49 protein-coding genes and 1 tRNA gene (2 of these 50 running past the window's edge) are annotated in these 57,671 nt (G+C 62.5%); 39 read left to right on the top strand and 11 right to left on the bottom strand.

Annotated elements, in window-relative coordinates; translation table 11 throughout:
• The 3 genes in view from lpxA to lpxB are tightly spaced (at most 5 nt apart) and all read left to right on the top strand, a layout consistent with a single transcriptional unit that may run on beyond the window.
• Nucleotides 1-578: the 3' portion of an acyl-ACP--UDP-N-acetylglucosamine O-acyltransferase gene (gene lpxA, locus XB14_RS09685; RefSeq protein WP_077961373.1), read on the top strand. Its footprint begins 238 nt before the window's first position; only the last 578 of its 816 coding nucleotides appear in the window; its start codon lies beyond the left edge, outside the window; it ends in the stop codon at nt 576-578.
• 5 nt (nt 579-583) lie between these two features.
• Complete coding sequence (locus tag XB14_RS09680; RefSeq protein WP_077961372.1) at nt 584-1,471, top strand: LpxI family protein; 888 nt, start codon at nt 584-586, stop codon at nt 1,469-1,471.
• Nucleotides 1,468-2,643 (top strand): lipid-A-disaccharide synthase, encoded by a 1,176-nt coding sequence (lpxB, locus tag XB14_RS09675; RefSeq protein ID WP_077961371.1) that lies wholly within the window; start codon nt 1,468-1,470, stop codon nt 2,641-2,643. The genes XB14_RS09680 and lpxB overlap by 4 nt, the downstream gene beginning before the upstream one ends.
• Nucleotides 2,644-2,864: 221 nt before the next feature.
• Here the strand turns inward: lpxB and gltA are convergent, their stop codons facing one another.
• A complete protein-coding gene (gltA, locus tag XB14_RS09670; protein ID WP_057255779.1) occupies nt 2,865-4,154 on the bottom strand; it encodes a citrate synthase in 1,290 nt (429 codons plus the stop codon).
• 315 nt (nt 4,155-4,469) lie between these two features.
• Between gltA and XB14_RS09665 the strand changes: the two genes are divergently transcribed.
• The 9 genes from XB14_RS09665 (at nt 4,470) to exoR (ending at nt 18,170) form a co-directional block, all read left to right on the top strand.
• A complete protein-coding gene (locus tag XB14_RS09665; RefSeq protein WP_077961370.1) occupies nt 4,470-6,944 on the top strand; it encodes a ComEC/Rec2 family competence protein in 2,475 nt (824 codons plus the stop codon).
• 183 nt (nt 6,945-7,127) lie between these two features.
• On the top strand, nt 7,128-8,225 hold the full coding sequence (exbB, locus tag XB14_RS09660; protein WP_077961369.1) for a tonB-system energizer ExbB: 1,098 nt from the start codon (nt 7,128-7,130) through the stop codon (nt 8,223-8,225).
• A 3-nt stretch (nt 8,226-8,228) separates the two neighbouring features.
• Nucleotides 8,229-8,654, top strand: a complete 426-nt coding sequence (gene exbD / locus XB14_RS09655) for a TonB system transport protein ExbD (protein ID WP_077961368.1) — start codon at nt 8,229-8,231, stop codon at nt 8,652-8,654.
• Nucleotides 8,655-8,866: 212 nt separating this feature from the next.
• Nucleotides 8,867-9,532 (top strand): protein-L-isoaspartate O-methyltransferase family protein, encoded by a 666-nt coding sequence (locus XB14_RS09650; protein ID WP_077961367.1) that lies wholly within the window; start codon nt 8,867-8,869, stop codon nt 9,530-9,532.
• Between the two features lie 288 nt (nt 9,533-9,820).
• Nucleotides 9,821-11,194, top strand: a complete 1,374-nt coding sequence (locus tag XB14_RS09645; RefSeq protein WP_077961366.1) for a TolC family outer membrane protein — start codon at nt 9,821-9,823, stop codon at nt 11,192-11,194.
• Nucleotides 11,195-11,400: 206 nt separating this feature from the next.
• Entirely contained in the window at nt 11,401-12,213 is an 813-nt protein-coding gene (locus XB14_RS09640) for a PopZ family protein (RefSeq protein WP_077961365.1), read from the top strand.
• Nucleotides 12,214-12,334: 121 nt separating this feature from the next.
• On the top strand, nt 12,335-15,175 hold the full coding sequence (locus XB14_RS09635; RefSeq protein WP_077961364.1) for a valine--tRNA ligase: 2,841 nt from the start codon (nt 12,335-12,337) through the stop codon (nt 15,173-15,175).
• A gap of 495 nt (nt 15,176-15,670) precedes the next feature.
• A complete protein-coding gene (locus XB14_RS09630) occupies nt 15,671-16,894 on the top strand; it encodes an OmpP1/FadL family transporter (protein WP_077961363.1) in 1,224 nt (407 codons plus the stop codon).
• 469 nt (nt 16,895-17,363) lie between these two features.
• On the top strand, nt 17,364-18,170 hold the full coding sequence (gene exoR, locus XB14_RS09625; protein ID WP_077961362.1) for an exopolysaccharide production regulator ExoR: 807 nt from the start codon (nt 17,364-17,366) through the stop codon (nt 18,168-18,170).
• A gap of 77 nt (nt 18,171-18,247) precedes the next feature.
• Here the strand turns inward: exoR and xth are convergent, their stop codons facing one another.
• Nucleotides 18,248-19,045 carry an exodeoxyribonuclease III gene (xth, locus tag XB14_RS09620; RefSeq protein ID WP_077961361.1) on the bottom strand — a complete coding sequence of 266 codons (798 nt, stop codon included), beginning with the start codon at nt 19,043-19,045 and terminating at the stop codon, nt 18,248-18,250.
• A 207-nt stretch (nt 19,046-19,252) separates the two neighbouring features.
• Between xth and XB14_RS09615 the strand changes: the two genes are divergently transcribed.
• Nucleotides 19,253-20,716: a phospholipase D-like domain-containing protein gene (locus XB14_RS09615; RefSeq protein WP_077961360.1), complete on the top strand. Its 1,464-nt coding sequence runs from the start codon at nt 19,253-19,255 to the stop codon at nt 20,714-20,716.
• A 59-nt stretch (nt 20,717-20,775) separates the two neighbouring features.
• On the opposite strand, the gene erpA is transcribed toward XB14_RS09615, so the two are convergent.
• Nucleotides 20,776-21,108 (bottom strand): iron-sulfur cluster insertion protein ErpA, encoded by a 333-nt coding sequence (gene erpA / locus XB14_RS09610; RefSeq protein WP_077961359.1) that lies wholly within the window; start codon nt 21,106-21,108, stop codon nt 20,776-20,778.
• A gap of 212 nt (nt 21,109-21,320) precedes the next feature.
• Here erpA and XB14_RS09605 point away from each other — a divergent pair, with 212 nt between their 5' ends.
• From XB14_RS09605 to XB14_RS09535, 15 genes are all read left to right on the top strand, one after another.
• Complete coding sequence (locus XB14_RS09605) at nt 21,321-22,538, top strand: deoxyguanosinetriphosphate triphosphohydrolase (RefSeq protein WP_077961358.1); 1,218 nt, start codon at nt 21,321-21,323, stop codon at nt 22,536-22,538.
• Nucleotides 22,539-22,634: 96 nt separating this feature from the next.
• On the top strand, nt 22,635-24,395 hold the full coding sequence (gene argS, locus XB14_RS09600; protein ID WP_077961357.1) for an arginine--tRNA ligase: 1,761 nt from the start codon (nt 22,635-22,637) through the stop codon (nt 24,393-24,395).
• 63 nt (nt 24,396-24,458) lie between these two features.
• Complete coding sequence (locus XB14_RS09595) at nt 24,459-27,290, top strand: SPOR domain-containing protein (RefSeq protein ID WP_077961356.1); 2,832 nt, start codon at nt 24,459-24,461, stop codon at nt 27,288-27,290.
• 182 nt (nt 27,291-27,472) lie between these two features.
• Complete coding sequence (gene nagZ, locus XB14_RS09590) at nt 27,473-28,489, top strand: beta-N-acetylhexosaminidase (protein ID WP_143348310.1); 1,017 nt, start codon at nt 27,473-27,475, stop codon at nt 28,487-28,489.
• 84 nt (nt 28,490-28,573) lie between these two features.
• Nucleotides 28,574-29,392 (top strand): segregation and condensation protein A, encoded by an 819-nt coding sequence (locus tag XB14_RS09585; protein WP_077961950.1) that lies wholly within the window; start codon nt 28,574-28,576, stop codon nt 29,390-29,392.
• A complete protein-coding gene (scpB, locus tag XB14_RS09580) occupies nt 29,385-30,113 on the top strand; it encodes an SMC-Scp complex subunit ScpB (RefSeq protein WP_143348309.1) in 729 nt (242 codons plus the stop codon). The genes XB14_RS09585 and scpB overlap by 8 nt, the downstream gene beginning before the upstream one ends.
• Before the next feature lie 83 nt (nt 30,114-30,196).
• The gene (locus tag XB14_RS09575; RefSeq protein ID WP_077961353.1) at nt 30,197-31,309 is read left to right on the top strand and encodes an ABC transporter ATP-binding protein; all 1,113 of its coding nucleotides are present in this window, start codon (nt 30,197-30,199) and stop codon (nt 31,307-31,309) included.
• 91 nt (nt 31,310-31,400) lie between these two features.
• Nucleotides 31,401-31,607, top strand: coding sequence for a twin-arginine translocase TatA/TatE family subunit (locus XB14_RS09570; protein ID WP_077961352.1), 207 nt, complete (start codon nt 31,401-31,403; stop codon nt 31,605-31,607).
• Between the two features lie 74 nt (nt 31,608-31,681).
• Nucleotides 31,682-32,383 carry a Sec-independent protein translocase protein TatB gene (tatB, locus tag XB14_RS09565; RefSeq protein ID WP_077961351.1) on the top strand — a complete coding sequence of 234 codons (702 nt, stop codon included), beginning with the start codon at nt 31,682-31,684 and terminating at the stop codon, nt 32,381-32,383.
• Nucleotides 32,380-33,222 carry a twin-arginine translocase subunit TatC gene (gene tatC, locus XB14_RS09560; protein WP_077961350.1) on the top strand — a complete coding sequence of 281 codons (843 nt, stop codon included), beginning with the start codon at nt 32,380-32,382 and terminating at the stop codon, nt 33,220-33,222. The genes tatB and tatC overlap by 4 nt, the downstream gene beginning before the upstream one ends.
• A 46-nt stretch (nt 33,223-33,268) precedes the next feature.
• Complete coding sequence (gene serS, locus XB14_RS09555) at nt 33,269-34,552, top strand: serine--tRNA ligase (RefSeq protein WP_077961349.1); 1,284 nt, start codon at nt 33,269-33,271, stop codon at nt 34,550-34,552.
• Between the two features lie 26 nt (nt 34,553-34,578).
• The gene (surE, locus tag XB14_RS09550; protein WP_077961348.1) at nt 34,579-35,349 is read left to right on the top strand and encodes a 5'/3'-nucleotidase SurE; all 771 of its coding nucleotides are present in this window, start codon (nt 34,579-34,581) and stop codon (nt 35,347-35,349) included.
• Nucleotides 35,346-35,999, top strand: coding sequence for a protein-L-isoaspartate(D-aspartate) O-methyltransferase (locus XB14_RS09545; protein WP_077961347.1), 654 nt, complete (start codon nt 35,346-35,348; stop codon nt 35,997-35,999). The genes surE and XB14_RS09545 overlap by 4 nt, the downstream gene beginning before the upstream one ends.
• A 194-nt stretch (nt 36,000-36,193) precedes the next feature.
• The gene (locus XB14_RS09540; protein WP_077961346.1) at nt 36,194-36,838 is read left to right on the top strand and encodes a biotin biosynthesis protein BioC; all 645 of its coding nucleotides are present in this window, start codon (nt 36,194-36,196) and stop codon (nt 36,836-36,838) included.
• 188 nt (nt 36,839-37,026) lie between these two features.
• The gene (locus XB14_RS09535; RefSeq protein ID WP_077961345.1) at nt 37,027-38,580 is read left to right on the top strand and encodes a peptidoglycan DD-metalloendopeptidase family protein; all 1,554 of its coding nucleotides are present in this window, start codon (nt 37,027-37,029) and stop codon (nt 38,578-38,580) included.
• Between the two features lie 132 nt (nt 38,581-38,712).
• Here XB14_RS09535 and XB14_RS09530 read toward each other — a convergent pair whose 3' ends face one another.
• Nucleotides 38,713-39,582: an ATP-binding protein gene (locus XB14_RS09530; protein WP_077961344.1), complete on the bottom strand. Its 870-nt coding sequence runs from the start codon at nt 39,580-39,582 to the stop codon at nt 38,713-38,715.
• 302 nt (nt 39,583-39,884) lie between these two features.
• On the opposite strand from XB14_RS09530, the gene yajC reads away from it, so the two are divergent.
• From yajC to XB14_RS09505, 5 genes are all read left to right on the top strand, one after another.
• Complete coding sequence (gene yajC, locus XB14_RS09525) at nt 39,885-40,220, top strand: preprotein translocase subunit YajC (RefSeq protein ID WP_065376915.1); 336 nt, start codon at nt 39,885-39,887, stop codon at nt 40,218-40,220.
• Nucleotides 40,221-40,264: 44 nt separating this feature from the next.
• Entirely contained in the window at nt 40,265-42,835 is a 2,571-nt protein-coding gene (gene secDF, locus XB14_RS09520; protein ID WP_077961343.1) for a protein translocase subunit SecDF, read from the top strand.
• Nucleotide 42,836: 1 nt separating this feature from the next.
• Nucleotides 42,837-43,223, top strand: a complete 387-nt coding sequence (locus XB14_RS09515) for an Mth938-like domain-containing protein (RefSeq protein ID WP_077961342.1) — start codon at nt 42,837-42,839, stop codon at nt 43,221-43,223.
• A gap of 20 nt (nt 43,224-43,243) precedes the next feature.
• Complete coding sequence (locus XB14_RS09510; RefSeq protein ID WP_077961341.1) at nt 43,244-44,086, top strand: phytoene/squalene synthase family protein; 843 nt, start codon at nt 43,244-43,246, stop codon at nt 44,084-44,086.
• Nucleotides 44,087-44,229: 143 nt separating this feature from the next.
• Nucleotides 44,230-44,697, top strand: coding sequence for a hypothetical protein (locus XB14_RS09505; protein ID WP_077961340.1), 468 nt, complete (start codon nt 44,230-44,232; stop codon nt 44,695-44,697).
• Between the two features lie 84 nt (nt 44,698-44,781).
• On the opposite strand, the gene trmFO is transcribed toward XB14_RS09505, so the two are convergent.
• The 3 genes from trmFO to XB14_RS09490 all read right to left on the bottom strand — a co-directional run bounded on the left by trmFO (nt 44,782) and on the right by XB14_RS09490 (nt 47,017).
• Nucleotides 44,782-46,200 carry a methylenetetrahydrofolate--tRNA-(uracil(54)-C(5))-methyltransferase (FADH(2)-oxidizing) TrmFO gene (trmFO, locus tag XB14_RS09500; RefSeq protein ID WP_077961339.1) on the bottom strand — a complete coding sequence of 473 codons (1,419 nt, stop codon included), beginning with the start codon at nt 46,198-46,200 and terminating at the stop codon, nt 44,782-44,784.
• A gap of 100 nt (nt 46,201-46,300) precedes the next feature.
• Nucleotides 46,301-46,444, bottom strand: coding sequence for a DUF1127 domain-containing protein (locus XB14_RS09495; RefSeq protein ID WP_064816989.1), 144 nt, complete (start codon nt 46,442-46,444; stop codon nt 46,301-46,303).
• 429 nt (nt 46,445-46,873) lie between these two features.
• Complete coding sequence (locus XB14_RS09490; protein ID WP_064816990.1) at nt 46,874-47,017, bottom strand: DUF1127 domain-containing protein; 144 nt, start codon at nt 47,015-47,017, stop codon at nt 46,874-46,876.
• Between the two features lie 936 nt (nt 47,018-47,953).
• Here XB14_RS09490 and XB14_RS09485 point away from each other — a divergent pair.
• From XB14_RS09485 to tig, 4 genes are all read left to right on the top strand, one after another.
• Nucleotides 47,954-49,063 carry a DUF2157 domain-containing protein gene (locus XB14_RS09485; protein WP_077961338.1) on the top strand — a complete coding sequence of 370 codons (1,110 nt, stop codon included), beginning with the start codon at nt 47,954-47,956 and terminating at the stop codon, nt 49,061-49,063.
• The gene (locus XB14_RS09480) at nt 49,060-49,647 is read left to right on the top strand and encodes a GDYXXLXY domain-containing protein (RefSeq protein WP_077961337.1); all 588 of its coding nucleotides are present in this window, start codon (nt 49,060-49,062) and stop codon (nt 49,645-49,647) included. Before XB14_RS09485 ends, XB14_RS09480 begins: the two co-directional genes overlap by 4 nt.
• A 183-nt stretch (nt 49,648-49,830) precedes the next feature.
• A tRNA-Leu gene (locus XB14_RS09475) sits at nt 49,831-49,915 on the top strand.
• Between the two features lie 179 nt (nt 49,916-50,094).
• Complete coding sequence (tig, locus tag XB14_RS09470; protein ID WP_077961336.1) at nt 50,095-51,573, top strand: trigger factor; 1,479 nt, start codon at nt 50,095-50,097, stop codon at nt 51,571-51,573.
• 155 nt (nt 51,574-51,728) lie between these two features.
• Here tig and XB14_RS09465 read toward each other — a convergent pair whose 3' ends face one another.
• Nucleotides 51,729-52,532 (bottom strand): endonuclease/exonuclease/phosphatase family protein, encoded by an 804-nt coding sequence (locus XB14_RS09465; RefSeq protein WP_077961335.1) that lies wholly within the window; start codon nt 52,530-52,532, stop codon nt 51,729-51,731.
• Nucleotides 52,533-52,729: 197 nt separating this feature from the next.
• Nucleotides 52,730-54,145 (bottom strand): Si-specific NAD(P)(+) transhydrogenase, encoded by a 1,416-nt coding sequence (gene sthA, locus XB14_RS09460; RefSeq protein WP_077961334.1) that lies wholly within the window; start codon nt 54,143-54,145, stop codon nt 52,730-52,732.
• A gap of 202 nt (nt 54,146-54,347) precedes the next feature.
• Here sthA and XB14_RS09455 point away from each other — a divergent pair, with 202 nt between their 5' ends.
• A complete protein-coding gene (locus XB14_RS09455; protein WP_077961333.1) occupies nt 54,348-55,385 on the top strand; it encodes a magnesium and cobalt transport protein CorA in 1,038 nt (345 codons plus the stop codon).
• Nucleotides 55,386-55,437: 52 nt separating this feature from the next.
• The gene (locus tag XB14_RS09450) at nt 55,438-56,616 is read left to right on the top strand and encodes a zinc-binding metallopeptidase family protein (RefSeq protein WP_077961332.1); all 1,179 of its coding nucleotides are present in this window, start codon (nt 55,438-55,440) and stop codon (nt 56,614-56,616) included.
• An 84-nt stretch (nt 56,617-56,700) separates the two neighbouring features.
• Here XB14_RS09450 and radC read toward each other — a convergent pair whose 3' ends face one another.
• Nucleotides 56,701-57,489 carry a RadC family protein gene (gene radC, locus XB14_RS09445; protein ID WP_077961331.1) on the bottom strand — a complete coding sequence of 263 codons (789 nt, stop codon included), beginning with the start codon at nt 57,487-57,489 and terminating at the stop codon, nt 56,701-56,703.
• Nucleotides 57,486-57,671, bottom strand: the 3' end of a protein-coding gene (map, locus tag XB14_RS09440) for a type I methionyl aminopeptidase (RefSeq protein WP_077961330.1). 654 nt of this gene lie beyond the right edge of the window; the window shows 186 of its 840 coding nt (coding positions 655-840); the start codon falls outside the window, past its right edge — the gene reads right to left on this strand; it ends in the stop codon at nt 57,486-57,488. Before map ends, radC begins: the two co-directional genes overlap by 4 nt.

The raw sequence follows: 57,671 nt of genomic DNA, 5'->3' as shown, positions 1-57,671 counted from the left end.
GCGCCGTCGATACCGAGCTGCTGATCGGCGCCAATTGCACGATCCGCGAAGGCGTGACGATGAACACGGGGACCGTCGAACATGGCGGCAAGACGGTCGTCGGCGACAACAACCTCTTTCTCGCCAATTCGCACGTGGCGCATGATTGCCAGCTCGGCAACAACATCATCCTGTCCAACAATGTGATGCTGGCCGGCCATGTCACGGTCGAGGACCGCGTCATTCTCGGCGGTGGCTGCGCGGTGCACCAGTTCACGCGCGTGGGCCGCCAGGCCTTTGTCGGCGGTCTGTCGGCTGTCAGCTACGATGTTATTCCCTATGGCATGCTCAACGGCAATCCCGGTCTGCTGAGCGGACTGAATGTTGTCGGCATGACCCGGGCCGGCATCGATCGTGCCACGATCCATGTGGTTCGCCGCGCCTACAAGCAGATTTTCGAAGGGCCGGAATCGATCCGCGCCAACGCCGCAGCGATTCGCGAAGACTATATTGATTGTGCGCCGGTCATCGAAATCCTCGATTTCATCGCCGCCGAAAGCGACCGGGCGCTGTCGTCGCCGCAGCGCGGCAAGGCCTGACCGTGATGTCTTCTGCTGCGAGCCGCGCAGCGACCGGCGGCCGGCTCGCAATCATCGCTGGTGGCGGCACTTTGCCCCACCACGTCGCCGAAGCGGTTCGTGCGCGCGGCGAAGATCCCTTTATCATTGCGCTCTCGCGGGAAGCGGAAGAAGCCGATTGGGTCGGCTTCGACCATTCGGTGCTGGGGATCGGCGATTTCGCCAATATCAGCCGCACGTTTCGTGACGAGGGGATTGATCGCGTCGTCTTGTCCGGCTGGGTTCGGCGCCGGCCGGAATGGCGTGATATCCGCCCGACGCTGCGCACCCTCGCAAAGATACCCTCTGTACTAAAGACATTGGTTTCGGGCGGCGACGATGCGGTCCTGCGCATGGCGATGCAACTGATCGAGGCAAGCGGTGCGCACGTCATCGGCGTGCACGAGGTGGTTCCCAATCTCCTGGCCGAACCGGGCCCCATCGGGACCGTAACCCCCGACGGCGACGACCGCCGCGATATAGAAGCGGGAATTGCTGCCGCCAATGCGCTCGGCGCGCTCGACGTGGGGCAGGGGGCGGTGGCGATCGGCGGACGTGTCGTGGCACTCGAGGGGGCCGAGGGCACGGATGCCATGCTGGAGCGCGTCGTCATGCTGAAGGCCGAGGGCCGAGTTTCCTCCCGTCGGCGCGGCGTTCTCGTCAAGCTTTGCAAGCCCGGACAGGATCTGCGGGCCGACCTCCCGTCGATCGGCCCGTCCACCATAGCCCTGGCCGAGCGCGCCGGTCTTGCCGGTGTTGCCGTCGAGGCCGGGCGTGCTCTGGTGCTGGAACGCGGCGAAGTGGTCGAGGTCGCCGATCGGGCGGGGCTGTTTGTCGTCGGGGTGGAGCGCGCGTCCAGAGGCATACGGCGATGAATGCGCCAAGCTACAAGCTTGCTGTGATCGCGGGCGAAGTTTCCGGCGATCTCCTCGGCGCCGACCTCGTCCGTGCGCTGCGGGCGCAAAGCCGCTCCGAGGTCGAACTGGTTGGCGTTGGCGGCGAGGCATTGGAGGCCGAAGGCCTTCGCTCGCTCTTCGACTATTCCGAATTGTCGATCATGGGCTTCACCCAGGTGCTGGCGCGCCTGCCGAAGCTGATCATGCGCATACGCCAGACGGCAAAGGCGATCATCGCGGCCCGGCCCGATGCGCTTCTGATCATCGACAGCCCGGATTTCACCCACCGCGTCGCGCGAAAAGTGCGCGCCGCGCTGCCGGATCTGCCTGTCATCAACTACGTCTGCCCAAGTGTCTGGGCCTGGAAGCCGGAGCGGGCGCCGCGCATGCGCGGCTATGTCGATCACGTGCTCGCGGTCTTGCCGTTCGAGCCGGAAGCAATGGAACGGCTGCAGGGCCCGCTGACCACCTATGTCGGCCATCGCCTTGCAAGCGATGCCAATGTGCTTGCCGTTCGCGCCAGCCGGCAGCAACGCCTCGTGGGCGCCAAGGACGGGCGTGTTTCGACGTGCCTTCTCCTGCCGGGCTCGCGCTCAAGCGAAGTTGGCCGCCTGCTGCCGATCTTCCGCGCGACGGTCGACGAACTCGCTGCCCGCCATCCGGGCATTCGTTTTCTGCTGCCGACCGTGCCGCGCCAGGAGAGACTGGTGCGGGAAATTACCGCGTCCTGGGCGATCCAACCGGAGATTTCCGTCGGTGCGGCCGACAAATGGGCGGCCTTCGACCGAGCCGACGCGGCGATCGCCGCTTCGGGCACGGTCATTCTGGAACTCGCTCTGGCCGGCGTGCCCGTCGTTTCGACCTATGCGCCTGACTTCCTGGTGAAGCTCCTGCACAAGCGTATCCGCATCTGGAGCGGAGCGCTGCCCAACCTGATCGCGGATTTCCCGATCGTCTCGGAATATTTCGGCGAGTCCATCCGTCCGGGCGCTCTGACGCGCTGGATGGAGCGGCTTTCGGGCGCAACGGCGCAGCGGGCCTCGATGCTCGACGGTTACGCACTGGTGCAGCAGCGCATGACGACCGATCAGCCGCCCGGCGAGATCGCCGCCAAGATCGTGCTTGGCTATCTCAACAAGAGCAATCGGTAAGCTTCGTCGATCCTTGGGCGAGCGCTATGCTCCTCAGTGCCTCGCTCGATGAGAACAAACCTTCGCGCACCGGGCATGCCGCGGCCGCGTTGCGCGATGTCGCCTCGGACAACCCGCTCGACCCGCTGGTGAACGACGTTCGAACGGAACTTCCCGTATCCAGAAAAATAAAAGCCCGGTCATCGCTGACCGGGCTTTGTCTTTCGGAGCTGGCCGTGATCTCAGCGCTTGGAGACCGGCACGTAGTCGCGCTGCGGAGCGCCGACATAGAGCTGGCGCGGGCGGCCGATGCGCTGTTCCGGATCTTCGATCATCTCGTTCCACTGCGCGATCCAGCCGACGGTGCGGGCGAGCGCGAAGAGCACGGTGAACATGGTGGTGGGGAAGCCGAGTGCCTTCAGCGTGATGCCCGAGTAGAAGTCGATGTTCGGGTAAAGCTTCTTCTCGATGAAGTACTCGTCGGTGAGCGCAATACGCTCCAGTTCCATCGCCACTTCGAGAAGCGGATCGTCCTTGTGACCGAGCTCGGCGAGCACTTCATGCGTGGTCTTCTGCATGATCTTGGCGCGCGGGTCGTAGTTCTTGTAGACGCGGTGACCGAAGCCCATCAGGCGGAACGGGTCATTCTTGTCCTTGGCGCGGGCGATGAATTCCGGGATGCGGTCGGCCGTGCCGATTTCGGCAAGCATGTTGAGCGCCGCTTCGTTGGCGCCGCCGTGGGCCGGGCCCCAGAGGCAGGCGATGCCGGCCGCGATGCAGGCGAACGGGTTGGCACCCGACGAGCCGGCGAGGCGAACGGTCGAAGTCGAAGCGTTCTGCTCGTGGTCGGCGTGCAGGATGAAGATACGGTCCATGGCGCGCGACAGAACCGGGTTGACGACATATTCTTCGCACGGAACGGCAAAGCACATGCGCAGGAAGTTCGAGGCGTAGTCGAGATCGTTCTTCGGGTAAACGAAGGGCTGGCCGATGTGGTACTTGTAGGCCATTGCCGCGATCGTCGGCATCTTGGCGATCATGCGCAGCGAAGCGACCATGCGCTGGTGCGGATCGGTGATGTCGGTCGAGTCGTGGTAGAACGCCGAGAGCGCGCCGACGCAGCCGCACATGACGGCCATCGGGTGGGCGTCGCGGCGGAAGCCGGTGAAGAAGCGCGACATCTGCTCATGCACCATGGTGTGGTGCGTGACGCGATAGTCGAAGTCGGCCTTCTGCGCCTTCGTCGGCAGTTCGCCGTAGAGCAGCAGGTAGCAGACTTCGAGGAAGTCGCCATGTTCTGCAAGCTGCTCAATCGGGTAGCCGCGGTGCAGGAGAACGCCTTCGTCGCCGTCGATATAGGTGATCTTGGATTCGCACGACGCCGTGGACGTGAAGCCCGGGTCGTAAGTGAACATCTTCGTCTGCTTGTAGAGCGAGCCGATGTCCACGACGTCGGGGCCGATGGACCCCGATCGCACCGGAAGATCCGCAGACTTTCCATCGAGTGTTACAACCGCGGTTTTTTCAGTCATCGGACCCTCCGTCTTATGGCAACGTGACATAGAGACATGCCACGACAATGAACGTTGCGAATTTGCTATATGATTTATTTTCGACTGCCAAGCTGTACGAAAGGCAAATTGTGCGATGCGAAAACGTGCATATGGCGACGCAATAATGGCATGTTACGGCAATAAGTCCAAAGAGATCAATAAGCTCGCCCGATGATGGTGCGGTACCATTCTATATAGGTTTGCCGCTTTTTTCGGCAGATACCGCCTCGGTTGCAGTTGCGTGACGTTGGTTGCATGATCGGCCGCGAACCAAGGGGCCAAAGTGCGGGCGCAATGAGCGAAACGGAAATGCGGCAAGCGTCGCTCGACGTCGAACGCGGCAGCTTCAGGCTGCCCGGATCCGATGCCGCCGCTGTCGCCGCGACCTTGGCCACAAGCGGGCGGCGTGCCCTGTTTCTCCGGCAGCCATGGCGGGAAATCGCGGCACGCGCGGCGCGCTTGCGGCCCGCTGTGCTCCAGCCGGCGTTCCTCGCGGCGATCGAAGAGGAGCGGGCATTCGGTCACGGTTTCGTGTTGATCCCCGTGTTCTTGATCTTCGGCGTGCTCGCCTGGCTGGCGCTGCCCTTCGACCTCCGGATTGCCAATCTTGCAGTGCTGCTTTGCATTTTCGGTATGGCAGCGCTGGCGTGCAGGGGGAGGCTCGTGCCCTTGAGGGGCCCGTTGATCGCCGTGACGCTGTTCATGACCGGCATGTTGCTGGTCGCGGTCGAGACGTGGCGCACCGACACGGTTGTTCTCGACGCACCTGTCACCACGAATGTGCGGGGCGTGGTGTTTTCCCGCGAGCAGGATGACCGCGGCCGATGGCGTTATGGGGTAGAGGTCGAGGAAACGAGCAGGCCAAAGCTGCGCCGCCAGCCGCTGAAGGTGACGCTGGTGACGCGGAACTCCGGGGATCCGTTCGCGCTCGGCGCCTCGATCGAGGGCAGGGCGCGCCTGTCTCCGCCGTCAGGCCCGGCGCTGCCCGGCCTGAACGACTTCGCCTTCGACAGCTATTTCAAGGGCGTCGGCGCCGTCGGATTTTTCTACGGCGCGCCCAGGCAATCCGAGAAGGCCGCGATCGAAGATCCCGACACGGCGGCTTCGCTGCTTCAGGCGGTGGAGACGAAGATGGCTGCAATGCGCGAGGCGGTCGGCGAGAGGATCCGCGCGGCGATCGGCGGCGATACCGGCGCGCTGGCCGCGGCGCTGGTCACCGCCGAGGAGCGGGCGATCAGCCGGGAAACGGTCGAGGTGCTGCGGCAGGCGGGGCTCGCCCATGTGCTGGCGATCTCCGGTCTGAACATGGCGCTGGCGGCCGGAACGTTCCTGATCGGCGCGCGCACGGCCCTCAGCATGGTTCCGAGGCTGGCGCATCGTGTGCCGATCAAGAAGATCGCCGCGGCCGGCGCGCTGCTGATGGTCTGCCTCTATATTCTCATCTCCGGCGGCGCCGTGTCGGCGCTTCGCGCCTGGATCATGATTTCGATCATGCTGGTCGCGGTGTTCTTCGATCGCATGTCGATCAGCCTGCGCAACGTTGCGCTTGCCGCAATCGTCATCGTGGTCCTCATGCCTTCGGCAGTGGCGGGGCCGGGCTTCCAGATGTCGTTCGCTGCGACCCTGGCGCTCGTTGCCGGCTACGGACGCTGGCGCGAGCGGCGTGCCACGCGCACGGAAGCGGCCGACCGCGGCGCGAAAGGGCGTCTTCTTGCCGGCGTCGCCGCTGGCATCCTCGTCACATCGCTCATCGGCGGCCTGGCGACATCGGTCTATTCGATCGCCTATTTCCATAGGCTGCCGGCCTACGGCTTGCTCGCGAACATTCTCACCATGCCGCTGATCAGCATCGTGATCATGCCATTCGGGCTGTTCGCCATGCTGTTGATGCCGTTCGGGCTCGAGCAACTGCCTTTGGCGGCGATGGCCTGGGGTCTCGACCGGATGCTCGACGTCGCCCGGTTCGTGACCTCGCTTGATGGTGAAGTCGTCACCGGCCGCATCGGGCCTATCGGCTTCGTGCTGATTGCTGTCGGCGGCGTCGTTCTCTGCGTGCTGCGCAGCTGGCTCGCGATCTGCGGCTTGGTGTTGATCTGTGCGGGTTTCCTCAGCCTGGCACTGGAAGATGGCAGCTTGCCCGACGTCGTGATCGCCGAGGACGGCCGGCTCGTCGGCCTGGTTGCGGATGGCGCTATCGCAACGAACCGGCCGCGCCCGCCGGACTTCGTCTTTTCACAATGGCAACGGGCGCTCGCCGTGGGAAAACACGCGCCGCCGACCACGCTTGCCCCCACGGCCGGCGATCTTTATCCGGCTATGGAACGGGCGGCCGGAAAAGCGCCGCCGATCGGCGAGGAAAAGGCCGCTGCGATCCGCGTGTATTTTTCATCGGCCGTCAACACAAGCACGGCAGGCAGTTTCATCTGCCGCGAAAAGCAGTGGTGCGCGGCGCGCAACAGCATTGGCTGGACGATCGTCACTCTCGAAAACCCGCGCCTCTTTCCTGTCTTGTGTGATCAGGCGGACCTGGTCGTGGTTGCCGCTCGGGTCGATGTCGCAGCCTGCCCGGCGCGCCGCGCTCGCATCGTGGACGCGCGGACGCTTCGCCGCACGGGCGCGATCGAAATTCGAGCGGAATGGCGGGAAGGGCAGGACACGCCTCCCATGCAGTTCCAACCAGCGTTCACAACGCTTGCCCGTCCCTGGGAGCGCCATCGCACCTATGAGTGGCGCAGCGGCACCTTTGTCGAAGATCAGCCTGCGCTCTGAAAACGCCCGTCCAGTTCCGGCAATGGAAGGTTGCGAAATTATTCTTGATTGATAAACTCCACAAATCCTTGTCATCCGGTTTCCCTTTGCGTAAAGAGCCCCGGAACGCGCAAGGGTAGCGGCGGACGACGGCAAGACCCTTCGCCCCGACATGACGATATCGACCAGTACGTGAGGAACGAGATGCCGAGACGAGCCCGACCGACGATCAATTTGCTGGGAGCCGCGATGTTGGTCCTGTCATCGGCCGCTTCCCCGACGGTCGCCTTTGCTCAGGCAACCACCGAGGGAACAACGACGGCGCCCGTGGTCAACGGCACGCAGGACAGCGCAACCGCGCCGGTAGCAACGGCGCCGTCCGCATCGGGGCAGGTCGAAAGCCAGCGCACGGTAGAAACCGTTCCGGTGAACGAGCCGGCCCCACAGGCGCAGCCACTGCAAGTCGCTCCGGCAACCTCGGGCAACGGGTCTCCCACGGCGGGTGCCGCGACCGCGGTGGAAAGCGCACCTGCGGCTGCCGAAGGCGGGGCAAGCCCGGTCTTGCCACACGACCTCTCGCCCATCGGCATGTTCATGGCCGCCGACGTCGTGGTAAAGAGCGTGATGATCGGCCTTGCGTTGGCCTCCGTCGCCACCTGGGCGATCTTCCTGGTCAAGTTTCTGGAGCTCCTGGGTGCCAAGGCGCGCCTCACGCGGGCGGTTCGCCTCCTGTCGGCCGCCAACGGCCTGTCGGACGTGAAGGCAGCCTTCGACGGAAAGTCGGGACCGGCGCCTCAGATGGTTGCTGCTGCGATCGACGAAATGGCCCGCTCGGAGGCGGTGATCGATCATGCGCCGGCAGGCGGCGTGAAGGAACGTGTTGCCTCCCTCTTGACCCGCATCGAAGTTCGCGCTGGCAAGCGCATGACGAGCGGCACCGGCATTCTCGCGTCGATCGGCTCGGTCGGCCCGTTCGTCGGCCTGTTCGGCACGGTCTGGGGGATCATGAATTCCTTCATCGGCATCAGCAAGGCGCAGACGACCAATCTGGCGATCGTGGCGCCCGGTATCGCCGAAGCGCTGCTGGCGACTGCCATTGGCCTGGTGGCGGCAATCCCCGCCGTCGTCATCTACAACTATTTTGCCCGGTCGGTTGGTGGCTACAAGGTGATTCTCGCCGATGCGGCTGCTGCCGTGGAGCGGCTGGTCAGTCGCGATCTCGACCATCGCCTGGCCCGCAAGGCGCAACCGCGCCGTCAGGACTTCGGTCATGCGGAGACAACCATCGCAAGGATCGGGTGACCCATGGCTGGAAAAATCAGCGACGGCGGCGGCGATCTCGACGAAAACAGCGAGATCAACGTCACACCCTTCATCGACGTCATGCTGGTGCTGCTGATCATCTTCATGGTGGCGGCACCGCTTGCGACCGTCGACATGAAGGTGGATCTGCCGCAATCGGCCGCCAGGCCCACGCCGCGCGATGACAAGCCGGTCTTCGTAACCTTGAAGGCCGACCTGGCACTTGCGATCGGCAATGAGGAAACGGCGCGCGAACGCTTTGCGGAAGAGCTGAAGCGCCTGACGGACGGCAATACCGAGACGCGCGTCCTCCTGAGGGCGGACAAGGCCGTGGATTATGGTGAGCTGATGACGGTGATGAACCTCATCCAGAATGCCGGCTACACCAAGATTGCCCTCGTCGGCCTGGAAGGCGCGCCGGGACGCTGATGCCGGGGCGGTAGCCGCGTTGTCCGCGGCTTCGCCGTTTGCCGTACAATTCCCTCCCGTTTTTCCGGCGCATTTTGCCGCTGTCGCTTGAAACCGGCCGGACGCCGTTTTATGAGCTTACCTCAAAGGCTTTCCGATGGGAGCCAGAAGACGATCGTGCGCGCTTGCTCGAAAGACGGGCGCCGCGCCTATCCGGACACGAGGGCACTACCATGAATTTCGAAGCAGCGCGCACCAAGATGGTGGACAACCAGATCCGGACGACCGATGTCACGTCCCATTCGGTCCTGTCCGCGTTCCTCACCGTGCCGCGCGAGGAGTTCGTGCCTGCCAAGATGAAGGAACTCGCCTATATCGATACCGATATCGCGCTCGACGTTGCCAATGGCAGCGCGCCGCGCTTCCTGATGGAGCCGTCGCCGCTCGCCAAGCTTCTCCAGTTGGCCGAAATCGCCAAGTCCGATGTCGTCCTGGAGATCGGCTGCGGCACCGGCTACGCGTCCGCACTGCTGTCGCAGGTTGCCGGTTCGGTCGTTGCGCTCGAAAGCGATGAAGGCCTCGCGGCCACCGCGACGGAAACGCTGTCCCGCCTCGGCTACGACAACATCGCCGTCGTGACCGGCGAACTCGAGAAGGGATATGCCGCCGAGGCGCCCTACGACGTCATCTTCGTTCACGGCTCGGTCGAAGTTCTGCCGACCGATCTTTTCGCGCAACTGCGCGATGGCGGACGGCTTGTCGTCGTTGAAGGATTTGGCAACGCTTCTCGCGCTAAACTCTATGTACACGAGCACGGAAAGACTTCCGAGCGACCCGATTTCAACACCGCGGTCAAGCCACTTCCCGGCTTCCGCCGTGCACAGGAATTTGTTTTTTGAGGTCCCTCTTATTGAGGGATATCAACAATTAAATGCGCTGCTAAAATAACAATGTTGCCAATTCGCAACGGGGTACTTGTTTCTTTTTGAAATGGCTGCGCAGAGTATGGCTCGCCAGTTGTCGGAATGCTGATTCCGGGTTTCAAAGAGTGCAGTGGTAGTGATTTGCTCACCAGTGGGCGGTGTGAGCGCTTCATCGCCGTGTCTAGTTGGGGTCGCTTTTTGCAAAAAGAGCGGCGCCGCGGAAATAGAGGGCAGGCTCTGCCGCCCCGATCGGAGAGAGAAGTAATGGTGTCGATTGTCCGCAAAGCGGCCCTCCTGGCCGCCGTTTCGACAAGTTTGCTGCTTGCCCCGCAGGCAGTGCTGGCCGAAACGATCTTCGGCGCAATGGCCAAAGCCTACGCAAACAACCCGGACCTGAACGCTGCGCGGGCCGGCCTTCGCGCCACGGACGAAAGCGTTCCGATCGCCAAGTCCGGATTTCGGCCCCAGGTCGCGGCTTTCGCTTCAGGAACGCTTTCCAACGTCGAAGCCGAAAAGACTCGCTCCCGAGACTTTCACCAGGGACAAGTTGGCGTCACCGTGAACCAGATGGTTTTTGACGGCTTCCAGACGTTGAACAATGTTCGCGCCGCTGAATCGAACGTGTTTTCGACCCGCGAATCGTTGCGCGCCAACGAGATCTCGATTCTGCTTTCGGCCGCGACGATCTATTCCAACATTGCGCGCGACCAGCAGCTCGTCTCGATCCGCAAGCAGAACATCGCCTTCCTTCAGGAGCAGGTGAACGCCGCGAAGGCTCGCCTCGACGTGGGTGAGGGCACCCGCACGGACGTGAGCCTCGCCGAAGCGTCGCTCGCCAACGCCCAGTCGCAGCTTATCGTCGCCGTCGCCCAGTTGAAGCAGAGCGAAGCGACCTATGTCCAGATCGTCGGCGACGTGCCGCGCGGCATCAAGCAGGCATCGCCTGCTTCCAAGAGCCTGCCGCGCACGCTCGATCAGGCGGTCGCGACCGGACTGCGGGAAAGCCCGATCATTCTCTCGGCGCAGTACGCCGTTGATTCGGCCGGCTATCAGGTCAAGTCGGCGGAAGGCTCGATGCTTCCCGGCGTGACCCTGCAGGGCCAGGTCGGCCGCACCACCGGCAATACCGGCACCGACGGTCTCGACAGCAACAGTGCAAGCATTACGGCGCGCCTCGAAGTGCCGATCTACCAGGGTGGCCGCGAATACGGCCAGATCCGCCAGGCCAAGGAACGTCTGGGGCAGCAGCGCATTCTGGTCGATTCCGCTCGTGCTGCGGTGGAGCAGACCATCGTTTCCGCCTATGCCCAGCTCGAAGCCGCGATTGCGCGCATCTCGGCGAACAAGGCACAGATTTCGGCCGCCAAGCTGGCATTGGACGGCGTTATCGAAGAGCGCAAGGTCGGCCAGCGCACGACCCTCGACGTGCTCGATTCGCAGCAGGACGTGCTTCAGGCGCAAGAACTCCTGGCGCTCGCGCAGCGCGATGCGGTCGTTGCCAGCTACTCGCTGCTTGCCGCTTCAGCGCGTCTGACGGTGAGGGATCAGGGACTGCAGGTTGCCGAGTACCGTGCCGAAGAGCACTACGAAGCCGTCAAGGACAAGTGGTTCGGTTTGCGCACTGTTGATGGTCGCTAAGAGCGGCCTCTCGTCTTTCCATAAATTTCAGCAGCGCCCCGATTCCCCCGGGGCGTTTCTATTTTTTCCCCTGAAAACAAATCTGTGCAAGAATCTGAGTGGCTGATTCGTGGCGTTTGTTTCGGCTGCGAACTCACTTAAGGTTTGTCGTAAATCGGCGCATGTTCGCTTTTGGCACATGTCGACCGCGTCAAACGAGGATGGAAATGGCACAGCTCAATGTCGCGCGCGAACCTTCGATGGATGAAATCCTGGCGTCCATCCGCAAGATCATTGAGAGCAACGAACCCGGGCAAGCCGGATTTTCGCCGCAGGAGCAATTCGAGGACGAGGCGAGCGACGAGATCGAGCTGACCATCGATAGCGAGATCGAGACGATCGCCTTTGGCCGGCGGGACGAACGCGACGAAGCGCAGCCGCCGGTGTCTGTCGCGCCGCCCAGCGAGAACTCGGCTGCTCTGTCGGAGGCGTCGTCCGTGGGGCAGCCGCCGCTTTCGCTCGCCGATGTCGCGGCACGGGTCCGCGCCGCATCCGAGCGCCATGCCACGGGCTTTACCGGGCGCGAGGTGCAGCCTGCGCCGCAGGTCGTAGCCATCCAGGACAGCCCGGTCGTCACCTCTCGCATGGCGGCGGTTTCCGCGCCGAAGACGCCGGTCGTCGAGCCGGTTTCTGCCGCGCAAGGGCGGGCGGAGCCGGAGGTTGTCGCAGCGCCGCCAGTCGTGGAGCTCCGGGAAGTGGCAAGCGCTGCTGCCCCCATGCCCACCGTTCCGCTGGAAGCGTCGGCGCCGGAGAAATCGCTGGCTGCAATCGTCTCTCCTGAAGTTGGCCGCAAGGTCGCGCAGTCCTTCGGCGATCTCGCCCACGCCATGGACCAGGGCTCGCGCCGATCTTTCGATGAAATCGCCGAAGACATGCTTCGGCCGATGCTGCAGGAATGGCTGGACGACAATCTGCCGACGCTAGTCGAGCGGCTCGTTCGCGAGGAGATCGAGCGCGTCGCGCGCGGTCCTCGCCGCTAAAACCCCACCCCGGAAATGAAAGAAGCCGCGCGATCGTCGCGGCTTTTTGCGTTCGTGTTGACTTGCACCGGCCGTTCCGGTTTACAAGACGCTGACATCAATCTCCTAAATTGGCTCCAAAATGCTTGATAAGACCTACGATTCCGCATCCGTCGACCCGCGTATCGCCAAGAAGTGGGACGAAGAAAACGCGTTTCGTGCAGGGGCGGGTGCCAAGCCCGGCGCCGATAGCTTCTGCATCGTGATCCCGCCGCCGAACGTGACCGGCTCGCTGCACATGGGACACGCGCTCAACAACACGCTGCAGGACGTGCTGGTTCGCTTCGAACGCATGCGCGGCAAGGACGTGTTGTGGCAGCCGGGCATGGACCATGCCGGCATCGCCACCCAGATGGTTGTCGAGCGCAAGCTGATGGAGAGCCAGCAGCACCGCCGGCAGATGGGCCGCGAAGCCTTCATCGAGAAGGTCTGGGAATGGAAGGCCGAATCCGGTGGCCTGATCTTCAACCAGCTGAAGCGGCTTGGCGCCTCCTGCGACTGGTCGCGCGAACGCTTCACCATGGATGAAGGGCTGTCCGAGGCCGTTCTGGAGGTCTTCGTTTCGCTCTACAAGGAAGGCCTGATCTACAAGGACAAGCGCCTCGTCAACTGGGACCCGAAGCTTCTGACCGCGATTTCGGATCTGGAGGTCGAACAGCACGAGATCAATGGCAACCTCTGGCACTTGCGCTATCCGCTCGAGCCCGGCGTGACCTTCGACTACCCGGTTGCCTTCGATGAAGACGGCAAGGCGACCGAGTGGGAGAAGCGTGACTACCTCGTCGTCGCCACCACGCGTCCCGAAACCATGCTCGGAGACAGCGGCATCGCCGTCAATCCGGAGGACGAGCGCTACAAGCCGCTGATCGGCAAGCACGTCATCCTGCCGATCGTCGGTCGTCGCATTCCTGTTGTCGCGGACGACTATGCTGACCCGACCGCCGGTACAGGCGCGGTGAAGATCACGCCTGCACACGATTTCAACGATTTCGACGTCGGCAAGCGTGCAGGTCTGCGTGCGATCAACATCCTGACGATCGAGGGGCGCATCACCATCAAGGACAACGAGGACTTCCTCGAGGGACTGGCTGAACCGGCTGCCCTCCATGGCGCCTGGGACGAGCTTGAGGGCAAGGATCGCTTCGAAGCGCGCAGGATCATCGTTCGTATCTTCGAAGAGGCCGGTCTTCTCGACAGGATCGAGCCGCACAAGCACATGGTTCCCCATGGCGACCGTGGTGGCGTGCCGATCGAGCCGCGCCTGACGGAGCAGTGGTACGTCGATGCCAAGACGCTCGCCAAGCCGGCGATCGCTGCGGTCAAGGAAGGGCGGACCAACTTCGTTCCCAAGAACTGGGAGAAGACCTACTACGAGTGGATGGAGAACATTCAGCCCTGGTGCGTTTCGCGCCAGCTCTGGTGGGGGCACCAGATTCCGGCCTGGTACGGTCCGGACGGCCAGGTCTTCGTCGAAAAGACCGAGGAAGAGGCGCTGCATGCGGCGATCCAGCACTATCTGGCGCATGAAGGCCCGATGAAGGCCTATGTCGAGGACCTGCTTGAAAACTTCAAGCCGGGCGAGATCCTGACGCGCGACGAAGACGTTCTCGACACCTGGTTCTCCTCGGCCCTCTGGCCGTTCTCCACGCTCGGCTGGCCGAACGAAACGCCGGAGCTGGAGAAATACTACCAGACCGACGTGCTGGTCACCGGCTTCGACATCATCTTCTTCTGGGTCGCCCGAATGATGATGATGGGCCTGCATTTCATGAAGGATGCAGACGGCACCCCGGTCGAGCCCTTCCATACGGTCTATGTCCATGCGCTCGTTCGCGACAAGAACGGCCAGAAGATGTCGAAGTCGAAGGGCAACGTCATCGATCCGCTCGAACTGATCGACGAGTATGGCGCCGACGCCTTGCGCTTCACGCTAGCGATCATGGCGGCCCAGGGACGCGACGTGAAGCTCGATCCGGCCCGTATCGCCGGCTATCGCAACTTCGGCACCAAGCTGTGGAACGCGACGCGCTTTGCCCAGATGAACGGCGTGACCAGCAGCGAAGGCTTCATTCCCGAAGCTGCGTCGCTGACCATCAACCGCTGGATCCTGACGGAACTGTCGCGCACCATCCTCGACGTCAGCGAGGCGCTCGATGCCTATCGCTTCAACGACGCGGCCAGCAGCCTCTATCGGTTCGTCTGGAACCAGTTCTGCGACTGGTACCTCGAATTGCTGAAGCCCGTCTTTGGTGGCGAGGACGAAGCGGCAAAACGCGAGTCGCAGGCCTGTGTCGCCTATGTTCTCGACGAGATCTACAAGCTGCTGCACCCGTTCATGCCGTTCATGACGGAAGAACTCTGGGCGCAGACGGCAGGCGAAGGGCAGGAGCGTCCGACGTTGCTTTGCCACGCGGAATGGCCGGCGCCGTCCTACGCCGATGACACGGCGGCCGACGAGATCAACTGGCTGATCGATCTCGTTTCGGGCATTCGCTCCGTTCGTTCGGAGATGAACGTTCCGCCGGCGGCAACCGCGCCGCTGATCGTTGTCGGCGCCAACAGCCTGACGCGGGAACGCCTGCTGCAGCATGCCCAGGCCATCGGCCGCCTGGCGCGCGTCGAGCATATCGACCACGCCGCGGTTGCGCCGCGCGGCAGCGCCCAGATCGTCGTTGGCGAGGCGACGGCCTGCCTGCCGCTCGGCAACCTGATCGACCTTTCCGCCGAAAAGACACGGCTGGAGAAGGCCATCGCCAAGGTGGAGGCGGAGCGCGAGCGGATTCTCGGAAAACTGGCCAATGAAAAGTTCGTGGCCAACGCAAAGCCGGAACTGGTCGAAGCGGAGCGCGAACGCCTCGTCGAGCTCGACCTACAGAAAGACTCGCTCGGCGTTGCGCTCACACGCGTCGCCGAGGCCGGTTGACGCAAGCCGTTCGACCGGATGAACGAGGGCGCCAATGGGCGCCCGACGACAAAAGATTGAAATCCGCGGCGGAAATGCCGCGGATTTTTTTATTTTAGAAATGAAAGATATACTTCGCTTATCGAGATTTGGCATTGATTCGATCAGTTCAATCTGATGGCCCGGCCATTAAGCGCCCGTGGTGGCTGAGCGGAACTTCAACGGAGTTTTTCGCTGTTCTACCGCAAAAAGCGATAATGTTGTTCGGGAGACACAGGTTTTTGGTGGTTTGGAAATTCATTCTAATTTGGTGGATTTTGCATCCATCTTTAGAAAAATGGTTCCGATTTGACCCCATTGTGTCTAAATCATGAGAATCTTACGTAAATTCTGTGACCGATCGAGGCTGCCACCTGCAAGATCTCGCATTTGCGATTTCACGGGATCGTGAGAATACTTCGGCCCACACGACATGAGGTGGAATGTCGCAGTTTGCAGTGCAGGGGGAGGAGCTGGATGGCTCACATGAATTTTAAGCGGGGCGTTCTGTCGGTTGCGGCTGGTTTGCTGTTCGCATCGGCAGCCCACGCGGGCGGTCTCGAGCGCGGTGGTTACAACATCGATCTGCTGTTTGATCCGTCGGACTATGCCGCAGAAGCATCAGCGACCTATGTCAATCCGCAGCGCGAACTCAATAACGTTGAAGATATCAATCCGGCCAACGGCGCGCCCGGTGGTCCGTCTGACGGCGTTCGCGATACCGAGAGCTATTGGGTGCCGCGCGTTGGCATCAAGGCCGCGATCGGTGAAGGCTTTGACTGTATGGCTGACTATTCGCAGCCCTGGGGCGCGCACTCCAAGCCCGGCGTGAACTGGGCCGGTGCCAATGACAACACCGAAACCAAGGTTGAGAGCGACAACTACGCTGCGACCTGCTCCTATAAGTGGGCGGTCGGTCCGGGCCAGTTCCGCGTCATCGGCGGCGTCTTCTACCAGGAAGTCAGCGGCTTCAAGGAGCGCCTTGTTCGGCCGCCGGTTCCTTTCTTTGGAACGAGCGGCATAGGCCGTCTCGATCTCGAAGGGGACGGCTGGGGCTGGCGTGCGGGCGTGGCCTACGAAATTCCGGAATATGCCGTTCGCGCGAGCCTCGTCTACAATAGCGCTGTTGATCTCGATAATCTCTCGGGCTCGATCGATCTGCGAGATGCGCTTCCGGTCGTCGGAACGAAGTATGGGGTCTCGGGCTTTGCTTCGATGCCTGACTCGTTGGAACTCAAGGTGCAGTCCGGTATCGCTCCGGATTGGGTGGCCTTCGGTTCGGTCAAGTGGACCGACTGGAGCCAGCTTCAGGTCCTGAAGTTCTGCCCTGGCCCGGGCGCGAATCCGATTACTCAGCCGTGCACGAGCCTCAACCTGCTTTATCGCGACGGCTGGACGATCTCGGGCGGTATCGGTCACAAGTTTACCGACAAGCTCAGCGGCGCGGCCAGCATCACCTGGGACCGAGGCACCAGCCACGGCTTCGGCACGCAGACTGACACCTGGAGTTTCGGCAGCGGCCTTTCGTATGCGGCGACCGAAAACCTCGAGTTCCGACTTGCAGGTGCAGTCGGCATCCTGACGGGCGGCAGCTCAGGCCCGCAAACCTTCAACGGTGAGCCCGTCGGCAACGACGTGAAGTATGATTTCGACGACGATTTCTTCGCGGCCGTCTCGACCTCGATCAAGATCAAGTTCTGATCTTTCGCTCATCTAGCAATTAAGGGCCCGGTTTTTACCGGGCCTTTCTTTTGTGTGGAGCCCCTTAACCAAGCGTCCGCACTGTCCGGCAATGTGACGATTCAGCAACACTTTTAATGCTAGAGTTTGCTAGGATCAGACTCGTCCCGGCTATGTCCATTTCCCGCCACAAACAGGGAGCAGCGATATAGGGACAAGCCTGCAATGTGAGTGCGATACCTGCAGCGTTTGGGGTGAAATGAAACTTGGACCGATGATCGTCATGAAAGATGTGGCCTCCGGCACGCCCGTGCAAGTGGTCCGCTGAAATGATTGCTTCGGAGACTTTGTCGAAGTTTCATTGTGGAAAGGTTGCGCCGGCTCTGTCGGCGAAGTTTGTAAAGTTCCCGGCGGCGGGTCGTCCGGGCTTGTGTGTTTGCAGCGGTGATGGGTTCGGCGTGGCCGGCTGGAACGGAAGAATTAGACTGTGATGCTTGCGGGTGAACTAAAGTCACTAAAGGTTGCGATACTCGGCGTGTCGCTGGCGGTCTGCGGGACCTTCGCCATGCCGGCCTACGCTTTTGATCCCGGTGCGGGTGTCACCAAGGAATCAGGTCCGTTCGCGCTCTTCAAGTTCGGATTTTCCGCCTACAAGAATGGCCGCAAGGACGAGGCCGTAGAGGCCTACAAATACGCGGCCGAGAAAGGCCACACCGGCTCCCGCTGGGCTCTTGCCAACATGTATGCCTATGGCGATGGCGTCACGGAGAACGATCTCGAAGCCTTCAAGATCTACAGCGAAATCGCCCAGCAGGGCGTGGAACCGGGCTCGGAAGACACCGGTTACTTCGTCAACGCGTTGATCTCCCTTGCCGGCTACTATCGCCGCGGCATCCCCGACAGCCCGATCAAGTCCGACATGGCCCAGGCGCGCCAGCTCTATTTCCAGGCGGCATCGACCTTCGGCGTCTCCGAGGCGCAGTTCCAGCTCGCGCGCATGCTGCTTTCCGGAGAGGGCGGCAGCGTGAATGTCCAGCAGGCCAAGAAGTGGCTCAACCGTGCGCGCAAGAGCGGTCACGCAGGTGCCATGGGTGTCTTTGGCAACGTGATTTTCCAGGAAGGCCAGACCGTTCGTGGCCTTGCGTTCATGACCGCGGCACTCGACCAGTGTTCGCCGAAGGATCGGCCCTGGATGCAGTCGATGCAGGAGCAGGCCTTCTCGCTTGCCAGCGAGGACGACCGGCGCACGGCAATCGCGCTGTCGCAGAACCTGCATATGCAAGGCGACGACGACTGATTGTCTCGTCGGACGATCCCCAATCCGGCTCCGGCCCGGGGACCATTCTCCGCAAAACCAGATTGGAAAAGCGCGCCTTAAGCTGAAGCGGGCGAGAACGCGAATTTCCCGATAACGGGCACGTGGTCCGACGGCTTTTCCCAGGCGCGGACATGCTTGTCGATGGACGTCGACACCAAGCGATCAGCCGCCTCCGGGGACAGCATCAGATGGTCGATGCGGATCCCGAAATTCTTCGGCCAGCAGCCAGCCTGATAATCCCAGAACGTATAGAGGGGCACGGCGTCCGATGTCGCGCGCACCGCGTCGGTGAAGCCGAGATTGCGCAACCGCCGAAATGCAGCGCGCGTTTCCGGCAAGAAGAGGGCGTCGTTCTGCCAGACCTTGATGTCCCAGCAGTCGTGCTCCTCCGGGATGACGTTGTAGTCGCCGGCAAGGATGAACGGCTCCTCGTGCAACAACCTCTGCTTCGCATAGGCCTCAAGCCGGCGCATCCAGCCGAGCTTGTAGGGGTATTTCTCGCTGTCGACCGGATTGCCGTTCGGTAGGTAGAGCGAGCAGACGCGGATCACACCGCCCTCGACCGAGAAGACACCTTCGATGAAGCGCGACTGCTCGTCCGTCTCATCCCCGGGCAAGCCGCGATTGACCTCGTCCGGCCGCAGCTTGGAAAGCAGCGCGACGCCGTTGAAGCCTTTCTGGCCGTGCGTTTCGACGTGATAGCCAAGCGCCTCGATCTCGAGACGCGGAAAGCCGTCGTCCACCGACTTGATCTCCTGCAGGCAGACGATATCCGGCCCGCTTTCCTTCAGCCAGGCCAGCAGGCTGTCGATTCGCGCCTTGACGCCATTGATGTTCCAGGTGGCAATCTTCATGGCTCGAAACGCCCTTCCATGTCGGTTAAGTCCTTGGCGGGCTCATTTCTAGCCGCTCCGGATTCTTTTGACAAATCCGTTACCTGCGGGTTTTTCAACGGGACGAGCAGCGCCCACCGGCGCTTTGCATCAGAAAGCCGCGGCCGGTACGGTATACGCCGCTGGCATCGAATTGATTCCGCCCGATGGCCGGCTATAGTCCCGCCCATGATCGATCTCGTGCAGAATTATTGGCCGCATATCCTGGCGCTCTTGTCCTTCGCGCTTGGCATTCCCGCGGCCATTCATGCCGCGATGACGAAGGACGACGTACGCGCTGCGGCCGGTTGGGTCGGCGTCGTCCTGCTTTCACCGATCGTCGGCGCGCTCATCTATGCCGTTGCCGGCATCAACCGCATCCGGCGTTCGTCGATCGGCTCGCAGCGCGCCCTGTTGCGCGGGCAGGGGCCGGATCAGTTCGGTCGCTTTGATGTTTCGGAGACAGACATATCCGGGCGATTCGGTGAGCGATTTGCCGCGATGAAGATTCTCGGCGACCGCGTTTCGCGCCATCGCATGTGCACGGGAAACCGCATCTCGGTGCTCGCCGGCGGCGATGCCGCCTATGCCGCGATGCTGGACGCGATCGCCGGCGCGCGGCGTTCGATCCTGCTTGAAAGCTACATCTTCGATCGCGACGTCATTGGCCTGCGCTTTGCCGACGCCCTGATCGCGGCGGTGGCGCGCGGCGTCGAGGTGCGCGTGCTGATCGACGCCGTCGGCGCGCGCTACTCGGTGCCGAGCATTGTCGGTCATCTGGAGGCGGCCGGCGTTCCGACGGCAGTCTTCAACGGCAACATCATCATGGGGTTGCGGCTTCCCTATGCCAACCTGCGCACGCACCGAAAGATCCTCGTGGTCGATGGCCAGGTCGCCTTTGCCGGAGGAATGAACATCCGCGCCGGCTTCACCAGCGAGGTCGACGGACAGCAGCCCGCTCAGGATACGCATTTCCGTATGGTCGGACCGGTGGTCGCCGACATCTTCCAGGTCTCTGCCGAAGATTGGCAGTTCTCAAGCGGCGAGGTCCTGGCGGGCGCAGCATGGACGATCGAAGAGGCGCCGTTGCCGGCAAGCGAGCCGTCAGTACAGATGCGCGCCGTACCATCAGGACCCGATGCCACCAACGAGACCAATCACAAGATGCTCATGGGCGCGTTTTCGGTCGCGCAGAAAAACATCCGCGTGATGTCACCCTATTTCCTGCCGGACCGCGAACTGATAAGCGCGCTGGTTACCGCCGCGCGCCGAGGCGTGGAGGTGGATATCATCGTCCCCGCGGTCAACAATCTGCTGCTGGTCGACCGGGCGATGACCGCGCAGTTCGACCAGGTGCTGAAGGGGCATTGCCGCGTGTGGCGGGCGAAGGGCGCCTTCAACCATTCCAAGCTTTTGACGGTGGACGAGCGTTGGGCCTATGTCGGGTCCACCAATCTCGACCCGCGCTCGCTGCGCCTCAACTTCGAATTCGACCTTGAGGTTCTCGACCATGGCTTCGCCGAGGCGATCAACGGCACGATCTCCGACATTCTCGGCTCGGCCGAACCGGTCACGCTCGAGCGGCTGCGCAAGAACTCCTTCGCCGATCGGTTGGCGAACCGCATTCTCTGGCTTGGATCACCCTATCTCTGATGCAAACGGCTCCGTTCAGTGAAACGGAACCGACCAAGAGAGGCCTACGGCTGCTGGCGTCAGATGGAAAAACTCGTTCCGCATCCGCAGCTTGCAACTGCGTTCGGATTCTTGATCTGAAACGACTGGCCGAGCAGGTTGTCGACGAAGTCGATTTCCGAGCCGCCCATATAGACAAGCGACAGGCTGTCGATCAGCACCTTGGCTTCGTTCTTTTCGAGCACCAGGTCGTCGTCATTGCTGCTGTCGACGAGGTCGAACTTGTAGGAGAAGCCGGAGCAGCCGCCGCCCTCGACGGACACTCGCATGGCGTTGTTATGGTTGTCGGAGCGCAGGATCGTGGCGATCCGCTTCGCTGCAGCGTCCGAGAGGGTCACGGTTTCATGCGTCATTTCTGCCTCCTGCCGGGGTCAAGAACCGGAGAGAATTGCTCTGCGTTTTAGCATTCGATCTTGCCACTTCCGGGGCCTCTTTCAAGACCGGCGGCCAAGCCGTTGCTTCCGCTTGCGGAATCGGTCGATCTTGCATCGCGCGTTTCCGTAGCTTTCACTATAGGTATGAAGGCTTGAATGCCCCGTCAATGGGACGATGAATTAGGTGGAAGATGACATTCGACAAAAAAGCGCTCGGCTTCGGTTATGGTGAACATGCGCCGTTCGCGTCGAATCCCTGGATGACGCGCGGCAGGCTCTTTCCCGAAGCGACGAGTGCCACACGCTCCGATTTTCAGCGCGACCGCGACCGCATCGTGCACACGACGGCGTTTCGCCGGCTGAAGCACAAGACGCAGGTCTTCATCGCCGCTGACGGCGATCACTATCGCACGCGCCTGACGCACACGATCGAGGTGGCGCAGATCGCCCGGGCCCTGGCGCGTGCCCTCAAGCTCGATGAAGATCTCGCCGAAGGCGTCGCCCTCGTGCACGATTTTGGCCACACGCCCTTTGGTCATACGGGCGAGGATGCGCTTCACGAGATGCTGAAGCCCTATGGCGGCTTCGATCACAATGCCCAGTCCCTTCGCATCGTCACCAAGCTCGAGCGGCGCTACGCCGAGTTCGACGGGCTGAACCTGACATGGGAGAGCCTGGAGGGTCTGGTCAAGCACAATGGGCCGTTGCTGGCCGCGGACGGCGAGGGCACGCGGGGGCCGGTGCCGCAGCCGATCCTCGATTATTGCGCGCTGCACGATCTGGAACTGGCGAGTTTTGCGAGCCTCGAGGCGCAGGTTGCTGCCATCGCCGACGACATCGCCTACAACACCCACGATATCGATGACGGTCTGCGGGCCGGCTATCTCACCTTCGAAATGCTCGAAGACGTGCCTTTTCTCGCGCGCCTGATGCGCGAGGTTCACGACCGCTATCCCGGTCTTGAAAGCAGCCGCTTCACGCATGAAATCATGCGGCGTCAGATCACCGCGATGGTCGAGGACGTGATCGGTGTCGCGCAACAGCGGATCGCCGAGATACGCCCGCAGAGCGTTGCCGACGTGCGCCAGGCCGGCACGGTGATGGCGACCTTCTCCGAGGAGATGGGCGAGACGGACAAGCAGATCAAGCGCCTGCTGATGACCCGGATCTACCGCCATCCGGAAGTCATGCGCGTGCGCGAGAACGCCGCCTCGATCGTCTGCGATCTCTACCGCGCCTTCATGAACGATCCGCAGTTGATGCGCGAGCATTATTGGATCGACCAGATTGCCGGCATGGCCGAGCCGGCGCGGGCGCGGCACGTCGGCGATTACCTCGCCGGCATGACCGACACCTTCGCGATCAGCGTTCACAAGCGCTTGTTTGACCATACGCCGGATTTGCGGTAGGGACGCCCCGCCCGGAGGCTTGCGGTTCGGCCGAACCGAGCCTCCTTTTTGAGTTTTGCGCCGGTCACTCGTGGCCGGGAAAAGCGGACGGATCAGATGAATCTCTTCACGGACTTCGAATCAAGAATTAAGGACATTCTCGAAACGCTTGATAGCGTTCGAGAAAAGCGATCCGAGCTTGACTTCGGCCGTGTTAATGTCGAGCCGCCGCGCGATCCGAGCCACGGTGACGTCGCGACCAATGCAGCCATGGTGCTGGCCAAGCCGCTCGGCATGAACCCGCGCTCGCTCGCAGAGCTTATCGTCGACAAGCTCAAGCAGGATCCGGAAGTCACCGACGTTTCGGTCGCCGGTCCGGGCTTCATCAACGTCCGACTTTCGGTCTCCTATTGGCAGAAGCTGCTGTCGGCCATGGTGCGTTCCGGTCTCGACTATGGCCGTGGCACCGCTGGTGGCGGTCGCAAGGTCAATGTCGAATACGTCTCCGCCAACCCGACCGGTCCGATGCATGTCGGCCATTGCCGTGGCGCCGTCGTCGGTGATGCGCTCGCCAACCTCTTAGCCTTTTCCGGTTACGAGGTGACGAAGGAATACTACATCAACGACGCCGGCTCGCAGATCGACGTGCTGGCGCGTTCGGCCTTCCTGCGCTATCGCCAGGCGCTCGGCGAGGAGATCGGCGAGATTCCGCCGGGTCTTTATCCGGGCGATTATCTCGTGCCGGTGGGCGAGGCGCTGGCCGACGAATTCGGCACCAGCCTCAGGCTGATGCCCGAAGACAAGTGGATGCCGCTCGTCAAGGACCGGACGATCGACGCGATGATGGTGATGATCCGCGAGGATCTCGCGGCCCTGAACGTCAACCACGACGTCTTCTTCTCCGAGCGTACGCTGCACGCGAACGGTGCTGCCGCCATCCGCACGGCGATCAACGATCTGACTTTCAAGGGGCACGTCTATAAGGGCACGCTGCCGCCGCCGAAGGGGCAGCTCCCGGAAGATTGGGAAGACCGCGAGCAGACGCTGTTCCGTTCGACCGAAGTCGGCGACGATATCGACCGCCCGCTGATCAAGTCGGATGGCAGCTACACCTACTTTGCCGCCGACGTCGCCTACTTCAAGGACAAATTCGACCGTGGTTTCGACGAGATGATCTATGTGCTCGGCGCTGACCATGGCGGTTACGTCAAGCGCCTGGAAGCCCTGGCGCGCGCCGTCTCCGGCGGTTCGTCGAAGCTTACGGTTCTGCTGTGCCAGCTCGTCAAGCTCTTCCGCGACGGCGAGCCGGTGAAGATGTCGAAGCGCTCCGGCGACTTCGTCACGCTGCGCGAGGTCGTCGACGAAGTCGGCCGGGATCCCGTTCGATTCATGATGATCTATCGGAAGAACTCGGAACCGCTCGACTTCGACTTTGCTAAAGTAACAGAACAGTCGAAGGATAACCCGGTCTTCTACGTGCAGTATGCGCATGCGCGCTGCCGCTCAGTCTTCCGCCAGGCAGCAGAAGCATTCCCGAACCTGAACCTCGAATCGGTCGATTTCGCCAGTGCCGTTCTGGGCCAGATCACGGATCCGGCGGAGCTCCAGCTCGTCGCCAAGCTCGCAGAATATCCGCGAGTCATTGAAGCTGCGGCACTCGCTCAGGAGCCGCATCGCATCGCGTTTTACCTGTATGATCTTGCCGCCGCCTTCCACGGACATTGGAACAAAGGTAAAGAGAATCCAGAATTACGTTTTGTTAACGATAAAAATAGAGAATTAAGTACTGCCAGACTCGGGCTGGTGCATGCTGTCGCTTCGGTATTGAAATCCGGCCTGTCTATTACAGGCACCTCCGCACCGGAGGAAATGCGATAAGTATTGTCACCATTTTCCCACAATGCACTGGCACAGCGATACAGGCAATTGTGAGTGGAGAGCATGGCAGACAAACAATTCGCACGAAGCGGGCCGGCTGAATTCGATGTATTGGCAGACGATGATCCGTTGGCCGAACTCGCCCGGATCGTCGGTTACGATGCCCGGCCGGCCGTCCAACAGTTGCAGGAACTGCAGCGACACCAGGAGGCGGTGCGCCAAGACCCCGCCTTCGATCTCGAAGACGAGCTTCTTCGGGCGTTCGACAGCTACGATGCGCCGCAGCCAGCGCCGGTCGAAGAGCCCCGGTTCGAGCCGGTGGCCGAGCACGTCGTCGTGCACGAAGAGCCGGTGGCTGAGTCGGCCGTCGAGCTTGACGAGCCGGTGTTCCTCCAGCCCGAACGCGTCGAGGCGGCGCCAGTTCCCGTCGCTGACGAGGACTATGCCGAGGTTCACGCCTTCTCCGTAGCGCCGCAGGTTGCCGAAGCCGGCAACGCCGAGGCCTTCGCAGATGAGCCGGCGTTCGACCTGGAACGCGAACTCGAAATGTCGCTTGGCGAAGCCGACCTGTTGTCGGACGACGTTGCCGAGGTTGCGGCGGAGATCGAGCCGCAGGATCAGTTCGTGGATGCCTGGCAGGCGCCGGCCGCCGAAGTTGTTTCGGCCTGGGCCGAGCCGGCTCAGGTTGAAGACGCGTTGCCGACCTTTGAACAGCCGAGCCTCGATGTGGCGCCCGAGCAGTACGAAGTCGAGCTCTCCTACCAGAACGACGGAGCCGCAACACAGGCGGTCGAGCAGGTCGCCGCTCGTGACGATCTGCTGGCGGATATCGAACGGTTCCCGGTTCCTCCGGTCACCGCGATGGTTGCCGCTGCGGTCCATTCGCATCCGGCCCTCCATGCGGAAGCGCATCCCGTCGTGGCGCCGGTGGTAACGCCCGCCGCCGCGGCTCCGGTAAAGAAGAGCCCCTATCCGTTTACGCCGACCTTCAGCCGGGCGACGCCGGTCGCATCCGCTTCGGGTGCCAGCCAGCAGCGTGCCTTTGCGGGCCCGTTGGTGTCGTCGGTTGCTGCACCGGTCGCCGTTGTTGCAGCGCCGGTTGCCGCAGTAGCTGCCGCCCCCGTTCAGGTCGCAGAACCTGTGGCCGAGGTGGCCAAGCCGATCGCACAGCCGGAGCACGAGCCGAGCTTCGACATCGAGAACTTCGAAATGGAGCTCTCGGACGAGGCGCTGAAGCTCGACTTCGCCGATGTCGCCGCAGATGAGCCGGTTGTCGCCGCCGTCCTACCGCAAGCGCCGGTGCAGCCGGTCATGCAGGCCGCTGTTCCTCAGCGCGAGCCGTTCGTCGAGCCCTACATGGCGCCCGCGCCGGTCGAGCGGGAGCACGCACAGCCCGAGAGCTCGCTGCCCTTCGATCCGTCGATGATTGCCGAAGCCGAAAACGGCGTCGCACCCATCGCGGACATGGACGTGCCGCAGTTGCCGGTCATCGAAACGGAAAAACCCGTCGCCTATCCGGCTGACTACGATCTCGATATCGATGCGGAAATGGCGCAGCTCTTCGGAACGCCGGCCCCGGTCAAGGAAAGTCGTCCGGCTGCCGTCGAAAAGGCGGAACCGGCCCGTCCGGCGCCGGCCGCAGCCGCCGCTCCGGGCTTTGGTCAAGGTTCGCTCGACGATTTCGATGAGTTTGAAAAGGCGATGGAAGAGGACTTCCGCCGCTCGATCGTCGAGCGTCCGGCCGTTGCCCGCGATGCAGAACGGCTTTCGGCAGCGCAGAGCCAGCAGGATGCCGGCGAATACCGCGAGTTTGGCACCGGCCGGCGCTCGCAGCGCACGATGTTGCTGGCGGCAAGTGTTGCCGGCGTCATCATCCTTGGCGGCGCTGCCGTCTACGCCTGGATGGGCGGTAGCGATGCCGTAACCTCGGCGGAAGGTCCGAAGATCATCCTTGCCGACAAGGCTCCGGTGAAGATCGTTCCCGAGGAGAAGGGCGGCAAGACCGTTCCGAACCAGGACAAGGCAGTTTATGACCGCGTCGCCGGTGCACAGGCCGGAGCGCCGCAGCAGGAAGCACTGGTTTCTTCGACCGAAGAGCCGATGGATGTCGTCCAGAAGACGCTGACGCCGGAGACCCTGCCGCTCGAAGGCAGCGACGACGGCGAAAACCTGCAGACGGCCTTGCCCACGGACGAGGACGGCGATCGCTTGCTGCCGGATGGCGCCAATGCCGAGACCGCTGCCCAGGACGAAGACAAGACGCCCGCCGTCGCACCGAGGAAGGTGCGCACGATGATCGTCAAGCCGGATGGAACGCTCGTCGCTCGCGAAGAGCCGGTGGCCGCACCTGCGACCGACGTCGCTGGCACGACCCAGCCGCTGCCCGCAACGCCTTCGAACGAAGTCGCCGCCGCCGGTCAGGCCTCGGCCAACACCGACCAGGTAGCACTTGCCGCAACCGGCAACGCCAACATCGAACAGGTTCCGGTTCGTAATGTGACAACGACGGCCGCCACTGGCGAGAAGGCTCCGACGCCGCAGTCGCGCCCGGCCGCGCAGCCGGTCGAAAATGTCCAGCCGGCGCAGGAGCAGGCCGCTCTCCCGGCCGAGACGCAACCCGCCCAGCAGGTTGCCACCGCATCGGTTCCCGCTGGTGGCTACTTCATCCAGGTCGCATCCCTGCCGTCCGAGGCAGAGGCGCAGAAGTCCTACAACAGCCTTTCCAGCAAGTTTGGAAGCGTGATTGGCGGCCGTGGCGTCGATATCCGCAAGGCGGAGATCGCCGGCAAGGGCACCTACTACCGCGTCCGTATCCCGGCCGGTTCGAAGGAAGAGGCCAACGCTCTGTGCACGAAGTACAAGGGCGCCGGCGGCAGCTGCCTGGTCACCAAGTAAGCCTGGCACGACGGATAGAGTTGGAGAAGGGCGCGGCTCAGGAGCCGCGCCCTTCTCCTTTTCAGGGCTTTGATTGTCGCAAGCGTCCGGTTGCTAGGGCCTTGTGCCGGGCCTTGTGTATGAGTGGCCGGGCATCGTCTTTGTGGCTTCGCGCCGGGCGGCGCGCGCTCTATGCTCTTTCAATGAGCGAATCAAAAGCATTTATCTCCGGCTGCAAGGGCCTTTCCCTCACGAACGACGAGCGCGCCTTCTTCGCAGGAGAACGCCCCTGGGGCTTCATCCTGTTCGGTCGCAACATCGGCGAAGCGCAGCAGATCTCGGATCTCGTGGCCGCCCTTCGCGACAGCATCGGCAATCCGGACGCGCCGGTGCTCATCGACCAGGAAGGCGGACGTGTTCAGCGCATCCGCCCGCCGCTCGTTCAGCAATATCCGAATGGCGCCGCGATCGGCGAGATCTATCGCTGCGATGCGGAACTCGGCTTGCGCGCCGCCTGGCTAATGGGCCGCCTGCATGCCTTTGACCTGATGCGCTTCGGCATCACCGTCGATTGCCTGCCAGTGCTCGACGTTCCGGTGCCCGGCAGCCACGACGTCATCGGCAATCGCGCCTATGGCCATGATCCCGAGACCGTCACGGCAATCGGCCGCGCGATGGGCGAGGGGCTGAAGGCCGGCGGCATGCTGCCTGTGATGAAGCACATGCCCGGTCACGGTCGCACCTTCGTCGATTCGCACCACAACCTCCCGGTCGTCAGCGCTACATTCGATGAGCTTGCCGTGAGCGACTTCCTGCCCTTCGTTGCGATGAAGGACGAGGTGATGGCGATGTCGGCGCACATGGTGTTCACGACGATCGATCCGGACAATCCTGCGACCACCTCCGCCAAGGTCGTGCGCGAAATCATCCGCGGCCATATCGGTTTTGATGGCCTGCTGATGTCGGACGACGTTTCGATGAACGCGCTGGCCGGCGACATGACGACCCGCGCGCGCAACATCATCGCTGCAGGACTTGATCTCGTCTTGCATTGTCATGGCATAATGGAGGAAATGAAGGCCGTCGCGGATGTCGTGCCGGTTCTGGCGGGCGAGAGCTTGCGCCGGGCGAGGGCTGCGGAAGCCGCGTTCCGGACGCCTGACAGTGCGAGCGAAATCGATCTGCGGGCGGAGTTCAACGCCCTGTTTGCAACGGTCTGAGGCAAACAGGGACGGAAGGAAAGGGTCGGGCTACCAGTGAGCAATGCGGGCGAAAGACAAGGCAAGCCTGCGTCGAAGGCGCCGATGGAGCCCCTGTGGCAGGACGAGACTGCCGAGCGCGGATTGCACGAGGAAGCGCTGGTGGTCGATATCGCCGGCTTCGAAGGCCCGCTCGACCTCCTGCTGCATCTCGCCCGAAGCCAGCGTGTCGACCTTTCGCGCATTTCCGTTCTGGCGCTTGCCGAGCAATATATCGCCTTCATCGAACGGGCGCGCAGCATCCGCATCGAGCTCGCGGCTGACTATCTCGTCATGGCGGCATGGCTCGCCTACCTGAAATCGCGGCTGCTGATCCCGCAACAGGCGAAGGACGAGGGGCCCTCCGGCGAGGAGATGGCTTCGGCGCTGGCCTTCCGGCTGAAGCGCCTCGAGGCAATGCGCGAGGCGGCAACCCGGCTCATCAACCGAAACCGGCTCGGCCGCGACGTTTTCGTCCGCGGCGCACCGGAACATATCGTCACCGAGAGGAAATCCGGTTTCGACGCCTCGCTCTACGATCTCCTGAGCGCCTATGCGAGCCTGCGCCAGCGGCAGGCCGTAACCCAGGTGACGATCGAGAAGCGCCATGTCTGGTCGCTGTCCGATGCGCGGCTGATCCTGGCGCGCATGATCGGCGACCTCGACGACTGGACCGCGCTCGATCATTTTCTGGTCCGCTACATGGCAACGCCTAAGGAGCGAGCGACGGCCATCGCCAGTTCCTTTGCCGCCTCGCTCGAAATGGTCCGCGAGGGCCGCCTGGAGATCCGCCAGGAGGAGGCCTTTGCGCCGATCTATCTCCGGCGCGGACCAAACCCGATCGATGCGGAGACCCTTGCCGAAATGGAGGCAGCCCGTGGCTGAAGCCCAGAAGTACCTGCCTGGCGTTCCCGACGAGGAGGACGAGATCGAGGCGGCATCCTTCGATCCCCGGCTCGAGCAGGAAGCCGAGCGGATTGCAGAAGCCCTGGTCTTCGCTTCGGCGCAACCGGTGTCAGAGGCCTATATCGAGAGCCGCCTGCCACGCGGCGCCGATGTTCACGGGATCATGCTGCGGCTGAAGGCGCTCTATGCGGCACGCGGCGTCAACCTAGTTCAGGTGGCCGACCATTGGGCCTTCCGCACCGCCGCCGACCTCTCCTTCGTCGTTCAGACGGACGAGCAGGAGGTCCGCAAGCTTTCGCGCGCCGCCCTCGAGGTTCTGTCGATCATCGCCTACCATCAGCCGGTCACGCGCGCCGAGATCGAGGATATCAGAGGCGTGCAGACCTCTAAGGGCACGCTCGACGTATTGATGGAGGCGGGTTGGGTCCGCTTTCGTGGGCGCCGGCGCACGCCCGGGCGTCCGGTTACGTTCGGCACGACGCGCGACTTTCTCGATCACTTCGGGCTCGAGGAATTGCGCGACCTACCGGGTATCGAGGAGTTGAAGGGGGCAGGCCTACTCTCGGGACGCGTGCCTTCCAACCTCAATATCCCCGTTCCCACCGGCGACGACGAGCTGGCCGAGAACGAGGATCCGATCACCCAGCTTGATCTCGAAGAACTGGGGCTCTTGACACCGAAGGGCGAAGAAGCCGATTAGAAAAACCTGATTATAGATATCGGCTTTCCAAGGCGTTGGGGCCGCGCGGGCCCTGCGCAACTGGTGTCAAGGAATACAAGAGCATGGCTTCAGATCCGCAGGACGCTCCCGTCATGACCACGCGACGGACAGCGGGTGTATCCTTCGCGGCGAGCCTGACCTTCGACGATATCCACCACAGCTATCACGCCAAGGAAACGATCAAGGGTGTCAGCCTGGCGGCCAAGGCCGGCGAGGTTCTGTGCCTGCTCGGGCCTTCTGGCTCCGGAAAGACGACCTTGCTGCGCATTGCCGCAGGCATCGAGCGGCAGAGCGCCGGACGTTTGATGCTGAACGGCCAGGAAATTTCAGGCCCCTCCGTCTTCCTGCCGCCGGAAAAGCGTGGCGTCGGGCTGATGTTCCAGGACTTCGCACTCTTCCCGCACATGACGATCCGCGACAATGTCCGCTTCGGCCTGACGGCGATCCCCAAGAAGGAAGGCCTGATCCAGGCGGACGCGGCGCTGGAGCGTGTCGGTCTTTCGCACTATGCCGATCAGTATCCGCATGTGCTTTCCGGCGGCGAGCAGCAGCGCGTGGCGCTCGCCCGCGCGCTCGCGCCGCGCCCGGCGGTTCTGTTGATGGACGAACCTTTCTCCGGCCTCGACTCGCGCCTCAAGGATTCGATCCGTGCCGATACGCTTGCCATCCTCAGGGAAACGCGGGCAACGGCGATCGTCGTCACGCATGATGCCGAAGAGGCGATGCGCATGGCGGATCGCATTGCGCTCTTGAAGGACGGCCGGCTGGTTCAGGTCGGAACCGCCGACGAACTCTACCGCGAGCCCAGCAACCTCTTTGCCGCCGGCTTCTTCTCGGAAATCAACGTCTTCGATGCCCAGGTCCACGGCGGCCGCGTCGAAACGCCGGTTGGGAGTGTTGCCGCCGGGCGGTATCCGGAAGGCAAGCGTCTGTCGGTTGCCGTCAGGCTGTCTGGGGTGCGCGTCGGCGAAGAGGACGGCGACATTCCCGCCCGCATACTCTCGCGGCGCTTCATCGGTGTGGTCGAGCTGCTGGAACTCGCCGTGCCGCGTTGCGAAGAGGTGGTTCGGGCTCGCATCCGTGCGGACCGATTGCCGCATGGATTGCGCGATGTAATGCTTTCAGTTAACGAGCGGGATATATTACTGTTTGAAAAAGACGGTTCTGCATCTTAGGTTCTGTCACGATGTAACGCGTGCTTGGGGCACGCCTGAAAATTGACATGTGATAGAGCCTAAATCGGGGAAGGCTCAGAGGAGTAAGAGCATGGGTTCGTTAAGCATTTGGCACTGGCTGATCGTTCTGGTCGTGGTGCTGCTCTTGTTCGGTCGCGGTAAGATCCCCGAACTGATGGGTGACGTTGCCAAGGGCATCAAGAGTTTCAAGAAGGGCATGACCGACGATGAGGCGGCTGCTACCGACAAGACGCTCGACGGCAAGACCGTAGATCACAAGTCTGACGAAGTTCGCTAACGGTCTGGTGTCGGTGAAGCCTGTCCGGTGTCCATACCGGGCCGGCGGCATCAAGGGTTTGCAGGACATATCGCATGCTTGATATCGGCTGGACCGAGCTCGTCGTCATCGCAATCGTTCTGATCGTGGTTGTCGGGCCGAAAGACCTTCCGCCAATGTTGCGGGCTTTCGGCCGCATGACCGCGAAGATGCGCGGCATGGCGTCGGATTTCCGTCAGCAGTTCGATGAAGCGCTGCGTGAAGCGGACCTCGAGGAGGTTCGCAAGACCATCAGTGACGCGCAAAGTCTCAATCCGGCCAATGCATTGCGCGATGCAATCAATCCGTTGCGCCAGATGGGCAACGACATCAAGGCGGACCTGCAGAAGGCGGCAACACCCGACGTGCCTGCGACACCGAGCAGCGTCGATCCGGTGACTGCGGCCGAGCCGGCTGTTGCGCCTGCAGCGGTGGAAACGAAGCCCGCAGACGCGGTTGCCGCCGCGGCAATCGGTTCGGCCAATCGCCAGATCGAGCGGGCCGAGGCCGTAGCCGTACCGGCAGAAAAGCCGAAACGCGCGACTAGGGCGAAAGCCGATGCGGCGCCGGCAGCAAAAAAGATCGCGCCCAAGTCGACAACGGTAGCGCCAAAGGCGGCAACTGCCACGGAAAAGTCGGCTGCCAAGGCGCCCGCGAAGCCGGCCGCCGAAAAGAGAAAAGTGACGCCGACCGCGGCAGAACCTGCTGCCAAGACGTCAAAGCCGCGCACCAGCGCGCGCAAGAAAGGTGAAGCATGAGCGGCGATATCGAGGATCGGCCGCAGCCGCTGATCGAGCATCTGATCGAATTGCGCAGGCGCTTGATGTGGGCCGTCGGCGCATTCTTCATTGCGTTCCTCATCTGCTTCTACTTCGCCAAGGGCCTGTTCAACCTGCTGGTGCTGCCCTTCAAATGGGCCGTGAGCTGGGCGGGCCTGAACCATCGAAATGTCGAGCTGATCTACACGGCGCCGCAGGAGTTCTTCTTCACCCAGATCAAGGTGGCGATGTTCGGTGCGCTGGTCATCGCCTTTCCTGTTATCGCGGCGCAGGTCTACAAGTTCGTGGCACCAGGGCTCTACAAGAACGAGCGTGCGGCGTTCCTGCCGTTCCTGATCGCGTCACCGCTCCTGTTCCTGCTCGGCGGCGCGCTTGTCTATTTCTTCTTCACTCCGATGGTGATGTGGTTCTTCCTGGCCATGGAGCAGGGTGGCGGTGAAGGGCAGGTGGCGATCCAACTCCTGCCGAAAGTCTCGGAATATCTGAGCCTGATCATGTCGCTGGTCTTCGCCTTCGGCCTTGTCTTCCAGCTTCCGGTAGTCACCACGCTTCTTGCTCGCGTCGGCTTCGTGAGCTCGCAGGGCCTCGCGGAGAAGCGGAAATACGCGATCGTGATCGCCTTCGTTGTCGCAGCCGTGCTCACGCCGCCCGATCCGATTTCCCAGATCGGCCTTGCACTGCCAGCCATCCTTCTCTACGAAATTTCGATCTATACGGCGCGACTCGTCGAAAGGCAGAGGGCAGCGGACGCGCTCAAGAGCGAGGTTGCCGAGTCGCAGGAAGGATCTTCCGGAGAGGTCGGCCCCGCCAAGGGCTGAGCATTCGAGATTTCGCGCCGTGATCTGACCAACGCGTGGAACGACAATGCTTGATATCAAATGGATCCGTGAGAATGCCGAGATGCTGGACGCCGCCCTGGCGAAGCGGGGCGCGGAGCCTTTGTCGGCATCTCTAATCGCTCTCGACGAACGCCGCCGCACGAACCTTCAGGCGCTGCAGGACATGCAGTCGCGCCGCAATGCAGCCTCGAAGGATATCGGCGCCGCCATGGCGCAGAAGAACGCCGAGCTCGCCGATAAGCTGAAGGCCGAGGTGGCCGACCTGAAGAACGCCATGCCGGCGCTCGAAGAGGACAGCCGCAAGATCGAGGCAGAGCTCAACGACGCCCTGTCGCGCATTCCGAACATCCCGCTGGACGATGTACCCGTCGGTGCCGACGAGACCGGCAACGTCGTCAAGAGCGTCGTTGGCAAGAAGCCCACCTGGAACCACCAGCCGCGCGAGCACTTCGAAATCGGCGAAGCGCTCGGCCTGATGGATTTCGAGGGTGCGGCCCGCATTTCCGGTTCGCGCTTCACGATCCTGAAGGGCCAATTGGCGCGGCTCGAGCGCGCGCTCGGCCAGTTCATGCTCGACCTGCACACACAGGAACATGGTTACACCGAAGTGCAGCCGCCGCTTCTGGTGCGCGACGATCCGATGTATGGCACGGGCCAGCTGCCGAAGTTTGCCGAGGACCTCTTCCGCACCACGGATGGCCGTTGGCTGATCCCGACGGCGGAAGTGCCGCTGACCAACATCGTCCGGGAGCAGATCCTGGAAGGCGAAAAGCTGCCGCTGCGCTTCACGGCGTTGACCCCGTCCTTCCGCTCGGAAGCTGGTTCTGCCGGTCGCGACACCCGCGGCATGCTGCGCCAACACCAGTTCAACAAGGTGGAATTGGTCTCGATCACCGATGCCGAAACGTCCGTTGCCGAGCACGAGCGTATGACCGCCTGCGCCGAGGAGGTGCTGAAGCGCCTCGGCCTGCATTACCGCGTCATGACCCTTTGCACCGGCGACATGGGCTTCGGCGCGCGCAAGACCTATGACCTCGAGGTCTGGCTGCCGGGACAGGACACCTATCGCGAAATCTCGTCCTGCTCGGTCTGCGGCGATTTCCAGGCGCGGCGGATGAACGCCCGCTACCGCACCAAGGAAGACAAGGGCACGCGCTTCGTTCACACGCTGAACGGCTCGGGCGTTGCCGTCGGCCGTGCGCTCATCGCCGTCATCGAGAACTATCTGAACGACGATGGTTCGGTGTCGGTGCCGGAAGTGCTGGTGCCCTACATGGGCGGCCAGACGCGCATCGAAAAGGTTGCCTGAGTAGACGTCGAAGGGAGTACGGCACCATGCGGATCCTGCTGACAAACGATGACGGCATTCACGCGGAAGGCCTGTCGGTGCTTGAGCGGGTCGCCCGGACGATCTCGGACGATGTCTGGGTCGTCGCGCCGGAGGCGGACCAGAGCGGCCTTGCCCATTCGCTGACGCTGTCGGAGCCGCTGCGGCTCCGCCAGATCACGGAAAGGCGCTTTGCGCTTCGCGGCACGCCGACCGATTGCGTCATCATGGCGGTTCGCAAGGTACTCGACCGCAAGCCCGATCTCGTGCTGTCCGGCGTCAACATCGGCGCCAACATGGCCGACGACGTGACCTATTCCGGCACCGTCGCCGGCGCCATCGAAGGGACGCTGCAGGGCATCCGCTCGATCGCGCTGAGCCAGGCCTACCATCACGCGCCGGGAAAGACCGTGCCCTGGGATGTCGTCGAAACGCACGCGCCGGCCTTGATCAAGAAGCTTATGAAGGTGGATCTGCCTGACGGTACGCTGCTCAACGTCAATTTCCCGAACTGCCCGGCGGACACCGTCGCCGGTACCGAGGTCACGTCGCAAGGCAAGCTCGACTTCGGCCTGTCGATCGACGAGCGAACCGATGGCCGCGGCTTTCCCTACTTCTGGCTGCGTTTCGGCGAACGTTTTGGCGATTTCCGCGCTGGAACCGACATTCATGCCCTGCGCGAAAACATGATCTCGGTCACGCCGCTCAAACTCGACCTCACCGACTACAGCGTCCAGGACCGGCTGGCGCGGGCGCTTAGCGACGGAGCCGTTGATTGAGCGCGCGGGTGACGGAACAGGAAGGCTTTGCCAAGATGGTGCTGCGGCTGCGCGCCGAAGGCATCGTGAACCATGACCTGCTGAAGGCGGTCGAGCAGACGCAGCGCAGCCATTTTACGCCACCGCAGTATCAGGCCGATGCCTATTCGCAGCGCACGATCCCGCTCGATTGCGGCTCGTTCATGGAGGGATACGACTTTGCGGTGCGGCTGCTGCACAGCCTCAATCTGAAATCCGGTCAGCGTATTCTGGAAGTCGGCACCGGCAGCGGCTTCACCGCAGCGGTCATGGGGCGCGTTGCCGAGCGTGTGCTGACGATCGACCGTTACCAGACGCTTGTCGGCGCGGCGCAGAAGAACCTTGAAAAATCGGGCGTTCGCAATGTGATCGTCCGGCATGCTGACGGCAGCGCCGGCGTGCCGGGCGAGGGCACTTTCGATCGAATTCTCATCACGGCCGCCTTCAATAGCCTGCCGCGCATGTTCTCCGATCATCTCGTTTCCGGCGGCACTTTGCTGGTGCCGATCATGATGAGCGAGACGCTTTGCCGGGTCGTGCGCGTCAGCCGCACGGGCAGCCGCTTCGATCGCGAAGATCTGTTCGACGCGCCTTACCTTCCGATCGTGCCGCAACTGGCGTCGTTTCTCTAAACGTTGAACTCCCGTCCGCGCGGGTGAGGAGCGCCGGTCGCGCCGGCGCCGATTATTAACGTTCCCTTAACCTTCTCCAGCCTCGCGCAAGCTTCGCGCCATACGCCTGCCGTGCACGGACAGGGTTCCGCCTGCGAGTCGTCGCTTGCCTTGCGACGTCGGCGGACATCGGTCGCGAGGTACGGAGACGGCACATGCAGATCGCGAACAGGTTGACGGCGGCAGCATCCGGCGACGGGCTGAACAATCTTGCCGGGCGCAATGCCGGCCAGACGAATTCCGCAGGCAAGGATGAGCAGGCGGCACAGGCGCTTGCCGCGACCTTCTTCGATCCGACGCCGCGCATCTCGCTTTCGGCCGACGCCCTGCTTTATCTGAGCCAGACGAAGAAGGCATCGGACGGGCAGCCGGCGCTCACGCGCGACGAGTGGAACAATCGCCTGTCGCCGCAGCTGGCTTCGCGCGAGTACCAGGCCTTTGGCAAGTTTCTCGATTCCGGCGACCATCAGGCCTACTACAAGAACTTTATCGACTATTACGACGGCCTTCGGCCGGAGGACCAGAACAGTCTGCGCTATTTCGGGACACGCGAGGCGGCTGTCGCCGGCCTGCGGTCGCTCGAATACGAAGAGGCGAGCGGTGCCGACGGAGACGCCGCGTTCCAGACGCTGGTCAGCGTGCTGCTCGAAGAGGACAAGACGGCGCAGTCCGAAACCTTGGCTAATCCGGCCGGGCGCCAGATCTTTGCCTGGGACCTGACAAGCGTCAGCTATGAAGAGGAGCAGACGGAACGGCGATCCGTATCCGAGATCGAGCGCCTCTATTCCGAACTGATCTAGGATTGGGCTCTTTGAGGCCGTGCAGCGCCTGCGGCGGATGCCGCTGGCATGTCCTTGTAAGGCGACGGTCGACCTATGGTTAGCATTTGGTCAAATTAGTCCTTTGGTGGGGTCTACCTTAACCACGCGGTAACTCTAATACGCTTTAATAATCCCACATCGAGTTGCGTTCGGAGTGGGTAAGCGTCATGCGTAAGTTTGTATCTCCCGGGGTTGGAAAGTCGACGATCCGCCTTTGTGTGGCGGTCCTGCTGGCAGGCGTCGCAACAGGCTGCAGTTCGGATGCCAGCCGGTTTGACGGCCTGTTCTCCCGATCCGACAACATCACCACCAATTCCATACCCCGAGACGCAACGCCGGTTCCGCGCGGTGACGTGGCCGTCGGCCAGATGGCATCGTCGCCGGTTGATAGCCGCGGTTCGGCTCTCGGTCAGCCCTATCCGGCGGCCGCCGGGCAGGGCGCCTATGATCCGGTAAACACGGCGTCCACGCCGGTATCCAACGCCCGCGTCGCCTCGACCCCGATCTCCGTTCAGCGCACCACTCTGGCTGACCCGAGCATGGCTGCGCGCCAGCGCCCCGAAGCTCAGCCGTTCCCGGCAGCGCGCCAGCAGGCCGCACTCGCCACGCAGCAGACGCTTCCCGCAACGGTCAAGGAAACGGCCAGCAAGAGCGGCTGGACGACGCAGAACGCCCCGACCATCATGGTCCGCCCGGGCGACAACGTTGCGGCTCTCTCGAAGCGTTTCGGTGTTCCGGAAAAGGAAATCCTCAAGGCCAACGGCCTGCAGTCCGCAGCGCAGGTCGAGACCGGCCAGCGTCTCGTCATCCCGACCTTCGGTGTCGCAGGCAGCGCTGCCAAGGCGGCCGCGACCAACTCGATCGCCGACCTCGACGGCAGCAACCGTCAGCCTTCGCCGCTGCCGGTCAACCAGCGCGACGTTGCGATCCTGCCGGGTTCGTCCCAGTCCCGCGAGAAGGGTGAAGGCAAGTCCGACGTCGTTGCGGGCAAGCCGGCAACGAATGGCGAGGGCGCCGGCGGTGGATCCTACACCGTCAAGCCGGGCGACTCGCTCAACCGCATTGCCAAGGCGACGGGCGTGTCCGTTTCCGCCCTCAAGCAGGCAAACGGCCTGACGGCCGAATCGATCCGCGTCGGCCAGACGCTGCAGGTGCCGGGAGCAGGCGGTGCCGCGCCGGACCAGGTCAAGACGGCATCCGTTCCGAAGAAGGCCGAGCAGCCGCAGGTTGCTTCGCTCGACAAGAACAAGCCGGCGGAATACCAGGCGCCGGTCGCCAAGCAGAGCGTCACGGAAGTCGCCAGCAAGACGACGGAAATCGACGAAGATTCTCCAAAGTCGACGGGCATCAGCAAGTATCGCTGGCCGGTGCGCGGCGCAGTGGTCGCCGGCTACGGCGCCAATGTCGATGGCAACCGCAACGACGGTATCAACATCTCCGTGCCCGAGGGCACGCCGATCAAGGCGGCCGAAAACGGCGTCGTCATCTACTCGGGCAGCAGCCTGAAGGAACTCGGCAATGCCGTTCTGGTGCGCCACGACGACGGCACGGTCACGGTCTATGGCAACGCTTCCGAGCTCAAGGTTCAGCGCGGCCAGAAGGTTCAGCGCGGCCAGACGCTTGCTGCTTCCGGCATGACCGGTCGCGCCAGCCAGCCGCAGGTTCACTTCGAGGTGCGCAAGAACGCGACCGCGGTAAACCCGGCGACCTTCCTCGAATAGTCACGCCGCAGCCGCGATCGGCTCGCGGAGCGATCCAGATCCGATGTTTGACAGCACCGCTTGTCCTTTTGGGCAGGCGGTGCTCTCGTTTTCCTGATGTCTGCGTAGCCTCGCGTTCGCCAGGCGCCAAGATTATCCGTCGATCCTGTGGCGCAGGCGGCCGGCGAGATCCTGGATGAACTGCCAGGCGACGCGGCCGGACCTTGCGCCACGGGTCGTTGCCCACTCCAGCGCTTCGGCGTGTAGGGTCTCGCGATCGAGCTTGAAGCCATAGTGCGCGGCATAGCCGTCGATCATCGCCAGATAGTCGTCCTGGCTGCATTTGTGGAAGCCGAGCCACAGGCCGAAACGGTCGGACAGTGATACCTTCTCCTCGACCGCTTCCGACGGGTTGATCGCGGTCGACTGCTCGTTCTCCATCATATGCCGCGGCAGCAGGTGGCGCCGGTTCGAGGTGGCGTAAAGGAGCACGTTGGAAGGACGTCCCTCGACGCCGCCGTCGAGTACGGCCTTCAGCGACTTGTAGGACGTATCGTCGTGATCGAAGGACAGGTCATCGCAGAAGACGATAACCGGGACCGGTGCCGACTTCAGAATGTCCATCAGCGCCGGAAGCGTGGCGATATCTTCGCGATGCACCTCGACCAGCTTGACCGCAACCCCGGTGTCGCGCGCAACCTGCGCATGAACCGATTTCACCAGCGAGGATTTGCCCATGCCGCGTGCGCCCCAGAGAAGCACGTTATTGGCCGTGTAGCCCTCGGCAAAACGCAGTGTGTTGTCGAGCAGGATGTCGCGGACATGGTCGACCCCAGTGATCAGGGACAATTCGATGCGGTTCGGCTTGGCGACTGGCTGCAGATGGTGCGTCGCCGGGGCCCAGACGAAGCACTCGGCGGCAGTCCAGTCGTTGGTTGCGGCGCCAGGCCCTGCCATGCGCTCGATCGCCGCGGAAAGCTTCTGCATTTCCCTGATGAGAACGTCGATCTTTGCTTCCGGCATTTGTCTCTCTCCACTCGCTGATCCAGGTGTTTGGCCGTGCCTTCATGATTCGAGGCGGCGTGGCCCTGGTGTTTACCGTAACCGCGTCGCGGCCAGGTCCCACCGGAAACCCGGTAGCACGCAGGTTTACGCTGGAAAAGGTCACCGAGGCCCGCACGAGGGGTTCTCCTCTTGTGTAAATTGTGTCAGAGGCACAGGAACGGGTACGGGTGCCCGCGGCTTTGCAGAGCGGCCGGGCGTCCCTATATTCCGCCCGAATTGGCGCGGAGGAACCGCCGATATTTGAACTCAAGGAGTGATCGATGTTCATTACCGAAGCTTTTGCGCAGACTGCCGGCGCCCCTTCCGCCGGCGGCGCGGACATTCTCATGTCCATCCTGCCGTTCCTGCTGATTTTCGTCGTTATGTATTTCCTGATCATCCGTCCGCAGCGCGCTCAGATGAAGCGCCGTGAGGAGCTCCTGAAGAACATCCGTCGCGGCGACCAGGTCGTGACCGGCGGCGGCATCGTCGGCAAGGTCACCAAGGTCGTTGACGACAACGAACTCGAAGTCGAGATCGCCGAAGGCGTGAAGATCCGCGTCGTCCGCAGCGGCGTGTCGGAAGTTCGCGTCAAGGGCGAACCTGTCAAGGAATAAGCAGGAACAGCCACCACCAGCCGAGCAACTGGAGCGTTTGAGGCATGCGCAGATTACCGCCGTTGAAACGTATCCTTGTCTGGCTGGTGGCGCTTGCCGGCATCGCCTTTGCGTTGCCGAATGTTCTTTCCCGCGAAGAGGCAGCCGAACTTCCGTCCTGGCTGCCTCATCGCCAGGTGGCGCTGGGGCTCGATCTCCAGGGTGGCTCCCATTTCATGCTGCGGGCCGCGCGCAGCGATATCGTCGCGGAACGGCTCGAGACGATCGCCAACGAGGTCGGCAAATCACTGCGCGATGCCGACATCGCTTATATCGGCCTTTCCGGTGAAGGCCAGTCGATTGGGTTTCGGGTTCGCGACCGGTCGCAGCTTTCAGCCGCCCGCGAACGACTGAAGCCGCTGACGGCACCTGTCGATATCGGCGGCTTCGGCTCCGAACCCATTTCGGAGGTTGTGTTCGACAGCGCGGAACCGGATGAACTGGTTCGCCTGCGCTTGACCGACGAAGGCATCGATTACCGGCTTTCGCTGGCCGTGGCGCAGTCCATCGACGTCGTGCGCCGCCGCGCCGCGGAAGTTGGCGCCACCGAGCCGCTGATCCAGCGTCGCGGCGAAGACCGGCTCATTGTGCAGGTGCCGGGTCTCGGCGATCCGCAGCGGTTGAAGGATCTGCTCAGCCAAAGAGCCAATCTGGCGCTGCGGATGCTGGATACGTCCGTGCCGGTGCAGCGCGCCGTCGAGGGCCAGCCTCCTGCCGGAACGGAAGTTCTCTACTCCTTCGACGATCCGCCGGTGCCCTATCTCGTCGAAAAGGCGCCGCTGCTTGCCGCGGCTAATTTTGTTGGAGCCCAGCCGGAAGCCGATGCCTCCGGCGAAAGTGCGTCGGTCGCCATCAAGATCGATGCCGCCTCGCAGCAGCGCGTCGCCGACCTTGCGGCGCAGCAGCCGCCAAGGGACGCAGCGATCGTTCTCGATGGACAGGTCATCGCGACGCTCAAGCTGTCGGAGGCTGTCAGTGGCGACACCTTGCGCATCTCTGCGGACCTGCCGACCGAAGGCGCCACCGACCTTGCCGCTCTCGTCCGCACAGGGCCGCTCCCGACGCCTCTGACCTTTGTCGAGGAACGGACCGTTGGCCCCGGCGTCGGCGGCGACGCCATTGCAGATGGACTGACGGCTGGCCTGGTTGCCGCCGTCGCCGTCGCTGCGTCGATGATCTTTTTCTATGGCGTCTTCGGCGTCTTTGCCGTCATTGCGCTGGCGTTGAACATTGTTCTGATCATCGCGGCGCTCTCCGTCTCGGGCGCGACGCTGACGCTGCCGGGCATCGCCGGCATCATCCTGACGATCGGCGTTGCCGTCGATTCGAACGTGCTGATCTACGAGCGCCTGCGTGAAGAGGTGCGCGGCGCCGAACCTCTGCGGCGCACGATCAACGACGCCTTTTCGCGCGTCTTCAGCAGCATCTTCGACGCCAACCTGACGATGTTGATCGCAAGTGCCATTCTCTTCTATCTCGGCTCCGGATCGGTGCGAGGCTTTGCCGTGACGCTCGCGATCGGCAGCGTCACGACGCTGTTTACCGCCTACACCGTCACCCGCCTGATCGTGAAACGCTGGCTGCGCCACTGGAAGTCGGAACGCCTGCCGAAGGGCATCCGGACCGGCCGCTTCAGCGATCTGGACATTCGCTTCATGCGGATCCGCAACCCTGTCTTCATCCTGATGGCGGCCCTGTCGCTCGCCTCCGTGCTGCTGCTTGCAGGCATTGGGCTGAACCTCGGCGTGGACTTCAAGGGCGGTTCGATCATCGAGCTGCATTCCAAGGGCGGACCGGTCGATGTCGCCGATTTTCGCGCGCGCCTCGACGAGCTGAATTTCGGTGAAGTGCAGGTGCAGCAGCTCGGCTCGGGCGAGGATGTTCTGGTGCGGGTGCCGTCGCAGGAAGCCGGCGACAACGCCGAGCAGACGGCCGCCGGCGTCATCCGGGCGGAACTTTCGGACGAGTACGATTTCCGCCGCGTCGAGGTGGTCGGTCCCGTTGTGTCGGGCGAACTGACGCGCGCCGGCACCATTGGGCTCGCCGTGTCGTTCCTGGCGATCCTGCTCTACGTATGGCTACGCTTCGAGTGGCGCTTCGCCGTCGGTGCGATCATCGCCACGACGCACGACGTCCTGCTGACAATCGGATTCCTCGTGCTGACCGGCATCGAGTTCAATCTCGGCAGTATTGCCGCGGTTCTGACGATCGTCGGCTACTCGCTGAACGACACGGTCGTGATCTACGATCGCATCCGCGAAAATCTCAGCCGCTACAAGCGCATGCCGCTGTCGGTGCTGATCGACACCTCGATCAATCAGACGCTGTCACGCACGATCCTGACGGCGCTGACGACGGTTCTCGCTCTGACGGCGCTTTATCTCTTCGGCGGAGGCCTTATCCGCGCCTTCAGTGTTACGATGCTGTTTGGCGTCGTCGTCGGAACGATCTCATCCATTTACATCGCCGGACCGATCCTCATTCTCTTCAGGAAGAGGACCGACCACATTCCGGGGGACGAAGACGCCCCCGGCGCGGATACGGGTGCTGCCGGCGCAGCAAAGGGTGCTGTTTGAAATGCCCAAGGGAATTGAAATTCGCGAAGCCCACTTTCCGGGACGTGCCCCAATCGATGCCTATGGAAATGGTGGCTTCCGCTTCGCAGAAATGTCGCATCGCGGCTCGATCCTGATGCTGCCCTCGGGCGTCTATGCATGGGACGTCGCTGAGGGCGACGCGCTGACGGTCGAGAAGTTTTACAAGGTCGTCGACGAGGCGAAGGACATTGAGGTGCTGCTGGTCGGCACCGGCAAGGACATTCGCCCGCTGCCGGCCGATGTGAAGACAGCTTTGCGCGCCGCCAACATATCGTCGGATCCGATGAGCACCGGGGCTGCCGTCCGCACCTACAATGTGATGCTGGCCGAATCGCGCGCCGTCGCCGTCGCACTGATCGCAGTCTGATCGGATCCGGAGAAGACGACGTGCACGACAACACCGCCCAGATCCTGGCCGACCTCCGGGACACGGACCGCGACCGCTATCTCGCCTGCCTGCTTGCGCCTGCCGACAAGCAGCCAGCGCTTGCAGCACTCTATGCCTTCAATGCCGAGATTGCCCGCATCCGCGATCTTGTGCATGAACCGATCCCCGGCGAGATCCGCATGCAATGGTGGCGGGATCTCATCGGCAACGACGCATCGACCGGGGAAGGGCACCCGCTCGCCGAAGCCCTCCTTGGCTGCATTCGTGCGCACCGGCTGCCGGTCTCCGTGTTCGAGAATATGATCGATGCACGGATCTACGATCTCTACGACGATCCGATGGAAGATCGCTCGGCGCTCGAGGGCTATGCCGGCGAAACCGCTTCGGCGCTGATCCAGCTCTCGTCCCTGGTGCTTGATCCGGAGAATGCTGCGAAATCGGCCGAGGTTGCCGGTCACGGCGGTGTCGCGCAGACGGTCGCAGGCCTCCTCATGCTGCTGCCAATGCATTTGCGACGTGGCCAGGTCTACCTGCCGGCCGAACTGCTGCGCGCCACCGGTCTCGATCGCGAAAGGCTGATCGCCGGCGAAGACAGCGCTGCGATCAGCCAGGCGATCCGGGCCTTCGCGGGCTTCGGGCGGGATCATCTCGTCAGGGCGCGTGCACAGATGGCAACGATCGCGCCGTCGAATTTCCCCGCCTTCATTCCGCTTGCGCTCGTCGAGCCGGTCCTTGATCGCGCGGAGGCTGCGGGCGCCGGGCTTCTGCAGAAACCCATCCGCCCGGCCCAATGGCAACGGCAATGGTGGATGTGGCGTGCCGCGCGGCGCCGCCGCTTCTGATAGGCCGGATCATCGGCCAGCGGTTCACGTCCATTCCTGCATTTCGGTTCGGCGCACCTGCCCTGACGACAAATTGGCACAAGCCTCGCAGCGTATAGAAGCGCTTTATCGGCGTCATGCCGAGCGAAGGGGAGCGCCCGCGGATGCTTTGGTTATTGCTCATCGCCGTCATCGTCCTGGTCGGCGCATTCTACATGTGGATGAACGCCCGTGCCGAGCGGGACTGGGACAATCCCGATGCGGGCTCCGCGATGGTGGAATTCGGACGCGCCTTTCCGGACGAGGCGATCCGGGCCCTGCATTCGACGGCGGACCGCACGGCGATCTTCCTGCGGCTGCATGACGGCAAGGCGGGCTTCATCCAGTCGCACGGCACCCACTATGTCTGCCACGTGATCCAGCCCGGAAAGGTTCGGGTCAATAGTTCCGAGTCCGGCCGCGGCCTGATCGTGCATTTCCCGGACTTTGCCTATCTCGACAACGACTTCGAGTTTCAGAGCGCTGGCGAGGCGGCCGAGGTTTCGCTCTGGCTGCTCGGCAGCTTCAGCCCGAAGTCGGAGTTCGAGCAGCCCGTTGCCGAGCCGTCGCACCCGGCGCAGGCGACCGAATAGCTCTCGCCGCTCTTCCATGACAAAAGGCCCGCTTGCATCGCTGCAGGCGGGCCTTTTGTCGTTGCATTGGTGTCCGTTCGAGCGTCAGGCGGACTTGCCGAGCCAGGCGGCGCAATCGGCAAGCGCACGCGCGGCCGTTGCCTGCTTCTTGGCGACGGCCTTTTCCTTGCCGCGGAAACGCTTGACGCCTTCCGGCTTGGTGATTGCGCCCGGATCGAGCGGCGGGAACAGCCCGAAATTGACGTTCATCGGCTGGAACGAGCGCTTGCCCGGCTCGTCGTCGGAAACGATGTGTCCGCCGGTGATGTGGTTGAGCAGCGCGCCGAAGGCGGTCGTCGCCGGCGGTGCGGCCAGCGTTTCGCCCTTGCGCTCGGCGGCGGCGAAGCGGCCGGCGAGCAGGCCGATGCTGGCGCTTTCGACATAGCCCTCGCAGCCGGTGATCTGTCCGGCAAAGCGCAGGCCAGGCCGCGACTTCAACGTCAGCGTTCCGTCAAGCAGCGTCGGCGAGTTGATGTAGGTGTTGCGGTGCAGGCCGCCGAGGCGGGCAAATTCGGCATTCTCCAGGCCGGGGATCATCCGGAAGACTTCGGCCTGCGCGCCATACTTCAGCTTCGTCTGGAAGCCGACCATGTTGTAGAGCGTGCCGAGCGCGTTGTCCTGGCGCAGCTGTACGACGGCATAGGGCTTGACCGTGGGGTTATGGGCATTGGTGAGGCCCATCGGCTTCATCGGCCCGTGGCGCAGCGTCTCGCGGCCGCGTTCGGCCATCACCTCGATCGGCAGGCAGCCGTCGAAATAGGGCGTGCCTTCCCATTCCTTGAAACCGGTCTTGTCGCCGGCAACAAGCGCGTCGACGAACGCGTTGTACTGCTCCTCGTTCATCGGGCAGTTGATGTAGTCCTTGCCGGTGCCGCCGGGGCCGACCTTGTCGTAGCGGGACTGAAACCAGCAGACGTCCATGTCGATCGTCTCGGTATAGACGATCGGCGCGATGGCGTCGAAGAAGGCGAGCGCATCGGCGCCGGTTTCCGAGCGGATCGCCTCAGCAAGGCCGGGAGCGGTCAACGGGCCGGTCGCGATAACAGCGAGATCCCATTCCTTGGGAGGCAGGCCGGTGATCTCCTCGCGGACGACCGTGATCAGCGGATGGGCGGCGATCGCCGCGCTGACGGCGTCGGAGAAGCCGTCGCGATCGACGGCGAGCGCACCGCCGGCCGGAACCTGGTTGGCGTCGGCCGATTTCATGATCAGCGAGCCGGCAAGCCGCATTTCCGCATGCAGCACGCCGACCGCGTTGCTGGTCGCATCATCCGAGCGGAACGAATTGGAACAGACGAGTTCGGCGAGGCCGTCCGTCTTGTGCGCGTCGGTGCCGCGCACGCCGCGCATTTCGTGCAGCACGACCGGCACGCCGGCTTCGGCGATCTGCCAGGCGGCTTCCGATCCGGCAAGGCCGCCGCCGACGACGTGGATGGGGGAGTGGGAAGAGGTGTCTTTGCTCATGGCCGGCTTCCTATCACGGCTCGGCCCTTGGTTCCAACGCCTATAAACGAAAACGGCGCCCTGAAGGCGCCGTCTTGGAAGTCCTGGTCGTTCGTTCCGATTAACGGAAGGAACGGGCCGCAATGTTGCGGATGTCGTAGCGGGTGATGCCGATGTCATTGAGAGCGTGGTTCGACAGGTTGCCGAGCTCGCTGACGGTGCGGCGGTAGTTGATCCAGCTTTTTGCGATACGAATCGGGTTCATGGTCTTTTCCTCAAATCAGGTTGTCGCGACAGCCATCTGTCTGCGTCGTTGAGGTTCTTATACGCTTGTCTAATTAGAAGGTGGAGTGCAAAGAAAATGCAGCTGCTATGCATTTGTGCAGTGCATCGCCGCATAGATGGGCAGCGCTTCAAAAGGCGGCATCGATTAACGATTGATTAAAATCTTAATTGCATGCCGATAAGAGATTGTTTTCAAAGGAATTTACGAGCCGATAGCGAGCGACGACGTAGTGTCTGTCGATGGACGCGGTTCGGCCGCGTCGGTAGTCGCAGATGGCGAAGCATACGGTGTATCTCGCACGTGCGAAGGCGTCACTGGATCGTACTGGCTGTGGCAAAAGAAAACGCCCCCCGGAATCAACCGGAGGGCGTTTACTGGAGGTCGGTTGCGCTTAAAGCGCAGCCTGAATTACTTGATCGCCTGGCGGGCAACGTACGGGATGTCGCCGCGGCCGATGCCGAGGTCAGACAGTTCGCGGTCGGTCATCCGGCCGAGTTCGTTGCAGGTCTGACGATACTTGCGCCAATTGTTGAAAGAACGTGCGAGGTTCATGATCCTATCCTTTCTAGGGTCGTGTGCCAGCGCTCATCTCTCTTGCTGGCCGTCATCTGATGCTCTGGAATATAGTCGTTTTGAGCAGAAGTTACAGAGACAATGCTGCATCGCACCCATGCAGACCGTGCAAGCCTCTGCGCCATGGTGCGATCGCGGGTGACGTTAGAACGCGTGGCAAAAATCGAGTTTTAGCGGCTGGGGATGCTGCCCGAAATCTGGGACCAAAAACAAACAACGCTCGCTGGGGGAGGAGATCCAGCGAGCGTCGCTTTGTTCTGATCGGCAACCGGGAGGAGGAGTGTCGCCGATCCAAATCGAGGGGCGCTGGGAGGAGGAGTGCGCCGCCCCGATCGATGAGTTGAAGATAGTATGGAGCAGGGCGGAAGGGTAGCGCTGTTCCAGAATGGCACCTATGCATCCAGCGCATGGCAGAGAGCAGGCGCAACGAAATTATGCACGAATATTGTGCAGATGCGCAGACGCAGGCTTCTTTGTGGAAAGGGGGGTCGAAAAAAGAATAACGCCCGCTGGGGGAGGAGGTCCAGCGAGCGTCATTAGGAGTGATTGGCAACTGGGAGGAGGAGTGTTGCCAATCTGATCGGAAGAGCGCTGGGAGGAGGAGTGCGCTCGTCCGAATTCCGTCGGGTTCTGCCCGGGCCTTTCTCAGAAAACTGAGGCGGTTGGCCATTTCCGCCGGCGACCGTCTGGCTTCATGCCTTCGTTCGCCTTTGATGATTTGAATATAGGACCTTTAAATCGATTTGTGCAGTGCAATATCCGCATGGAAGATATGCGCATTGCGCAAGCCGTTCATTCGTCCTCATCGGTTTGGTGCGCAATTCCTGCAGGGCGATTGTGTTTCCGCGCCGATACGTGGTTAGTTGGGAGCTGAACCGAACCATTTCAAGCATCGGATTCTAGGCTGGGGGCAGGATGTACCGCGCGCGTCTCGAACGAGACTTCAAGCACTGGATCGACAAGGGACTGCTGCAGGAGAATGCGGCACGCGCAATGCTGGCCGAGTATGACGGTCGCGAGTCGACGTTCCGGGCCGGGCGCGTCCTGCTCATTCTCGCCGCGCTCCTGTTGTCCGCTTCAATCCTCCTGCTTGTCGCCGCCAACTGGGAGGCGCTGCCGCGCCTTGCGCGGGTGGCCGGCATCGTCGCCCTGGTCTGGGGCTTCCATTTCGCCGCCGCCTGGCTGATTAAGACCGGCCGAACGACACTCGCCGCAGCGGCGCTCGTTTTGGGGGCGTCTGCTTTCGGTGGCGGCATCGCACTTATCGGGCAGATGTATCACCTGTCGGGGGACGCGGCCGATGCCGCGCTGCTGTGGTTTGCCGGCGCCGTCCTCTCCGCCCTGGCATTTCGCTCCGCAGCAATGGCCGCAGTTGCGGGCGGGCTTGCCTGGTTCTATTTCGGGACGGTGCTGAAAGACGACGGGTTCAGCGCCACGCCGGACTGGCGCATGTGGTCCGTTCCGGCGCTCGCCGTGATCGTCGTTCTGCTGGTCCGCTTCACGGCCGCCGACCGAGCCCGTCATCTCGCCTATCTGCTCGTCCTGTCGTGGCTCGCCTGGCTTTACCTCGACAACGCGTCGGTCGCCTTTGCCGGTGGCCTTGCGGCGTTCGGTCTCCTGGCCTTTCTGGCGGCGACGCTGCCCGGTTCGCCACTTCGCGCTCTGGCGGTCGATGCCGGTTCGGCGCCCGCCTTCTATTCCTTCGCGCTGGCCCTGCTCGGTTTCACGACCCTTCAATATGAGGCAGAGGGGCTGGCGACGGAGGTCCTGACCGGGGCAGGCACGTTGCTGGTGGCTCTTCTCGGGATCGCGCTTGCCGGCGCGCAAAACGGGGCGGTGCGCTATCTCGGCTACGTGGCCTTTGCCGGCGAGCTACTTTATCTTGCCTTCGAAACCCTCGGCTCGATGCTCGGCACGTCAGGCTTCTTCCTGATTTCGGGCTTGGTCGTTGCAGGCATCGCCTGGATCGTCATCCGCATCGAAGGCCACTTGGCGAATGCGCGCCGGACGGAGGCGCCACAATGACGAAGTCGGAGCAGAAATCCCGTTGGCTGAACCCGCTGCTCGCGGCCCTGTTGGTTGCGGGCGTGCAGACGGCGGCGCTTGGCTACATGATAGAGGGCAGGGCTTCGATCCTCAGAAGCGGCCGTGACGTGCTGCTGAAGACCGTGCCTGTCGATCCGCGTGATCTGCTTCGGGGCGATTATGTGATCTTGAGCTACGATATTTCCAGGCTCCAGCCGGAATTGTTCAAGGGCGATACGCCGAAGGAGACGGAAGAGGCGCAGGTCTACGTTCGCCTGGAAAAGCAGCTCGACGGCTTCTGGGCCGCGACCGAAGCGTCCTTCCAGCCGCTTAGCCCGGCCGGCGACAGCATCGTCCTTCGCTCCTTGCCGTTTGTCTACTATCCCTCGTCCTCCCCATCGTCCGTCAATGTCGAATACGGGATCGAGCGCTTCTATGTGCCGGAAGGCGAGGGGCGGACGCTGGAAGAGGCGCGCAACGCCGAGGCGCTCTCGGTCAACATACGCGTCGACGCCAGGGGAAAGGCGCAGATCCGCGAGATCGCGGTCAATGGAAGCCCGGTCTACGAAGAACCTCTCTATTGATACGCACCCGGGGTGTCCGATCGGCCGTGGAATTCCCGCATTTTCCCTTTGATCCCGCGAGAACGAGTGATATAGAGACGCCGCGCTCGGGAAAGCCCTGAACTTTCAGCATGCCCATTGTATCCGCGGTATTCCGCTGGTTGGTCTTGCGGGAATACGGTCAGGCGGTGCGATTGTCTGAACGCGGGTATGGTGAAATTGGTAGACACGCCAGATTTAGGTTCTGGTGCCGCAAGGCGTGGGAGTTCAAGTCTCTCTACCCGCACCAGATCAGCGATCGCGCCCAAAGTCCGGATTCTGCGAGGATGAAGGCGGCTGGAGTGCCATTTTGCTTGCAAAACGGTTGCAGAACTGCGTAAAGCCACTCCCGGCAAATGGATCGGCTCACGTGCTCGCCAGACCTTTCGAAGGGGAAGAGCACAGTCAACGTGAAATGAAGGTTTGAACATGCAGGTTATCGAAACGCTCGCTCAAGGGCTGAAGCGCGAACTCAAGGTCGTTATCCCGGCCAAGGACATGGAAGCTCGGATGAACGAGCGTCTGGCCGAAGTGAAGGACCGTGTGAAGATCAACGGCTTCCGTCCGGGCAAGGTGCCGGTTGCGCATCTGAAGAAGGTCTACGGCAAGTCGATCATGGCTGACCTGGTCAACGAGATCGTCCGCGACAAGCCGACCGAGATCCTGTCGGGCCGTGGCGAAAAGTCGGCGACCCAGCCGGAAATCGCGATGACCGAGGACGAGGCCGAAGCCGACAAGATCCTCAACGCTGAAGCCGACCTCGAGTTTACCGTTGCCTACGAAATCATTCCGGCGATCGAACTCAAGGACGTCAGCGGCATCAAGGTGACCCGCGAAGTCGTCGAGATTGCTGAAGATGAAGTCACCGAGCAGATCCTGAAGATCGCCGAAAGCGCCCGCAGCTACGAATCCAAGAAGGGCAAGGCCGCCAACGGCGACCGCGTCACGATCGATTACCTCGGCAAGGTCGACGGCGTAGCCTTCGACGGCGGCAAGGACGAAGACGCTGAGCTGGTTCTCGGCTCCAACCGCTTCATCCCGGGCTTCGAAGAGCAGCTCGTCGGTCTCAAGGCTGGCGACGAGAAGGTCATCACCGTTACCTTCCCGGCTGAATACCCGGCTGCAAACCTCGCCGGCAAGGAAGCGACCTTCGACATCACCGTCAAGGACGTTGCCGCCGCCCAGGAGATCGAAATCAACGACGAACTGGCCACCAAGCTCGGCCTCGAATCGGCTGACAAGCTGAAGGAAATCGTTCGCGGCCAGATCGAAAGCCAGTACGGCAACCTGACCCGTCAGAAGGTCAAGCGTCAGATCCTCGACCAGCTCGACGAACTCTACCAGTTCGAAACGCCGGAGCGCCTCGTCGAAGCCGAATTCGAAAACATCTGGCGCCAGATCAACACCGACCTGCAGCAGGCCGGCAAGACCTTCGCTGACGAAGAGACCACCGAAGAAGAAGCCCGCGCCGAATACCGCAAGCTCGCTGAGCGTCGCGTTCGCCTCGGCCTCGTTCTCTCGGAAATCGGCGAGAAGGCCGGCGTTCAGGTCAGCGACGACGAACTGCAGCGTTCGCTGTTCGAACAGCTCCGCCAGTTCCCGGGCCAGGAAAAGCAGATCCTCGATTACTTCAAGAACACCCCCGGCGCTGCCGCATCGCTGCGCGCTCCGCTGTTCGAAGAAAAGGTCGTCGACCATCTGCTCGGCGAAATCTCGGTAACCGACAAGACGGTTTCCAAGGAAGAGCTGACGGCTGACGACGAAGAGGGCGAAGGCAAGGCTGCCAAGAAGGCTCCGGCCAAGAAGAAGGCCGCTGCCAAGGCTGAAGCCGCCGAAGGCGAAGAAGCTGCCGCTCCGAAGAAGAAGGCTCCGGCCAAGAAGAAGGCCGCTGACGACAGCGCCGAGTAATCGGGTCGAAGCCTTGAGAATTGAAAGGCCCTGCCGCTCGCGGCGGGGCCTTCTTCGTTTGGGCGTTTCTGCCCGGCGAAAATACTGAAATGCCACGCCGTCACCGGTCGGACTTCGCGCTTCTCGAGGCGTCGTCCAACGGCAACAAAACCGCTCTAAGCGATGTCGAGCAGGAGCGCTCGATGGTCGGAGACTTCCGGCTGGGCGACGACATCGAAACCTGCGATATCGACCTGCTCGTTGACCAGAAGATAGTCGGCAAAGCGACCATCCTTCGTATAGTGCGAGGTCCGCGTGTCCTCGTGCCCGCGCGAGACCACGAGGTCCGTCAGCCCCAGTTCGCCGAGTACCTGAAACGTGGAGCTGCCGGGCAGCACGTTGAAATCGCCGCACACGACGAGCCGCTCGTTGCCCGGCCATACCCGGCGGATGAGGTCCGCCAATGCGCTTGCCTGCGCTTGCCTTGCCGGCGTGTCATGCTTGCCGCCGACCTCCCTGAGACCGTGCATCTGCGCAATGGTGATTGTCGTGCCGGCGTCATGGTCGAACAGGCGGATGCAATGCGCATTGCGCGCGCGCGGGTGTGGCCCCCATCCGCCGGACGAGAAGCTGCCATGCACGAAGCCGAGGGCCTGGCCGATGACGGAAAGAGATCGCCGGACAAAGGTTGCAAGCCCGAATTCTGAGGCCACAAGCCGGTCGTCGTCGAAGAGCGTGCCTCGCGCCGTCGGGCAGAAGAAGCCGTCATGGCCTGGAAGTGCTGCCGCGATCTCGTCGAAGAGGTTGGCTCGCTGCGGCAGTTCGAGGTCACCATCGCGATAGGTCAGCCACTCGGCCCTTGTCGTCGGTGAGCGGGCGATTTCCTGCAGGCAGAGAACATCGGCGTCGACGCCCGCGAGGTAGTTTATCAACGGCGAATGGAGCTTGCCGCCCCAGGCATTGAGCGAAAGGATGCGCATGGCGTTCGTGTCTCTTCCTCAGGAGAGGGGAAACTACCCGATTCGCAGGCATCTGGGAGATGGACGCAGTTTCTGCGCGCCGGTTCGCGAGCTGGACGTGCAGACTTCGACAGGTGAGGGCACTGCGCTCCTCGCGTGTCGGAGTCTGTCTAACGGCGTCGTCGTTCTCGATGAGCCCCGGCTATGTCGTCAGCAGCTTACGCTTTCGGCACTTCCTGCTTGATCTCGCCCATGCGGTTCCAGGCATCGAGGCCGGCGATCTTGTAGGCTTCGGCGAGCGTCGGGTAGTTGAAGGTGTTTTCGACGAAGTATTCGACCGTACCCTTGAGGTTCAACACGGCCTGGCCGATGTGAACCAGCTCCGTTGCGCCTTCGCCGATGATGTGGACGCCGAGCAGGCGGCGGGTCTTCAGCGAGAAGATCATTTTCAACAGGCCCGAATCGAGACCCATGATGTGGCCGCGCGAGGTCTCGCGGAAGCGGGCAATGCCACATTCGTAAGGGATTCCGCGTTCCTTGACCTCTTCCTCCGAAAGCCCGCAGGTGGAAATTTCCGGAACGGCATAGATGCCGTAGGGGAAATACTTCTGCGGCTCCATGGCAATCGCGCCGATGGCGACGCGGGCCGCGATGCGGCCCTGTTCCATCGAGGTCGAGGCAAGGCTCGGGAAGCCGACGACGTCGCCGGCGGCGTAGATGTTCGGCACGGAGGTCTGGAACGTTTCGGGGTTGACCTTGAGGCGCCCGCGGTTGTCGGCCTCGAGGCCTGCTGCCGGAAGGTTCAGCGTATCGGTCGCGCCCATGCGACCGGCGGCGAAAAGCACCATGTCGGTTGTGATCTTGCGGCCGTTGTCTAGCGTTAGTAGCACCTTACCGTCGTCGAGCCGCTCGACCGTGTCGGCCTTCTGGCCAAGGTGCAGCTTCATGTTGCGGTCGCGCAGCTGATAGATGAAGTCCTCGACGATTTCCTTGTCGATGAAGTCGAGCATCGTCGTCTTCGGATCGATGACCGTCACTTGCGTGTCGAGCGCGCTGAAGATCGTCGCGTATTCGATGCCGACGACGCCGGCGCCGATCACCACCAGCGAGCGCGGCAGGGTCGCGATATCGAGGAGTTCGTCGCTGTCGAGCACGGTCTTGCCGTCGAACGGCATGTAGTCCGGGCGGAAGGGTTTGGTCCCGACGGCGAGCATGATGCTGGTGCCGGAGACGAGCATGGTCTCGCCGTCGTCCTTGACGACCTCAAGCGTGGTCGGGTCGACGAAGCTTGCCTTGCCGCGCATCTGCTGCACGCGGTTGCGCGCGAACTGATGTTCGAGAACCTCGACCTCGTGATTGAGGGTGATGATCAGCCGTTGTCTGAGATCGTCGGCGCTGATCTCCTGCTTGACGCGATAGGAGCGTCCGTAGAAACCGCGCTCGCGCCAGCCCGAAAGATTGAGCGCCGTCTCGCGCAAGGTCTTGGAGGGGATCGTGCCGGTATGAACCGAAACGCCACCGACACGTTTTCCCTGTTCGATGACGAGAACCTTCTTGCCGAGCTTGGCCGCCTGGATGGCGCCGCGGCGGCCGGCAGGTCCGCTTCCGACAACGATGAGATCGAACTGGTTCATGTGCGTTTCCGTTAGAAGGTGGAATCTTGTGCGCCGCGAAAACTCTCGCTTGCAAGCCTCTATACCGTCAATGGCACGATTTGATGAAGTGGTTTTCATAGCCGAAACAGCCAGATGAGAATATATAAGGGAATGCGCGTAAGCTTGGCTTCGTTACGACATGCCGAGCCCATCGGTGTCGTATTCGCCTGGGAGGGTCGCGATGGGACTGGAGCTGACGAACAGGGTTGTGCCGCAGTCCGACGGAGACGTGCCGCAATCGGAGCAGAGACCAGGCGTCGTTGCCGCGGCCGTCTACGAGAACGGCGTGCGCGTGCGCGACATTCGCATCGAAGACTCCGGCAAGTGGCGGGAACGCCCGGGCACGGTGATCTGGATTGGCCTGCATGAGCCCGATGCGGATCTGCTGAGGCAGATACAGCAGGAATTCGACCTGCACGACCTGGCGATCGAGGACGCCTGCAAGGCGCACCAGCGGCCGAAACTGGAAATCTACGGCGACTCGATCTTCGTCGTTGCCCGCACCGCCCACATGGTCGGCGACGAGATCGCCTTTGGCGAGACCCATCTGTTCGTCGGTCGCGGCTACGTCGTCTCCGTCAGGCACGGCGCCTCGACCTCCTACATGGCCGTTCGCCAGCGCTGCGAGGCTTCGCCGACGGCCCTTGCTCATGGCGAGAACTACATCCTCTATTCGATCCTCGACTTCATCGTCGACAACTACATGCCGGTGATCGAGGCGATCCATGAGGAAGTCGAGGAGCTGGAGGACCGGCTGCTCAGGGAGCGGCTGGTCAAGGGCGACATCGAACGCCTCTATCTGATGCGGCGCAATCTGCTCAGGCTGCGCAACGCGGTCGTGCCGCTCGTCGACGTCTGCCGACGGCATGAGCATATCGATCTGCCCGGCATGGATGCGGCCCTGCAGCCGCTCTTCCGCGACGTGACGGACCACGTGCGTCGCGTGCAGGAGGATATCGACGCCTTGCGCGAGGTCCTGGCCTTCACCTTCGAGGCGAGCCTGATGGTCGGGCAATCGGAGCAGACGGAGATTTCCCGCAAGCTGGCGTCCTGGGCCGCGATCCTCGCCGTGCCGACGGCGATTGCCGGCATCTACGGCATGAACTTCGACGACATGCCGGAACTCAAATTCCGATACGGCTACTTCGTCGTGCTGGCTGTCATCATCGGGCTGTGCGGGACGCTCTACCGGTTCTTCCGCCGCGCGAAATGGCTTTAGGCCGAAGCATTGACCGGCCGACATTTCCAATTCCCGAAGACCGGAGGATGTGGTGGCAAGCCTTCTGCAAACGCTCGGCGACCTGATCGGTACGAACTGGAAGCGCCGCGACGTGGCCAAGCGGTACTCGCGCACCTTTGTGTGTCGCTGTGGCAGCCACGTGTTTTTCGGCAACATGCTTTGTAACAACTGCCAGGCGCCGCTCGGATATCTGCCAGGTGAAGATGCGCTGCTGCCGCTCGACCCCGGGCCGCAGCCAGGCATCTGGGACGCCGGCGAGACACGGCCGTTGCTGAAGTATTGCGGCAACCGCGACGCGCCGGCGCAGTGCAACTGGATGCTCACGGCCAGCGAACCGGGAGACCTTTGCATCGCCTGCCGGTTGAACCGGACGATTCCGAACCTCGATCGCGAGGACAATGCCCGCTATTGGGGGCAGATCGAGGTCGCGAAGCGACGGCTCGTATCGCAGTTGCTGGCGCTCGGCTTGCCCGTAAAGTCCAAGGTCGACGAGGACGAGAAACACGGTCTGATGTTCGATTTTCTGCGTTCGCCGGAACATGGGCCGCGCGTGCTGACCGGGCACGCCGACGGTCTGATTACGGTCAACATCGAGGAGGCGGATTCGGTCCAGCGCGAGAAGATGCGGCTTGAACTGCATGAGCCCTATCGCACGCTCCTTGGCCATATTAGGCACGAGGTCGGTCACTACTACTGGAACCGGCTCGTTTTCAACGGTCCCTGGCTGGAGCCGTTTCGCACGCTCTTCGGCGATGAGCGAGCCGATTATGCGGCGGCATTGAAGGCGAACTATGAGAATGGCCCTCCCGTAGACTGGGCCGACCGATACATCAGCGCCTATGCTTCAACACATCCTTGGGAAGACTGGGCGGAAACCTGGGCACACTATCTGCATATGATCGATAGCCTTGGCACGGCACTCGGGTTTGGGCTCGATGCAGAGGATCTTGAAGCGATGATCGAGCCGTTTGAGCGCGACGCCTTGTATGCGCCCGACGACACCGGCGCCGACGGGTTTCTGTCGCTGTTGAACTCCTGGATCGAAATGACGATGGTGCTCAACGAACTGGCGCGCAGCATGGGCCAGCCGGACTTCTACCCCTTCGTGATGTCGAAACCGTCAGTGGCGAAACTGCAGTTCGTGCATATGGTCGTCGAGGCTTCTCGTTCGGTGGGGACGGAGTCTGTCGAAGCCGGCTTTTTGGGGTGATCGCCGTCGCGACTGTTTGCGGCAGGGCGGCTTCACCACCGGGCTGGTACCTCCGCCGCGCGAAACGGCTGGGTGCCAGCGTGATCAGAAGAGCCGCAAGCCTTTCAGGCTGACGTGTCCATCCTTACCGATGATGATGTGATCGTGCACGGCGATCCCCAGCGGTTTTGCCGTTTCGACGATCAGCTTCGTCATGTCGATATCCGCGCGCGACGGGGTCGGATCGCCGGATGGATGATTGTGGACGAGGATGATCGCGGTGGCGGAGAGTTCGAGTGCCCTTTTGACCACTTCACGCGGGTAGACGGGCGTGTGGTCGATGGTGCCCTGTTGCTGCACCTCGTCGGCAATCAGCGTGTTGCGCTTGTCGAGAAACAGGATTCGGAACTGCTCTTTGGTCTCGTAGGCCATCGCCGCGTGGCAATAGTCGATAACGGCGCTCCAGGACGAGAGAAGCTGCTTCTGGCGAAGCTCGCTTTTCAGCGTGCGGTGACCGATCGTGGAAATCAACTTGAGGTCGAGGGCGACGGTCTCGCCGATACCGTTGACTTCCTGCAGCAGCGCCATCGGCGCGCCGAAGACGCCGGCAAGCGTGCCGAAGCGGGCAAGCAAGGCTTTTGCGATCGGCTTGGTATCCTTGCGCGGAATCAGCCGAAACAACAGCATTTCCAGGATTTCGTAGTCGGCGAGCGCCGCATCGCCGCTTTCGCGGTAGCGCGCCCTCAGGCGATCGCGATGGCCGTGATAGTGCGCCTCGGGCGCCGGTGCCTTCTTGGCCGCCGGCGCGCCATCGAGCTGCAATTGTGGGAAAAACGTCCTCTCGTCCGCCGATGGCGCCATGTCGCCGTCAGGGGAGATCGGACGCTTCGTCATGCGGCGCCAAGCGTGCTGACGCCGGGCTTGAACAGGCCGGCGGGCGAAAGCGTGAAGATTTCGCAGCCATCGGCGGTCACACCGACCGTGTGCTCGTATTGCGCTGACAGCGAGCGGTCGCGGGTAACGGCGGTCCAGCCGTCGGAAAGCACCTTCACATGCGGGCGGCCGATATTGATCAT

It is taken from the genome of Ensifer adhaerens (genome assembly GCF_002007205.1).
GTDB classification, from domain to species: Bacteria; Pseudomonadota; Alphaproteobacteria; order Rhizobiales; family Rhizobiaceae; genus Ensifer; species Ensifer adhaerens_D.
The sequence above is the reverse complement of the archived record's forward strand: the minus strand, read 5'-3'. Positions and strand labels throughout refer to the sequence as shown.

What these genes read in the sequence shown, in the direction of transcription:
- lpxB (WP_077961371.1), top strand. Translation starts at nt 1,468, where the DNA reads ATGAATGCGCCAAGCTACAAGCTTGCTGTGATCGCGGGCGAAGTTTCC.
- XB14_RS09635 (WP_077961364.1), top strand. Translation starts at nt 12,335, where the DNA reads ATGCTTGATAAGACCTACGATTCCGCATCCGTCGACCCGCGTATCGCC.
- XB14_RS09490 (WP_064816990.1), bottom strand. Translation starts at nt 47,017, where the DNA reads ATGAACCTCGCACGTTCTTTCAACAATTGGCGCAAGTATCGTCAGACC.
- radC (WP_077961331.1), bottom strand. Translation starts at nt 57,489, where the DNA reads ATGACGAAGCGTCCGATCTCCCCTGACGGCGACATGGCGCCATCGGCG.
- XB14_RS09495 (WP_064816989.1), bottom strand. Translation starts at nt 46,444, where the DNA reads ATGAACCCGATTCGTATCGCAAAAAGCTGGATCAACTACCGCCGCACC.
- XB14_RS09485 (WP_077961338.1), top strand. Translation starts at nt 47,954, where the DNA reads ATGTACCGCGCGCGTCTCGAACGAGACTTCAAGCACTGGATCGACAAG.
- secDF (WP_077961343.1), top strand. Translation starts at nt 40,265, where the DNA reads ATGCGCAGATTACCGCCGTTGAAACGTATCCTTGTCTGGCTGGTGGCG.
- XB14_RS09515 (WP_077961342.1), top strand. Translation starts at nt 42,837, where the DNA reads ATGCCCAAGGGAATTGAAATTCGCGAAGCCCACTTTCCGGGACGTGCC.
- XB14_RS09540 (WP_077961346.1), top strand. Translation starts at nt 36,194, where the DNA reads ATGCAGATCGCGAACAGGTTGACGGCGGCAGCATCCGGCGACGGGCTG.
- exbB (WP_077961369.1), top strand. Translation starts at nt 7,128, where the DNA reads ATGCCGAGACGAGCCCGACCGACGATCAATTTGCTGGGAGCCGCGATG.
- XB14_RS09530 (WP_077961344.1), bottom strand. Translation starts at nt 39,582, where the DNA reads ATGCCGGAAGCAAAGATCGACGTTCTCATCAGGGAAATGCAGAAGCTT.
- surE (WP_077961348.1), top strand. Translation starts at nt 34,579, where the DNA reads ATGCGGATCCTGCTGACAAACGATGACGGCATTCACGCGGAAGGCCTG.
- XB14_RS09665 (WP_077961370.1), top strand. Translation starts at nt 4,470, where the DNA reads ATGAGCGAAACGGAAATGCGGCAAGCGTCGCTCGACGTCGAACGCGGC.
- XB14_RS09680 (WP_077961372.1), top strand. Translation starts at nt 584, where the DNA reads ATGTCTTCTGCTGCGAGCCGCGCAGCGACCGGCGGCCGGCTCGCAATC.
- trmFO (WP_077961339.1), bottom strand. Translation starts at nt 46,200, where the DNA reads ATGAGCAAAGACACCTCTTCCCACTCCCCCATCCACGTCGTCGGCGGC.
- XB14_RS09455 (WP_077961333.1), top strand. Translation starts at nt 54,348, where the DNA reads ATGGGACTGGAGCTGACGAACAGGGTTGTGCCGCAGTCCGACGGAGAC.
- XB14_RS09605 (WP_077961358.1), top strand. Translation starts at nt 21,321, where the DNA reads ATGACATTCGACAAAAAAGCGCTCGGCTTCGGTTATGGTGAACATGCG.
- tatB (WP_077961351.1), top strand. Translation starts at nt 31,682, where the DNA reads ATGCTTGATATCGGCTGGACCGAGCTCGTCGTCATCGCAATCGTTCTG.
- sthA (WP_077961334.1), bottom strand. Translation starts at nt 54,145, where the DNA reads ATGAACCAGTTCGATCTCATCGTTGTCGGAAGCGGACCTGCCGGCCGC.
- XB14_RS09595 (WP_077961356.1), top strand. Translation starts at nt 24,459, where the DNA reads ATGGCAGACAAACAATTCGCACGAAGCGGGCCGGCTGAATTCGATGTA.
- exbD (WP_077961368.1), top strand. Translation starts at nt 8,229, where the DNA reads ATGGCTGGAAAAATCAGCGACGGCGGCGGCGATCTCGACGAAAACAGC.
- XB14_RS09480 (WP_077961337.1), top strand. Translation starts at nt 49,060, where the DNA reads ATGACGAAGTCGGAGCAGAAATCCCGTTGGCTGAACCCGCTGCTCGCG.
- XB14_RS09615 (WP_077961360.1), top strand. Translation starts at nt 19,253, where the DNA reads ATGATCGATCTCGTGCAGAATTATTGGCCGCATATCCTGGCGCTCTTG.
- XB14_RS09650 (WP_077961367.1), top strand. Translation starts at nt 8,867, where the DNA reads ATGAATTTCGAAGCAGCGCGCACCAAGATGGTGGACAACCAGATCCGG.
- tatC (WP_077961350.1), top strand. Translation starts at nt 32,380, where the DNA reads ATGAGCGGCGATATCGAGGATCGGCCGCAGCCGCTGATCGAGCATCTG.
- yajC (WP_065376915.1), top strand. Translation starts at nt 39,885, where the DNA reads ATGTTCATTACCGAAGCTTTTGCGCAGACTGCCGGCGCCCCTTCCGCC.
- exoR (WP_077961362.1), top strand. Translation starts at nt 17,364, where the DNA reads ATGCTTGCGGGTGAACTAAAGTCACTAAAGGTTGCGATACTCGGCGTG.
- XB14_RS09630 (WP_077961363.1), top strand. Translation starts at nt 15,671, where the DNA reads ATGGCTCACATGAATTTTAAGCGGGGCGTTCTGTCGGTTGCGGCTGGT.
- serS (WP_077961349.1), top strand. Translation starts at nt 33,269, where the DNA reads ATGCTTGATATCAAATGGATCCGTGAGAATGCCGAGATGCTGGACGCC.
- erpA (WP_077961359.1), bottom strand. Translation starts at nt 21,108, where the DNA reads ATGACGCATGAAACCGTGACCCTCTCGGACGCTGCAGCGAAGCGGATC.
- XB14_RS09505 (WP_077961340.1), top strand. Translation starts at nt 44,230, where the DNA reads ATGCTTTGGTTATTGCTCATCGCCGTCATCGTCCTGGTCGGCGCATTC.
- XB14_RS09640 (WP_077961365.1), top strand. Translation starts at nt 11,401, where the DNA reads ATGGCACAGCTCAATGTCGCGCGCGAACCTTCGATGGATGAAATCCTG.
- XB14_RS09575 (WP_077961353.1), top strand. Translation starts at nt 30,197, where the DNA reads ATGGCTTCAGATCCGCAGGACGCTCCCGTCATGACCACGCGACGGACA.
- XB14_RS09585 (WP_077961950.1), top strand. Translation starts at nt 28,574, where the DNA reads ATGGAGCCCCTGTGGCAGGACGAGACTGCCGAGCGCGGATTGCACGAG.
- argS (WP_077961357.1), top strand. Translation starts at nt 22,635, where the DNA reads ATGAATCTCTTCACGGACTTCGAATCAAGAATTAAGGACATTCTCGAA.
- XB14_RS09535 (WP_077961345.1), top strand. Translation starts at nt 37,027, where the DNA reads ATGCGTAAGTTTGTATCTCCCGGGGTTGGAAAGTCGACGATCCGCCTT.
- gltA (WP_057255779.1), bottom strand. Translation starts at nt 4,154, where the DNA reads ATGACTGAAAAAACCGCGGTTGTAACACTCGATGGAAAGTCTGCGGAT.
- XB14_RS09570 (WP_077961352.1), top strand. Translation starts at nt 31,401, where the DNA reads ATGGGTTCGTTAAGCATTTGGCACTGGCTGATCGTTCTGGTCGTGGTG.
- XB14_RS09465 (WP_077961335.1), bottom strand. Translation starts at nt 52,532, where the DNA reads ATGCGCATCCTTTCGCTCAATGCCTGGGGCGGCAAGCTCCATTCGCCG.
- nagZ (WP_143348310.1), top strand. Translation starts at nt 27,473, where the DNA reads ATGAGCGAATCAAAAGCATTTATCTCCGGCTGCAAGGGCCTTTCCCTC.
- XB14_RS09645 (WP_077961366.1), top strand. Translation starts at nt 9,821, where the DNA reads ATGGTGTCGATTGTCCGCAAAGCGGCCCTCCTGGCCGCCGTTTCGACA.
- xth (WP_077961361.1), bottom strand. Translation starts at nt 19,045, where the DNA reads ATGAAGATTGCCACCTGGAACATCAATGGCGTCAAGGCGCGAATCGAC.
- tig (WP_077961336.1), top strand. Translation starts at nt 50,095, where the DNA reads ATGCAGGTTATCGAAACGCTCGCTCAAGGGCTGAAGCGCGAACTCAAG.